The organism is Aquibacillus saliphilus (assembly GCF_020404745.1).
GTDB lineage: Bacteria > Bacillota > Bacilli > Bacillales > Amphibacillaceae > Aquibacillus > Aquibacillus saliphilus.
Window position 1 is genome coordinate 1 of the sequence record NZ_JAIZAP010000018.1, and the last position, 57,340, is coordinate 57,340.

56 protein-coding genes, 24 tRNA genes, 2 rRNA genes, 1 pseudogene and 2 riboswitches (1 of these 85 cut by a window edge) are annotated in these 57,340 nt (G+C 35.1%); of the genes and pseudogenes, 64 read left to right on the forward strand and 19 right to left on the reverse strand.

Features of this window, described 5'->3' with window-relative positions:
* The 28 genes from LD272_RS16425 to LD272_RS16560 form a co-directional block, all read left to right on the forward strand.
* Positions 1–111 (forward strand): 23S ribosomal RNA (locus LD272_RS16425); the annotation flags it as partial.
* Between the two features lie 81 nt (positions 112–192).
* Positions 193–308, forward strand: a 5S ribosomal RNA gene (rrf, locus tag LD272_RS16430).
* A gap of 68 nt (positions 309–376) precedes the next feature.
* Positions 377–452, forward strand: a tRNA-Val gene (locus LD272_RS16435).
* 35 nt (positions 453–487) lie between these two features.
* Positions 488–564 (forward strand) — tRNA-Met (locus LD272_RS16440).
* Positions 565–598: 34 nt separating this feature from the next.
* Positions 599–675, forward strand: a tRNA-Asp gene (locus LD272_RS16445).
* Positions 676–678: 3 nt separating this feature from the next.
* Positions 679–754, forward strand: a tRNA-Thr gene (locus LD272_RS16450).
* A 32-nt stretch (positions 755–786) separates the two neighbouring features.
* A tRNA-Lys gene (locus LD272_RS16455) sits at positions 787–862 on the forward strand.
* A 32-nt stretch (positions 863–894) separates the two neighbouring features.
* A tRNA-Leu gene (locus LD272_RS16460) sits at positions 895–976 on the forward strand.
* An 8-nt stretch (positions 977–984) separates the two neighbouring features.
* Positions 985–1,059 (forward strand) — tRNA-Gly (locus tag LD272_RS16465).
* 15 nt (positions 1,060–1,074) lie between these two features.
* Positions 1,075–1,163, forward strand: a tRNA-Leu gene (locus tag LD272_RS16470).
* Positions 1,164–1,167: 4 nt separating this feature from the next.
* Positions 1,168–1,244 (forward strand) — tRNA-Arg (locus LD272_RS16475).
* A 4-nt stretch (positions 1,245–1,248) separates the two neighbouring features.
* A tRNA-Pro gene (locus LD272_RS16480) sits at positions 1,249–1,325 on the forward strand.
* Positions 1,326–1,341: 16 nt separating this feature from the next.
* Positions 1,342–1,414, forward strand: a tRNA-Ala gene (locus tag LD272_RS16485).
* A gap of 16 nt (positions 1,415–1,430) precedes the next feature.
* Positions 1,431–1,504: transfer RNA gene (locus LD272_RS16490), tRNA-Met, on the forward strand.
* Between the two features lie 5 nt (positions 1,505–1,509).
* A tRNA-Ile gene (locus LD272_RS16495) sits at positions 1,510–1,586 on the forward strand.
* Between the two features lie 17 nt (positions 1,587–1,603).
* Positions 1,604–1,696: transfer RNA gene (locus LD272_RS16500), tRNA-Ser, on the forward strand.
* Positions 1,697–1,722: 26 nt separating this feature from the next.
* Positions 1,723–1,798, forward strand: a tRNA-Phe gene (locus LD272_RS16505).
* Positions 1,799–1,873: 75 nt separating this feature from the next.
* Positions 1,874–1,949 (forward strand) — tRNA-His (locus LD272_RS16510).
* A 55-nt stretch (positions 1,950–2,004) separates the two neighbouring features.
* Positions 2,005–2,078 (forward strand) — tRNA-Gly (locus LD272_RS16515).
* A 3-nt stretch (positions 2,079–2,081) separates the two neighbouring features.
* Positions 2,082–2,155: transfer RNA gene (locus LD272_RS16520), tRNA-Ile, on the forward strand.
* Positions 2,156–2,224: 69 nt separating this feature from the next.
* Positions 2,225–2,298, forward strand: a tRNA-Arg gene (locus LD272_RS16525).
* A 26-nt stretch (positions 2,299–2,324) separates the two neighbouring features.
* Positions 2,325–2,399 (forward strand) — tRNA-Asn (locus LD272_RS16530).
* A 2-nt stretch (positions 2,400–2,401) separates the two neighbouring features.
* Positions 2,402–2,492, forward strand: a tRNA-Ser gene (locus tag LD272_RS16535).
* Positions 2,493–2,500: 8 nt separating this feature from the next.
* A tRNA-Glu gene (locus LD272_RS16540) sits at positions 2,501–2,575 on the forward strand.
* A 65-nt stretch (positions 2,576–2,640) separates the two neighbouring features.
* Positions 2,641–2,716, forward strand: a tRNA-Val gene (locus LD272_RS16545).
* A gap of 56 nt (positions 2,717–2,772) precedes the next feature.
* Positions 2,773–2,847, forward strand: a tRNA-Gln gene (locus LD272_RS16550).
* 295 nt (positions 2,848–3,142) lie between these two features.
* Positions 3,143–4,174, forward strand: coding sequence for a S66 family peptidase (locus LD272_RS16555; RefSeq protein ID WP_226037714.1), 1,032 nt, complete (start codon positions 3,143–3,145; stop codon positions 4,172–4,174).
* Positions 4,175–4,192: 18 nt separating this feature from the next.
* Entirely contained in the window at positions 4,193–4,636 is a 444-nt protein-coding gene (locus tag LD272_RS16560) for a VOC family protein (protein WP_226037715.1), read from the forward strand.
* 198 nt (positions 4,637–4,834) lie between these two features.
* Here LD272_RS16560 and LD272_RS16565 read toward each other — a convergent pair whose 3' ends face one another.
* The 4 genes and pseudogenes from LD272_RS16565 to LD272_RS16580 form a co-directional block, all read right to left on the reverse strand.
* Positions 4,835–5,320 (reverse strand): peptidoglycan-binding domain-containing protein, encoded by a 486-nt coding sequence (locus LD272_RS16565; RefSeq protein ID WP_226037804.1) that lies wholly within the window; start codon positions 5,318–5,320, stop codon positions 4,835–4,837.
* 42 nt (positions 5,321–5,362) lie between these two features.
* Positions 5,363–5,875: pseudogene (locus tag LD272_RS16570) on the reverse strand (peptidoglycan recognition protein family protein); the annotation flags it as partial.
* A 226-nt stretch (positions 5,876–6,101) separates the two neighbouring features.
* Positions 6,102–6,596 (reverse strand): L,D-transpeptidase family protein, encoded by a 495-nt coding sequence (locus LD272_RS16575; RefSeq protein ID WP_226037716.1) that lies wholly within the window; start codon positions 6,594–6,596, stop codon positions 6,102–6,104.
* A 75-nt stretch (positions 6,597–6,671) separates the two neighbouring features.
* Entirely contained in the window at positions 6,672–7,337 is a 666-nt protein-coding gene (locus LD272_RS16580) for a DUF421 domain-containing protein (RefSeq protein ID WP_226037717.1), read from the reverse strand.
* Positions 7,338–7,511: 174 nt separating this feature from the next.
* Between LD272_RS16580 and LD272_RS16585 the strand changes: the two genes are divergently transcribed.
* Entirely contained in the window at positions 7,512–8,096 is a 585-nt protein-coding gene (locus tag LD272_RS16585) for a class I SAM-dependent methyltransferase (protein ID WP_226037718.1), read from the forward strand.
* Between the two features lie 121 nt (positions 8,097–8,217).
* Here the strand turns inward: LD272_RS16585 and cysC are convergent, their stop codons facing one another.
* From cysC to LD272_RS16605, 4 genes are read right to left on the reverse strand one after another with little or no spacing between them, the layout of a single operon-like run.
* A complete protein-coding gene (gene cysC, locus LD272_RS16590) occupies positions 8,218–8,814 on the reverse strand; it encodes an adenylyl-sulfate kinase (RefSeq protein ID WP_226037719.1) in 597 nt (198 codons plus the stop codon).
* Positions 8,815–8,818: 4 nt separating this feature from the next.
* Positions 8,819–9,967 carry a sulfate adenylyltransferase gene (gene sat / locus LD272_RS16595; protein WP_226037720.1) on the reverse strand — a complete coding sequence of 383 codons (1,149 nt, stop codon included), beginning with the start codon at positions 9,965–9,967 and terminating at the stop codon, positions 8,819–8,821.
* 12 nt (positions 9,968–9,979) lie between these two features.
* Positions 9,980–11,059 (reverse strand): sulfate permease, encoded by a 1,080-nt coding sequence (gene cysP / locus LD272_RS16600; RefSeq protein ID WP_226037721.1) that lies wholly within the window; start codon positions 11,057–11,059, stop codon positions 9,980–9,982.
* A 16-nt stretch (positions 11,060–11,075) separates the two neighbouring features.
* On the reverse strand, positions 11,076–11,789 hold the full coding sequence (locus tag LD272_RS16605) for a phosphoadenylyl-sulfate reductase (protein ID WP_226037722.1): 714 nt from the start codon (positions 11,787–11,789) through the stop codon (positions 11,076–11,078).
* Between the two features lie 306 nt (positions 11,790–12,095).
* Between LD272_RS16605 and LD272_RS16610 the strand changes: the two genes are divergently transcribed.
* From LD272_RS16610 to LD272_RS16670, 13 genes are all read left to right on the forward strand, one after another.
* Positions 12,096–12,788 (forward strand): 2-phosphosulfolactate phosphatase, encoded by a 693-nt coding sequence (locus LD272_RS16610; protein ID WP_226037723.1) that lies wholly within the window; start codon positions 12,096–12,098, stop codon positions 12,786–12,788.
* On the forward strand, positions 12,785–13,543 hold the full coding sequence (locus tag LD272_RS16615; protein ID WP_226037724.1) for a phosphosulfolactate synthase: 759 nt from the start codon (positions 12,785–12,787) through the stop codon (positions 13,541–13,543). Before LD272_RS16610 ends, LD272_RS16615 begins: the two co-directional genes overlap by 4 nt.
* Positions 13,544–13,582: 39 nt before the next feature.
* Complete coding sequence (locus LD272_RS16620; RefSeq protein ID WP_226037725.1) at positions 13,583–13,981, forward strand: VOC family protein; 399 nt, start codon at positions 13,583–13,585, stop codon at positions 13,979–13,981.
* A gap of 276 nt (positions 13,982–14,257) precedes the next feature.
* On the forward strand, positions 14,258–14,707 hold the full coding sequence (locus LD272_RS16625) for a DUF4064 domain-containing protein (protein WP_226037726.1): 450 nt from the start codon (positions 14,258–14,260) through the stop codon (positions 14,705–14,707).
* A 177-nt stretch (positions 14,708–14,884) separates the two neighbouring features.
* Positions 14,885–16,603, forward strand: a complete 1,719-nt coding sequence (locus LD272_RS16630) for a sensor domain-containing protein (protein WP_226037727.1) — start codon at positions 14,885–14,887, stop codon at positions 16,601–16,603.
* Between the two features lie 106 nt (positions 16,604–16,709).
* A complete protein-coding gene (locus tag LD272_RS16635) occupies positions 16,710–17,309 on the forward strand; it encodes a YitT family protein (protein ID WP_226037728.1) in 600 nt (199 codons plus the stop codon).
* Between the two features lie 199 nt (positions 17,310–17,508).
* Positions 17,509–18,147: a trimeric intracellular cation channel family protein gene (locus tag LD272_RS16640; RefSeq protein WP_226037729.1), complete on the forward strand. Its 639-nt coding sequence runs from the start codon at positions 17,509–17,511 to the stop codon at positions 18,145–18,147.
* A gap of 101 nt (positions 18,148–18,248) precedes the next feature.
* Entirely contained in the window at positions 18,249–18,833 is a 585-nt protein-coding gene (locus LD272_RS16645) for a class I SAM-dependent methyltransferase (RefSeq protein WP_226037730.1), read from the forward strand.
* Between the two features lie 686 nt (positions 18,834–19,519).
* The gene (locus LD272_RS16650) at positions 19,520–20,878 is read left to right on the forward strand and encodes an ABC transporter substrate-binding protein (RefSeq protein ID WP_226037731.1); all 1,359 of its coding nucleotides are present in this window, start codon (positions 19,520–19,522) and stop codon (positions 20,876–20,878) included.
* 829 nt (positions 20,879–21,707) lie between these two features.
* Positions 21,708–23,048: an ABC transporter substrate-binding protein gene (locus LD272_RS16655; protein WP_226037732.1), complete on the forward strand. Its 1,341-nt coding sequence runs from the start codon at positions 21,708–21,710 to the stop codon at positions 23,046–23,048.
* A 407-nt stretch (positions 23,049–23,455) separates the two neighbouring features.
* Positions 23,456–24,271, forward strand: a complete 816-nt coding sequence (locus LD272_RS16660) for an SDR family oxidoreductase (protein ID WP_226037733.1) — start codon at positions 23,456–23,458, stop codon at positions 24,269–24,271.
* Between the two features lie 30 nt (positions 24,272–24,301).
* Positions 24,302–25,792, forward strand: a complete 1,491-nt coding sequence (locus tag LD272_RS16665; protein WP_226037734.1) for an alpha-L-arabinofuranosidase C-terminal domain-containing protein — start codon at positions 24,302–24,304, stop codon at positions 25,790–25,792.
* 29 nt (positions 25,793–25,821) lie between these two features.
* The gene (locus tag LD272_RS16670; protein ID WP_226037735.1) at positions 25,822–27,354 is read left to right on the forward strand and encodes an alpha-N-arabinofuranosidase; all 1,533 of its coding nucleotides are present in this window, start codon (positions 25,822–25,824) and stop codon (positions 27,352–27,354) included.
* A 68-nt stretch (positions 27,355–27,422) separates the two neighbouring features.
* Here LD272_RS16670 and LD272_RS16675 read toward each other — a convergent pair whose 3' ends face one another.
* The 3 genes from LD272_RS16675 to LD272_RS16685 form a co-directional block, all read right to left on the reverse strand.
* Positions 27,423–28,385, reverse strand: a complete 963-nt coding sequence (locus tag LD272_RS16675) for a D-2-hydroxyacid dehydrogenase (protein WP_226037736.1) — start codon at positions 28,383–28,385, stop codon at positions 27,423–27,425.
* A gap of 399 nt (positions 28,386–28,784) precedes the next feature.
* The gene (locus tag LD272_RS16680) at positions 28,785–29,036 is read right to left on the reverse strand and encodes an ATP-dependent metallopeptidase FtsH/Yme1/Tma family protein (protein WP_226037737.1); all 252 of its coding nucleotides are present in this window, start codon (positions 29,034–29,036) and stop codon (positions 28,785–28,787) included.
* Positions 29,037–29,064: 28 nt separating this feature from the next.
* Positions 29,065–29,394 (reverse strand): hypothetical protein, encoded by a 330-nt coding sequence (locus LD272_RS16685; protein WP_226037738.1) that lies wholly within the window; start codon positions 29,392–29,394, stop codon positions 29,065–29,067.
* Between the two features lie 217 nt (positions 29,395–29,611).
* Here LD272_RS16685 and LD272_RS16690 point away from each other — a divergent pair, with 217 nt between their 5' ends.
* The 3 genes from LD272_RS16690 to LD272_RS16700 all read left to right on the forward strand — a co-directional run bounded on the left by LD272_RS16690 (position 29,612) and on the right by LD272_RS16700 (position 31,334).
* Positions 29,612–30,175 (forward strand): DNA-binding protein, encoded by a 564-nt coding sequence (locus LD272_RS16690; protein ID WP_226037739.1) that lies wholly within the window; start codon positions 29,612–29,614, stop codon positions 30,173–30,175.
* 8 nt (positions 30,176–30,183) lie between these two features.
* Positions 30,184–30,263, forward strand: a riboswitch (cyclic di-GMP riboswitch).
* A 185-nt stretch (positions 30,264–30,448) separates the two neighbouring features.
* Positions 30,449–30,535, forward strand: a riboswitch (cyclic di-GMP riboswitch).
* Between the two features lie 39 nt (positions 30,536–30,574).
* Entirely contained in the window at positions 30,575–30,739 is a 165-nt protein-coding gene (locus LD272_RS16695) for a hypothetical protein (protein WP_226037740.1), read from the forward strand.
* 172 nt (positions 30,740–30,911) lie between these two features.
* A complete protein-coding gene (locus LD272_RS16700; RefSeq protein WP_226037741.1) occupies positions 30,912–31,334 on the forward strand; it encodes a GNAT family N-acetyltransferase in 423 nt (140 codons plus the stop codon).
* Between the two features lie 337 nt (positions 31,335–31,671).
* Here LD272_RS16700 and LD272_RS16705 read toward each other — a convergent pair whose 3' ends face one another.
* The 3 genes from LD272_RS16705 to LD272_RS16715 all read right to left on the reverse strand — a co-directional run bounded on the left by LD272_RS16705 (position 31,672) and on the right by LD272_RS16715 (position 33,515).
* Entirely contained in the window at positions 31,672–31,893 is a 222-nt protein-coding gene (locus tag LD272_RS16705; RefSeq protein ID WP_226037742.1) for a hypothetical protein, read from the reverse strand.
* Between the two features lie 149 nt (positions 31,894–32,042).
* Positions 32,043–32,156: a YjcZ family sporulation protein gene (locus tag LD272_RS16710; RefSeq protein ID WP_226037743.1), complete on the reverse strand. Its 114-nt coding sequence runs from the start codon at positions 32,154–32,156 to the stop codon at positions 32,043–32,045.
* Between the two features lie 570 nt (positions 32,157–32,726).
* A complete protein-coding gene (locus LD272_RS16715; RefSeq protein ID WP_226037744.1) occupies positions 32,727–33,515 on the reverse strand; it encodes an HAD family hydrolase in 789 nt (262 codons plus the stop codon).
* Between the two features lie 283 nt (positions 33,516–33,798).
* Between LD272_RS16715 and LD272_RS16720 the strand changes: the two genes are divergently transcribed.
* The gene (locus LD272_RS16720) at positions 33,799–34,464 is read left to right on the forward strand and encodes a potassium channel family protein (protein WP_226037745.1); all 666 of its coding nucleotides are present in this window, start codon (positions 33,799–33,801) and stop codon (positions 34,462–34,464) included.
* A gap of 235 nt (positions 34,465–34,699) precedes the next feature.
* On the forward strand, positions 34,700–35,593 hold the full coding sequence (locus LD272_RS16725; RefSeq protein WP_226037746.1) for an ROK family protein: 894 nt from the start codon (positions 34,700–34,702) through the stop codon (positions 35,591–35,593).
* Positions 35,594–35,668: 75 nt separating this feature from the next.
* On the opposite strand, the gene LD272_RS16730 is transcribed toward LD272_RS16725, so the two are convergent.
* Positions 35,669–36,769 (reverse strand): SDR family oxidoreductase, encoded by a 1,101-nt coding sequence (locus LD272_RS16730; protein ID WP_226037747.1) that lies wholly within the window; start codon positions 36,767–36,769, stop codon positions 35,669–35,671.
* 145 nt (positions 36,770–36,914) lie between these two features.
* On the opposite strand from LD272_RS16730, the gene LD272_RS16735 reads away from it, so the two are divergent.
* Positions 36,915–38,033 (forward strand): cysteine desulfurase family protein, encoded by a 1,119-nt coding sequence (locus tag LD272_RS16735; protein WP_226037748.1) that lies wholly within the window; start codon positions 36,915–36,917, stop codon positions 38,031–38,033.
* 546 nt (positions 38,034–38,579) lie between these two features.
* Here LD272_RS16735 and LD272_RS21525 read toward each other — a convergent pair.
* A complete protein-coding gene (locus tag LD272_RS21525) occupies positions 38,580–38,702 on the reverse strand; it encodes a hypothetical protein (protein WP_255639789.1) in 123 nt (40 codons plus the stop codon).
* A gap of 386 nt (positions 38,703–39,088) precedes the next feature.
* Between LD272_RS21525 and LD272_RS16740 the strand changes: the two genes are divergently transcribed.
* Together LD272_RS16740 and LD272_RS16745 are read left to right on the forward strand one after the other, a co-directional pair.
* A complete protein-coding gene (locus LD272_RS16740; RefSeq protein WP_226037749.1) occupies positions 39,089–39,349 on the forward strand; it encodes a heavy-metal-associated domain-containing protein in 261 nt (86 codons plus the stop codon).
* 465 nt (positions 39,350–39,814) lie between these two features.
* Positions 39,815–40,423, forward strand: coding sequence for an alpha/beta hydrolase (locus LD272_RS16745; protein WP_226037750.1), 609 nt, complete (start codon positions 39,815–39,817; stop codon positions 40,421–40,423).
* Positions 40,424–40,474: 51 nt separating this feature from the next.
* Here LD272_RS16745 and LD272_RS16750 read toward each other — a convergent pair whose 3' ends face one another.
* Positions 40,475–41,263 (reverse strand): HAD family hydrolase, encoded by a 789-nt coding sequence (locus LD272_RS16750; RefSeq protein WP_226037751.1) that lies wholly within the window; start codon positions 41,261–41,263, stop codon positions 40,475–40,477.
* A 269-nt stretch (positions 41,264–41,532) separates the two neighbouring features.
* Here LD272_RS16750 and LD272_RS16755 point away from each other — a divergent pair, with 269 nt between their 5' ends.
* The 7 genes from LD272_RS16755 (at position 41,533) to LD272_RS16785 (ending at position 48,357) form a co-directional block, all read left to right on the forward strand.
* Positions 41,533–41,706, forward strand: a complete 174-nt coding sequence (locus LD272_RS16755; RefSeq protein ID WP_226037808.1) for a hypothetical protein — start codon at positions 41,533–41,535, stop codon at positions 41,704–41,706.
* 287 nt (positions 41,707–41,993) lie between these two features.
* Positions 41,994–42,740 (forward strand): sulfite exporter TauE/SafE family protein, encoded by a 747-nt coding sequence (locus tag LD272_RS16760; protein WP_226037752.1) that lies wholly within the window; start codon positions 41,994–41,996, stop codon positions 42,738–42,740.
* A 279-nt stretch (positions 42,741–43,019) separates the two neighbouring features.
* On the forward strand, positions 43,020–43,355 hold the full coding sequence (locus tag LD272_RS16765; protein ID WP_226037753.1) for a hypothetical protein: 336 nt from the start codon (positions 43,020–43,022) through the stop codon (positions 43,353–43,355).
* Positions 43,356–43,906: 551 nt separating this feature from the next.
* Positions 43,907–45,343: a PTS system trehalose-specific EIIBC component gene (gene treP / locus LD272_RS16770; protein ID WP_226037754.1), complete on the forward strand. Its 1,437-nt coding sequence runs from the start codon at positions 43,907–43,909 to the stop codon at positions 45,341–45,343.
* Between the two features lie 89 nt (positions 45,344–45,432).
* Positions 45,433–47,112, forward strand: coding sequence for an alpha,alpha-phosphotrehalase (treC, locus tag LD272_RS16775; RefSeq protein WP_226037755.1), 1,680 nt, complete (start codon positions 45,433–45,435; stop codon positions 47,110–47,112).
* 16 nt (positions 47,113–47,128) lie between these two features.
* A complete protein-coding gene (gene treR, locus LD272_RS16780; RefSeq protein ID WP_226037756.1) occupies positions 47,129–47,839 on the forward strand; it encodes a trehalose operon repressor in 711 nt (236 codons plus the stop codon).
* Positions 47,840–47,859: 20 nt separating this feature from the next.
* Positions 47,860–48,357, forward strand: coding sequence for a PTS sugar transporter subunit IIA (locus LD272_RS16785; protein ID WP_226037757.1), 498 nt, complete (start codon positions 47,860–47,862; stop codon positions 48,355–48,357).
* Positions 48,358–48,733: 376 nt separating this feature from the next.
* Here LD272_RS16785 and LD272_RS16790 read toward each other — a convergent pair whose 3' ends face one another.
* A complete protein-coding gene (locus LD272_RS16790; RefSeq protein WP_226037758.1) occupies positions 48,734–48,934 on the reverse strand; it encodes a cold-shock protein in 201 nt (66 codons plus the stop codon).
* A 493-nt stretch (positions 48,935–49,427) separates the two neighbouring features.
* Here LD272_RS16790 and LD272_RS16795 point away from each other — a divergent pair, with 493 nt between their 5' ends.
* The 3 genes from LD272_RS16795 to LD272_RS16805 all read left to right on the forward strand — a co-directional run bounded on the left by LD272_RS16795 (position 49,428) and on the right by LD272_RS16805 (position 51,349).
* Positions 49,428–50,495 (forward strand): C45 family autoproteolytic acyltransferase/hydrolase, encoded by a 1,068-nt coding sequence (locus tag LD272_RS16795; protein ID WP_226037759.1) that lies wholly within the window; start codon positions 49,428–49,430, stop codon positions 50,493–50,495.
* Between the two features lie 33 nt (positions 50,496–50,528).
* Positions 50,529–50,726: a YwbE family protein gene (locus LD272_RS16800; protein WP_226037760.1), complete on the forward strand. Its 198-nt coding sequence runs from the start codon at positions 50,529–50,531 to the stop codon at positions 50,724–50,726.
* Between the two features lie 275 nt (positions 50,727–51,001).
* Complete coding sequence (locus tag LD272_RS16805) at positions 51,002–51,349, forward strand: hypothetical protein (RefSeq protein WP_226037761.1); 348 nt, start codon at positions 51,002–51,004, stop codon at positions 51,347–51,349.
* A 259-nt stretch (positions 51,350–51,608) separates the two neighbouring features.
* Here LD272_RS16805 and LD272_RS16810 read toward each other — a convergent pair whose 3' ends face one another.
* The gene (locus LD272_RS16810) at positions 51,609–52,622 is read right to left on the reverse strand and encodes an LLM class flavin-dependent oxidoreductase (protein WP_226037762.1); all 1,014 of its coding nucleotides are present in this window, start codon (positions 52,620–52,622) and stop codon (positions 51,609–51,611) included.
* Positions 52,623–52,894: 272 nt separating this feature from the next.
* Here LD272_RS16810 and rlmN point away from each other — a divergent pair, with 272 nt between their 5' ends.
* From rlmN to LD272_RS16830, 4 genes are all read left to right on the forward strand, one after another.
* Positions 52,895–53,965, forward strand: a complete 1,071-nt coding sequence (gene rlmN / locus LD272_RS16815) for a dual-specificity RNA methyltransferase RlmN (protein WP_226037763.1) — start codon at positions 52,895–52,897, stop codon at positions 53,963–53,965.
* A gap of 504 nt (positions 53,966–54,469) precedes the next feature.
* Positions 54,470–55,771 (forward strand): ABC transporter substrate-binding protein, encoded by a 1,302-nt coding sequence (locus tag LD272_RS16820; protein WP_226037764.1) that lies wholly within the window; start codon positions 54,470–54,472, stop codon positions 55,769–55,771.
* A gap of 116 nt (positions 55,772–55,887) precedes the next feature.
* On the forward strand, positions 55,888–56,748 hold the full coding sequence (locus LD272_RS16825) for a carbohydrate ABC transporter permease (protein WP_226037765.1): 861 nt from the start codon (positions 55,888–55,890) through the stop codon (positions 56,746–56,748).
* Positions 56,748–57,340, forward strand: the 5' portion of a protein-coding gene (locus LD272_RS16830) for a carbohydrate ABC transporter permease (RefSeq protein WP_226037766.1). The gene runs 226 nt beyond the window's last position; the window shows 593 of its 819 coding nt (coding positions 1–593); its start codon is at positions 56,748–56,750; the stop codon falls past the right edge of the window. The genes LD272_RS16825 and LD272_RS16830 overlap by 1 nt, the downstream gene beginning before the upstream one ends.

Below are 57,340 nucleotides of genomic sequence, written 5' to 3' on the forward strand. Positions count from 1 at the left end.
ATCATTTTAAATGAGTAAGATCCCTCAGAGACGATGAGGTTGATAGGTTCGAGGTGGAAGCGTGGTGACACGTGTAGCTGACGAATACTAATAGATCGAGGACTTAACTAAAAAATTATAAAGCGTAAAGATTGATGTCTTGTTCTTCTTATCTAGTTTTGAAGGTGCATAGCCTTTAAATATACCTGTTGGTCTAGTGGCAATAGCGGAGAGGTCACACCTGTTCCCATGCCGAACACAGTAGTTAAGCTCTCCAGCGCCCATGGTAGTTGGGGCTTTGCCCCTGCGAGAGTAGGACGCCGCTAGGCAATGGTTTGGATTGTGTGTTTAAATAGTGGCCCGCAGGGGTACAAATCTCTGTGGGTCATTAATATTTGGAGGATTAGCTCAGCTGGGAGAGCACCTGCCTTACAAGCAGGGGGTCGTAGGTTCGAGCCCTACATCCTCCACCATTTAAATCATTATTGTAGGTTTATTCCCACATTATCGCGGGGTGGAGCAGTCTGGTAGCTCGTCGGGCTCATAACCCGAAGGTCGCAGGTTCAAATCCTGCCCCCGCAACCAAATAACGTTGTTTATTTTAACTTCGTTAAAAAATGGTCCGGTAGTTCAGTTGGTTAGAATGCCTGCCTGTCACGCAGGAGGTCGCGGGTTCGAGTCCCGTCCGGACCGCCATATGCCGGCCTAGCTCAACTGGTAGAGCAACTGACTTGTAATCAGTAGGTTGGGGGTTCAAGTCCTCTGGCCGGCACCATCTAGTAAATTTTATAGCAATAGCTAAATCAAGAGCCATTAGCTCAGTCGGTAGAGCATCTGACTTTTAATCAGAGGGTCGAAGGTTCAAGTCCTTCATGGCTCACCAAAGTTTTTTGCTTTTGCAAAATAACTAATTTAGCGGGTGTGGCGGAATTGGCAGACGCGCTAGACTTAGGATCTAGTGTCTTATGACGTGGGGGTTCAAGTCCCTCCACCCGCATTATATACGCGGAAGTAGTTCAGTGGTAGAACATCACCTTGCCAAGGTGGGGGTCGCGGGTTCGAATCCCGTCTTCCGCTCCATTTTCATCATGCCATGCCGGGGTGGCGGAATTGGCAGACGCACAGGACTTAAAATCCTGCGGTGGGTTTCCACCGTGCCGGTTCGAGTCCGGCCCTCGGCACCATTTAGCGCCCGTAGCTCAATTGGATAGAGCACTTGACTACGAATCAAGAGGTTAGAGGTTCGAGTCCTCTCGGGCGCACCATTTACGGGAAGTAGCTCAGCTTGGTAGAGCACTTGGTTTGGGACCAAGGGGTCGCAGGTTCAAATCCTGTCTTCCCGACCATTGATTATTTTATTATGGGGCCTTAGCTCAGCTGGGAGAGCGCCTGCCTTGCACGCAGGAGGTCAGCGGTTCGATCCCGCTAGGCTCCATTTCACATTTTATTTTGGCGGTGTAGCTCAGCTGGCTAGAGCGTACGGTTCATACCCGTGAGGTCGGGGGTTCGATCCCCTCCGCCGCTACTTTAGGACCCTTAGCTCAGTTGGTTAGAGCTATCGGCTCATAACCGATCGGTCGCAGGTTCGAATCCTGCAGGGTCCACCATCAAAGAAAAATAATACGGAGGAGTACCCAAGTTTGGCTGAAGGGATCGGTCTTGAAAACCGACAGGGGCTTCATCGCCCGCGGGGGTTCGAATCCCTCCTCCTCCTCCATCTTTTTTTGATGAATCACTTACAATGGCTTGGTAGCTCAGTCGGTAGAGCAACGGACTGAAAATCCGTGTGTCGGCGGTTCGATTCCGTCCCGAGCCACCATTAATATATGAATAAACGTTAAACTATTATTCGATGAGTAAATTACATGTCATCATAAACAATGTTAACTTTATGGCGGTTGTGGCGAAGGGGTTAACGCACCGGATTGTGATTCCGGCATACGTGGGTTCAATTCCCATCAGCCGCCCCATTTCCTTTGAATATTGAAAATAAATGTGAATTATAATGATTTATTCCAACAAAATGCGGGTGTAGTTTAGTGGTAAAACCTCAGCCTTCCAAGCTGATGTCGAGGGTTCAATTCCCTTCACCCGCTCCACTAGGGCCTGTAGCTCAGCTGGTTAGAGCGCACGCCTGATAAGCGTGAGGTCGGTGGTTCGAGTCCACTCAGGCCCATTATTGCATAAAACCTTAGTGGTTTAAGATTTCTTGCTAGGAAGTGCAATTTGTTTTACTTTTTAACTTGCGCCCTTAGCTCAGCAGGATAGAGCAACAGCCTTCTAAGCTGTGGGTCAGAGGTTCGAATCCTCTAGGGCGCATAAGCTACAATCAAATTTATGATTATTCCACAGTAGCTCAGTGGTAGAGCTATCGGCTGTTAACCGATCGGTCGTAGGTTCGAATCCTACCTGTGGAGCCAGTGGGGAAGTACTCAAGTGGCTGAAGAGGCGCCCCTGCTAAGGGTGTAGGTCGTGTAAGCGATGCGAGGGTTCAAATCCCTCCTTCCCCGCCATTTCAAATGGCCCGTTGGTCAAGTGGTTAAGACACCGCCCTTTCACGGCGGTATCACGGGTTCGAATCCCGTACGGGTCACCATATTACAATAAAGTATATAATAAACTGTGTCTTGCTTTATTATATTTACGATTATAAATTTGACCGGAGGATTAGCTCAGCTGGGAGAGCACCTGCCTTACAAGCAGGGGGTCGTAGGTTCGAGCCCTACATCCTCCACCATTTAATTTCTAATTATCCTAAAACTTTTAAAATAAAAAGTATGCTATGTATTTTATTGGGCTATAGCCAAGCGGTAAGGCAACGGTTTTTGGTATCGTCACGCGCTGGTTCGAATCCAGCTAGCCCAGCCATTACATATAATATTAGTAAATATCTTACATATAGAAACATATAAGAAAGTGTCGATTCATTTGATCCCTTTATGCCTATTACAGCTTGGAGGAACATTAATTCGAATCCAGCGATACTTATTTCTTAAAAAAGATGTCAATTGGTTTTTAAAAAACCAATTGACATCTTTTTTTTATTCATCATGATTGTGTGTCCTTCAATTTTTTAAAAATGAATTTTTAAAAAATTGAAGGATTTCAACGTACTTAATCGAAATAGTAATGAAACAAATTCAAGCTAAAGGTGGATGTCCGTGTGTTGATAAAACCAAAAATGTTGAAGCGAGGAGACCGTGTGGCAACAGTAAGCCCTTCTTGGGGAGGAGCAGGTGAATCGGATTTAAAATGGCGTTATGAGCAGGGTGTGAAAAGATTAAGAGAAGTTTTTGGTCTAGATGTTGTCGCTATGCCGAATAGTCTGAAGGGTTCGGAATTTATTTATCAAAATCCACAGGCTCGCGCTGAGGACCTTATGACGGCATTTAAGGATAAAAATATTAAAGCAATTTTTGTGAACATTGGGGGTGAGGATAGCATTCGGTTGCTTCCCTACATTGATTTTAATGTAATTCATGATAATCCTAAGATATTTATCGGATATTCAGATGCTACTGTGTCCCATTTATTTTGTCATAAAGCTGGCATCTCATCATTTTATGGTCCAGCAATTCTAGTAGACTTTGCTGAGAACATAGAGATGGATCCTTATACGATTGACATGGTCAAACGAACGCTGTTTTCGAATGAGGTTATTAGTGAAATTCCTCCAGCTAATCTATGGACAAGTGAGCGTTTAGAATGGATTGAGGAAAACAAAAATAAGCGACGTAAGATGCAACCAAACAAGGGGTATGAATTAATTCAGGGGACTGGTACCGTTAAGGGTCGTTTAATTGGTGGCTGCATTGAGGTATTGGAATTCGCTAAACAAACTGAAATTTGGCCAGAGCAGAAATACTGGGAGGAAAGCATCCTTTTCTTTGAAACATCGGAAGAAAAGCCTGAGCCTAATCTACTTAAATATTGGTTGCGGAATTATGCTGCTCAAGGTATTTTACAAAAAGCCAAGGGTATTATTTTTGGTAAACCACAGGACGAGAGGTATTACCAAGAATATAAAGATGAAATTTTAACTGTTATGAATGAATATAATATAGAAGATTTACCGATTTTATATAATTTGAATTTCGGCCATACCGAACCAAAGTTTATTTTACCTTATGGTGCACTAGCGGAGATTGATTGTGAAAAAGTCAGTTTCTCGATTCTTGAAAGTGGAGTCGAATAAATTTTAGGAGATGAAGGAATGAATCGTTTAAATTTAATTACATTGGGTGTCAAAAACATGGTCGAATCACTTCATTTTTATCGTGAAGGACTGGGATTCGAACTAGTAGTACATGGAAATGAAACAAATCCAGATGTTATATTTTTTAATAATGGTGGTACAAAAATCTCTCTATTTCAAATTGATCAACTAAGAAAGGATATCAATGAGGATAACCCTCCAGCTTATGGGCACGGATTTGGTGGAATTACACTTGCATATAACGGAAAATCAAAAGAAGAAGTAGACGAAATCTTCGTCTTAGCTGAAAAAGCTGGAGCAAAAATAACTAAGAAACCCACAACCGTATTTTGGGGAGGGTATAGTGGATATTTTCAAGATCCTAATGGATTTTATTGGGAAGTGGCGTATGGTGATAACTGGGAGTTTGATCAGAACGATATGTTGATTATTGGTGGCTAACAAGGAGGAATTGTAACGAGGCCTTCTTCTATTGTATGTAATTAATAGTAAGGATTTGACTCATGTTAGTGTGATTTTAAACTCGGTAACTAATTAATGATAAATTGTTTTAAAGAGGTCACATTAACTTTAGTGATCTCAATTTTTATGTTAGAAAAAACACGACAGTTCATTTGGGAATGTCGTGTTTTAAAGAATCTAGTTATCTAATTCCATTTCAATGTATCTTCTAGTATTAGGGCCATAAATACCGTCATTTGCTAAAGCAGTGTACATGGATTGGAATCTTTTTACCGCATCTTCTGTTAATGGTCCAAATAATCCATCAATTTGTTTTGGGTCAAAATTTATTTCTTTTAAGGCACGTTGTAATTGCTTTACTCCTGGACCATTGTCACCTCGTTGTAAAGTTACATCCGGAAGTGGAAAATCGTTAATAAGTGTACTGCTATTTGTAATTTCTTTTAGCTTATCTATTGTTTGAGGTCCAACTAGACCATCGACCATTAGTCCGTACTGTCTTTGGAATTTCATTACAGTTCGTTTCGTTTCCGGTCCATATTGTCCGTCAATACCATAGGTTGGTAAGTTAAAGCCAGACTTAACTAAATCTTGTTGAACTTCTCTGACAAACTGCCCCGAGTCACCAACATCTAGTGGTAAATCAACTGATGAGCCTTGCACAACTGGTTCAGTTATATCTTCATTCCCCTGAAAATATCGATCATAGGCGCGTTCTATATCATTAATAAAATCGTTCCAAGATATTCCGTGTTTATTCAAAGCATTTTGTGGATCCGTTCGACGCGAAGGATCTAAGGTACTATGTGCAACAATATCTGAGCTTGGATCTAAGTTATATTCATCTATGAGATAGGCGTGATACCATACATATCTTTTGTACGCTTCTTCAAAATTAATGTTTCCGCCATAGGCAAGTTCTACGCCAATTGCTGCATCGTTTGCATCTTCACCGTATATTCGATTATCTGCAGCTACATTGTAACGAACATGCCAAGCCTTTTCGTTTAACGGAATAATCTCTAAAATAGTATTGTCATCTATAAATGTGTGTGCTGATGCTGTTGGGTCAACATTTTCAAAGTAATTCCTATTCGCGTATGCAGAAGATCCTGGATTTCCCGTATCATGGCTAACGATAAACTCTACATTCTGAAGTCTTTGACCAGGTCTTGAATTTCCAATGCTAATATAATCTTTTGTTATCTGATATGGCATATTTTTCACCTCACAATATTAAAATTTTAAAAAATGACTTCCTTCTGAATTACTATATTAAAGTTTTATAAGATTGTGAGATAAAAAGGCTGTAGTTACCAATGAAATCAATGGATGACCTAAATACAGGATTTCTTAATAATCTAGCTGTCCTCAGTAAGAAATTTTCTTTTTTTATTTGAAAATTCTATCTGAGTTACGCTTACAGAATTAAACTACAAAACTGCTATGCTCTAATCCTAACTGGAGTTCCAATTGGTACAATCGAAGCAAGCTCTTCGACATCGCTGTTATACATACGAACACAGCCTCTTGAAACATAACTTCCAATTGAAGAAGGGTCATTTGTTCCATGAATACCGTAATATTTCTTAGACAAACTCATCCACATAGTTCCGAAAGGTCCTCCAGGATTCGGAGCTTTATTAATAATAATAAAATCACCGATAGGAGTTTCATGTAGCATTCTACCTACTCCAACAGGGTAAATCTTTTGTATTTGCCCATTTAATAATAATGTAAGCGTCCTGTCAGATAAATCAATAATTATCGAATAAGGAATTTCTTCAGGTAATGGGAAACCTGGAATAATAAGTTTTTGTCCTACATAGATAACATCTGGACTTATTTGTGGATTAGCTTGGAGTATTGCTTGAAGAGGTATCCGGTAATCTTCAGAAATAGACGTTAGTGTTTCACCAGCTCTTACAGTATGAATCATAATTTGACCTCCATTTGTTTAGTACAATAGTCTATTCAAAATGGCAAGCCAATGTTTCTTATCAGATGCATACTATCATTCTTTTTTATAAATTGTTAGTAAATAGTCTTTATCTCTTACTGTTGCTAAAAATATCTTTTTAATATCGCTATATCCTTGTGATTGAAGTTCTCTTATTAACCAATGTTTATCCTTCCTTATTGATTTTAAGTTGTTGTTTTGAATTTTACCTTCAACAATAGCTGCTACCGGAAATCCCTCATCAACTATATGTAAATCCAAATGGCTGGGTGTAATAGAAGCTTTATCTCTTTTTGGCAAAATACTGATATTACCGTTAGGTTCTAATAATGCATAATCAACGTCATTAATATCAAAATAACCAGCAGAACGAATAGAAGATAGTAACTCCATTAATGGATAACGACTATTTCTTAAATTATCAGACATGATTTTCCCGTTTTTAATTAAAAAAGTAGGATCACCCATAAGAAGCTTATTTAATTTGTTCCATAGGCTTAATTTAGAAATAGTTAAATAGATGATAACTATTACCACAACGCCTGCAATCCCTTGAGCTGTACCTTGTACTTTAATTGAACCAAATAGTAAGTATGCTAAGAAGAAAATAGCTCCAAAATCTTGTGGTGTTAACTGGGCTAGCGCAGTTTTACCTAAAACGCGAATAGCTGCTATGTAAATGATATATAAAATAATTACTTGTCCAATAAAAAGTAGCATAATTACACCTCTAAGGTTATTGATAATTTCTTACAATACAATGTTTTGTTTATTTGTCTGAAAATATGCAACTGGCAGGGAATACGTATTTTAATGGGTATTTCCATTAATTCACATAATAGAAGATATACTTCTGACGTAAACTAGTTGAAAATCATCAAAAGGAGTATATTAATGGAATTATCCCCTGCTTTATACCATAAGCTTATCCGACCAAAATGGAGCACTCAAAAACATATCCATCAAAATGTTAAAGAATACTTTGATTTTAAAAATAAAAAAATCCTGGATTTTGGTGCAGGCACAGGAGCGAATTGTTCATTATGTTCACCGAATGGGTATTACGGGATTGATCCAGATATAAATAGAATTAATTATGCAAAACAAGTGTATCCTGAATATAGCTTTGAAGTATTTCAGGATGACACAATTCAATTAAAGGAATTTTCAGTTGATATGGTCTTAATAGTGGCAGTGTTACATCATATCCCTCCGGTACAAATAGAAACGTATATAAAGGAATTTAAAAGAATTCTAAAACCAGATGAGGGTAAAATTATTGTTATTGAGCCTTGCTTTACTAATAACAATTCTTTTAGTAATTGGTTTATGAAAAATAATGATAATGGTGACTATATTCAAGGTGAGCAAGGATATTTAAACTATTTTCATCAACAAGGGTTTATCCCTAAAGTTCTAAAAAAATATCGAAAACACTTTTTATATAATGAATTATTTTTTTGTGCTTCCCTTTCTTGAAGAGCTCAAGATAATCAGTTTCCTAACAAGGTAACAAACAACCATGGTGTTATCACTAGGGTACTGAATTATAAAGTATAATTCAGTACCCCGGGATAACACCTATAGACTATAGAGCTTATTATATAATCCCTTGTAATTTTAAATAACCAATAATCATTTTGGCTGCTTCTCGCACGGAATACTGTTCAGTATTAATTGTTAATTCAGGTTCGATCGGTGGTTCGTATGGGGAATCAATTCCAGTAAAATCATGAATTTCTCCTTTTCTAGCTTTTTGATATAAACCCTTTGGATCTCTTCCTTCACAAATTTCAAAAGGACAATCGATAAATATCTCAATAAATTCAGTTTTATCAAAGATTTTTCTAACCTGATCACGGTCCTTTCGATATGGAGAAATGAAGGCAGTCATAACGATTTGCCCACTGTCAACAAACAATTTCGCTACTTCTCCAACTCTTCTAATATTTTCTACGCGATCTTTTGGACTAAATCCTAACTCTTTGTTTAAACCATGTCTAACATTATCTCCATCTAATACATAGCTTTTCATTCCTAAAGCATGTAGTTGGACGTCCAGTTCATTTGCTAAGGTGGATTTACCTGAACCAGAAAATCCGGTAAACCATAAGGCGCAGCTTTTATGATTGTTTAAGATTTGTCGGTCCGTCTTTGTTACTACGCTTTTATGCCATACAATATTTTTCTGTACCATAAATTTAATGCCTCATTTCCATTACTGATTTAGACATACCTTCAGCAAGTTTGCTAGCAACTTCTGGTCTGCTAAATTGCTTCGGAGGTATTTTTCCTTCTTTTAGCATTGCTCTGACTTTTGTTCCAGAAAGGGAAACGTGGTGTTCTTTATCGTGTGGACAGGTTTTAGATGTGCCCATGCTTTCACATTTATTGCAATAAAAGCTATTTTCAAAGCGAAGAATTTTAATGCCAATTTGGTCCTCGTGAAATTGATTGAATATTTTCTGGGCATCATAGGTGCCATAATAATCACCAACACCGGCATGGTCGCGACCAATAATAAAATGAGTACAGCCATAATTTTTGCGGACTAACGCATGAAATATAGCTTCTCTTGGACCGGCGTATCTCATTGCAGCAGGAAATACAGATAAGAAAACACGATTATTTGGGTAATAGTTTTCTAGTAAAAGATGGTAACATTCCATTCGTAATTCACTTGGAATATCACCAGTTTTTGTCTCTCCAACTAGCGGATGAAGTAGTAAGCCATCTACCGTTTCTAGAGCTGTTTTTTGAATATATTCATGTGCTCGGTGGACGGGATTGCGTGTTTGAAAACCAACAATTGTTTTCCATCCAAGTTGGTTAAACACTTCTCTTGTTTCAGCAGGTTGTAAATAATAGTCTTGGAATTTTTCTTTTTTTGGATATTGCACTAAAGTAATTGGTCCACCTAGGTAAATGTTCGGACGATCCATCACTTTTTGCACACCAGGATGTTCTATATCAGTTGTTTGATACACCTGATTTGCTTCTTCATCTTTATCTGGAGTATAAATGTCAGTTACAGTCATTATTCCATATACGTTATTGTTATGAACTAGATTAACAGTATTACCAATTTCAATGGTATTAGCAGTTTTTTCGTTAACGGGAAGCGTGATTGGAATGCTCCACGCTAAACCATCTGAAAGACGCATTGATTGGACAACAGATTGATAATCTTTTTTGCCCATAAAGCCTGTTAGAGGACTATAAGCTCCATTAGCAAGTAATTCAAGATCACTTAATGCAGTATTGTCCATATACACCTGTTTGTTTCGATGATTTACTTTTAGTTCTGTATTAACTCTGTTTACTAGTAAACCACCATGGGGTTTAATCATATAAAATTCCTCCTACTTTTTTATCATTACCTTTTCCTTGTAAATCGGATGGCCTTTCTTTCTTGGTTTCCACAGACCTATTAAATAAACAACGGTTACAAAGACAAATATCATCGCAAGCCCAGAGAAATCAAAGTCAATAAATAGTTTCACTAAATTATAAGAGATTACTAATGAAAAAAGCGGCGAAATTAGCCAGGTTTTAAATAGTTTCGCTATGATATCTTTTTTCCATAGCTCTCTTCCTTTATCAGAAGCACCAATTCCTAGAATGCTACAAGTTGTTACTTGGGTGTGTGGAACTGGAATGCCGAACACTGAAGCAGTAATTACTAGAGTCGCTCCAATTCCTGAAACGGCACTACCTTGTAATAAACTTAACTTTGTAATCCGTTTACCATTCGTTTCAATCACACTTCCTCCGAGAAATATAGCTCCAAGTGCAACGAAGATACCACCGGTAAAGGTACCTTGTTCAATAGAAATAATTCCAGTAGCGACAAGTGGTCCGACAGCGTTGGCAACATTATTCATACCTGCCGAAAATGCCTCCATAAAACCAGTAATGATAACTAACACCGCTAGAATTTTTGGCCATTTTCCTTTAGATAAGAAGAGTAATTTTGTATTTATTATATTAATCCCTTTATTTGTGATGAATGCCAGCAAAAATGCAATCAAAGGTAACAGTACCCAGTACATGACAATCACGACTAGAGTTTTAACAAACAGCACTTGAAAAGCAATACCAACACCTACTATTGCCCCAACCGTTACTTCACTTGTTGATAAAGGAATACCGCTAAGATTTGCAAAGAAAAGGGAAATAGAGGCAGAAGCAAGAATGATAAGAGCGATATTGATGGAAATAATATCTTCAGGGACAATCTGTGAACCTAGTGTTTTAACAACTTCCCCTCCACCTAAAACAGCACCAAGAAACACTCCTATTCCACATACTAGTAATGCTATTTTTCTAATTTTTACTGCGCCAGTTCCATAGGCGATTCCCATCGCGGCTGCTGCACCACTTGCTCCAATATTGATAGCAAAAAAGAAAGCAATCAGACAGGCAAGTATTGTAGTTATCAATAAAAACAGCTCCTACTTACGCTTGATGCAGTCCACATTCAGTTTTCTCGGTGTTTGACCATCTACCAGATCTGGAGTCAGCAGTGTCTGTTAATACCTGCAGTGTACATTTATCACAACCAATACTCGGGTAGTTCTGATCATGTAACTCGTTATACGGTAGATTGTTTAATTCGATGTACTTCCAGACATCATCCCATGTCCAATGAATTAATGGACAAATTTTGACGCGTTTGAACTTATTGTCTTTGTTAATATACTCGGTGTTCCTTCTACTAATTGATTGATCGCGTCTTAATCCTGATATCCAAGCATCTACATGAGCTAACTCATCTTCAAGCGGCTTAATCTTTCTTGTATGACAACATAGATTAGGATTACGCTCCCAGAGATGATCACCATATTCATCAGCCTGTTGATCTAGGTTCAAGGAAGGTTTCACCATTTTTATTTGAAGTTTGGGATACTTTTGTTTTACTTTTTCGATGAGGGAATAGGTTTCCTTAAAATGTAAGTCAGTATCTAAAAAGATAACAGTTGCCTTTGGATTAACCTTGGCGATAAGGTCAATCAAGACAATTCCCTCTGCCCCAAAGCTACAAGAGTATAGGATTTTGTCGTTATAAACTTGATAAGCCCACTTAATGACACTCATAAAATCATTTAGTTGATTGTTGAGCTTCTTCTGAAATTCATCATCCCAGTCATCATAGGTTAGTTTATTATCCATGCTTTCCCCTCATTTAGTACATATTTGGCAAGAACCCACTAGGTATTTGCCTTAGAGTCAATGTATTCAATTGTAATAGTGATTGTTAAGCTTAAAAGCGCCTATTTACTGTTTTGGATAGATTTATGCGGGAAATAGTAACGAATTTTCACTAGGCGAATATACTTTGTGTAATGGTTAATCACGTTGTTGACCGTTCTAAACTTTATCCTTCAAGTGAAAGTTTTCATTTCATTGCAAATTTTTTTAAGGGTTTTTCTGTCCTTCAAGTGGATAATCGTTTAATAGAGGGTAGGGAATTAAGTAATGCAGATTAACATTCATCAGGGAAGTTCAACCCCAATAAAGGTTGCTAATATTACTGTTGTAATAGATGTCATTCGAGCATTTACAGTAGCACATTATGCTTTTTTACAAGGGATTAACCGAATTCTACTTGCGGAGACAGTAGAACAATCATTTCAAATAAAGAAGAAAAACCCTGAGTATCTCTTGGCAGGAGAAATAGATGGTATAGCAATTAATGGGTTTGACTTAGATAATTCTCCCTATCGTATTCGAGAAAGTAACCTTGAAAGAAAAACACTTGTTCAAAAGACTACAAACGGGGTTCGGGCAACATTAAATTGTTTAGCATCTGAGCATGTTTTTGTTACCGGTTTTACGAATGCGAGAAACACTGCGCATTTTATCAGAAAGATGATTGTAGGTGAAAAAGATAAGAGCATTAATATCATCGCATCTCATCCAAGCGGAGATGATGATCTTGCTTGTGCGGAGTATATGAAAAGTATTTTAAATGACTCGGACTCTATTGCTATCGATGATGTAATCAGAAGAATAAAAAATTCTCATGTGGCTAAAAAATTCTTGGATTTTAACAATGAAGTCTTCTGTTCTGAGGATATTTTTTATTGCATCAAGGAATTAAAATCCAATTTCATCATGAAGGTCAACCATGCTAGTGGAATTCCGATGATTGAGAGGGTTAGTGTATGATAGAAACGGGTTTAAGTTTACCTATAAGAGAAATAAAACCAAGAGAGATTGGTTTAACAGTTTTAATTGACAATGGTGTTCCCTTAAATTTGTTTATTGATACGATTGAAAGTTCAAGTGATTATATTGATCTAGTTAAGTTCGGGTGGGGTACATCACTTGTAACAAATTTTTTGGGGCAAAAAATAAATTATCTACGGGAACATCACATCGAATTTTTTTTTGGTGGTACGTTATTTGAAAAATTCTTGAGTCAGGACAAAGTGGAAGAGTATTTCAATTATTGCAAGAGGTTTAATTGTAACTATGTGGAAATTTCAAATGGGACAGTTGATATTTCGAATCATCAAAAGGCGAGGTTCATTAAAGAGTTCTCTAAAGAGTTCACAGTGTTTAGTGAAGTTGGTGATAAAGACGCTGTAACATCTAATGGTCAGGATTCCTTGGAATGGCTTGAGTGTATTCATGAGGATATAGAAGCTGGTGCAACAAGGGTTATTACAGAAGCAAGAGAAAGTGGAACAAGTGGGATTTGTCGTGAAGATGGAGATATTCGTATTGATATTTTTGAGCAAATTATAAGATCAGGCATTCCTTTAGAAAAACTTATTTTTGAGGCTCCAAATAAAAAATTGCAAACCTTCTTTATTGAAAACATTGGACCGAATGTTAACCTAGCCAATATAGCTTTAGGAGATGTTATTTCATTAGAAACCTTACGTTTAGGACTACGATCTGATACGTTTCACTTGTAAATCGATATAACTGACAATGGTGGATGGGGGAGGGTGAAAATGAGAAATACAAACAAAGTGTTTCATTTAGCGATTCCATGTAAAGAATTAGATGAAACAGTAGACTTCTACGAAAAGTTAGGATGTAAGCTTGCGAGAAGGTATGATGATCGTGTTACTTTTGATTTTTTTGGTGACCAGGTTGTTTGTCACTTAAATCCAGACGAAATCGATGATAAACCAAAGATGTATCCTCGTCATTTTGGTATTACTTTTTTAGATAAGGATGAGTATGATCAAGCATTAGAATATTCAATCCAAGAAAAGTTGCCTTTTTTTAAAGAACCAATGGTCCGATTTGAGGGAAGGCAGGAAGAACACATGACTTTTTTTCTAATTGATCCGGCTAATAACCTGTTAGAATTTAAGTATTATCACGATAGCGCTATGGCTTACTGAGTTAGAAATGGATATTGCGAAGAGTTAGAGACTGCATATTTTGCAGTCTCTATTAAAATTTTCTTAACAGATAAGTGTAGAAAACAGAATAAACAACACAAAAATCTTTTAACAACCTTAAGAATCATGTACTATTTAAATAGGTCGTTGTTTAGTGAAATTGGGAGAGCAGTACAAAAGTTATAAACGAAGATTAGTTTATAAAGGTATTTCGATTCATTCAAAAAGAATAAGGTGACCTGCTAGCTAATAAGTTAAATAGAAAGGAGTTTTTTTATGAGACGAACTGGTGAAATTGTTTTAGGGATTATTGGAGCATTACTTTATGGTTTTCTGGTCGCTTTAGGTGGTGTGATGATTTGGCTGTCTAAAAGTGAGGGATTGTTGCAAGATATTTTTGATGAAATGACGAGAGAGTTCGAACCGGGGCAAGGTGTTGGAAATTTTGATGGATTTGTTGACACACTAAGTAGTGGTGGCTGGTTCTTTTTAATTGTCTCTGTTATTGCAGTTATCCTAGGTATAGTTTCAATTATCCTAATTAAAGGAAACAAGATGCCGAGAATTGCTGGTATCATTTTTATTATTACTGCTGTTGTTGGTTCAGTTATTACAGTTGGGTTTGGAATCATTGCAGGAATATTTTATTTAATTGCTGGGATTATGTGTCTTGCTAGAAAAGAGCAGAAAGTAGTCGAACCAAATAATGATTATAAAGAAGAGTAATTAAATTAAGCAAACGCTAAATGAAATTGTAAGTTGTCCAAAAATGTTTTAAAGCTTTCCAAATAGCAATGGAAGGCTTTTTTTGATTTTTACTAAAGATTATTGTTGTGTTAGTCTATTGTGGTATTTAAAATTATGAATAAATCAATTTTTCTAATTGAGTAAGGAGAAAGTTCAATGTTTGCTAAATTTAAAAATGTTAAGAATCTTGACATGATCTTTAATAGTATTTCAGAAATGGTTTTTTTGATATCAATTAATGATGAAGGAGTATTTCAGTATCAAGCTGCAAATCAAAAAGCTATAAACAATTTACAGTTTCCAAAAGATTTTGTTGGTAAATCGATAAATGAAGTAATGTCGCCCTTATCGGCAAAGGTAATTACAGATAAGTATCATCAAGCTGTTAATACTAAAAAAGTAGTTATCTATGAGGGAATAATAGAGTTCCCATTAAAAGAGAACCAGGACGAAACAAGAAAAGGGTGGGTCGAATCTAGAATAACACCAGTCTTTGATGATAACGGTGAATGTGAACATATTATTTCTGTTACCCGAGAAATAACGGAACAGAAGGAGCGTGAAAGAGAATTAAACCGAATAAAAGAGCAATTTGAATTAATTTTCAATCATGTTGCTGATCCTGTTTTTACTTTTGATGGAGACGGAGATTATCTGACAGTAAATCCTAGTTTCACAAAGATGTTTGGATGGACGAAGGAAGAAATACAGAATAATTCTTACATTAGTATCTTGCCAAGCAAAAATGATTTTCCTGGAATTATGGAGCGATTAAAAAGAGGAGAGGTTATTGAAAACCATTCTTCCATTAGACAAGCAAAAAATGGTGATAGCATTCACATTCTATCTTCCTACACACCTGTTATGGTTGGTGATAAATTATCTGGCGGTATTGCAGTTTACAAAGACATTACGAATGTGAATCATTTGAGGGAAAAGTTGCGAGAAAGTGAGGATAAATACCGTATCATAGTAGAAAGCTCTAATGACCTTATTAGTATTACTGACATGCAAGGAAAAATCACTTATGCCTCTCCATCCCACCTTGGAATATTAGGGTTAAAACCGGATTTCTTTATGGGGAAATCTTTTCTATCCTTTGTCCATCAGGATGACATGTCAACAGTTGAAAATTGGATAAATAGGATGATTGAAACAGGTGAACCAAACGAAATAGAATACAGACGATTAAATAAAAATGGGGAAATAATATGGGTTCATTCACAGGGAGGACCGGTTTTAAATTCAACTAATAATGTTGAAGAAATTGTGATTGTATCTCGAAATACTTCTGATCGGATAGAAAGAGAGACAGAACTAAGAACGAGGGCTCTATATGATGAACTGACAGGACTTCCTAATCGTACCTTGTTTAATGACTCGTTAGCACTAGCAATGACTGATACGAATCGAACAGGAAAAGTAACAGCGGTGTTACTGTTAGACTGCGATAATTTTAAACAGGTAAATGATTCTTTTGGTCATGACGTAGGTGATAAAGTTATTAAAGAATTCGCAAGCCGCATCCAAAAAAATGTACGAAGTGTTGACACTGTATCTAGAATGGGTGGAGATGAATTTCAAGTTGTTTTACCAGGATTAGACCAGTCAGAAGTAGCCGTAGATATTAGTCAAAAGATAATTGATACTATGAAACATCCAATTTTAGTTGGTTCAGAATCGCTCTCAATAACGGTTAGTATAGGTATTGCATATTATTTAAAGAGAGGGAAGTCAAAGGAAGCACTTATCAAAGAAGCAGATAAGGCCCTCTATAGCTCCAAAAATAATGGGAAGAGCACATTTACTGAGTACACTGATAATCTTAGAAGTCCATTAAAGCAAAGCTTTCTGCAAAAAATTTTTAAACTATGATAGGAAGTATCACAGTTAGATATTTATTGTTATCCTAGGTTCAATTATTATAATGTTTTACATATAGTTTAAACATGTCCAAATAAATCTCGGAGATGATTAGGCTATGTTTCTTATTAAAAAAATAAGTACAATAATTTTAGGAAGCATATTATTATCAATCGGTATTAATTTTTTTCTAGTTCCTTTTAAACTTTTAGATGGCGGTATGATTGGACTTGGTTTAATTGTAAACTATTTAACTGGGATCCAAGCTGGACTAGCTATTATTGGTCTAAGTATTCCTATTTTTATTTTAGCATGGGTTTATCATCGAGATTATTTTTATAATAGTTTGCACGGAATGTTGTTATCTGCATTTATGATTGATTATTTATCCAAATTACACTATTCACTTATAGCAAAGTTTCATTTCTCATCTATTTTAAGTGCTGTTTTAGGTGGAATTTTTATAGGAATAGGGATAGGAATCATGCTTCGTTATAAAACAAGCACTGGAGGGACTGATCTTTTAGCGCAGTTTCTATCAAGAATTTACAAAGTTAACATTGGAATTACCATTTTCATTTTAGATAGTCTTATCATCTGTCTAGGAGGGTTACTGATTTCCTTCAAGGCGTTTATTCTATCAACTGTAACAATTATATTTGTTGGTATATTCACAAGTTTATGTACTTGGAATATGGAACAAGATCCAGTACAGTAAGCAATACTTCATCACAGATCTATTGCTTATATAAATAATACTATGCTTTATTTACTTACGATAATGATAATGTTATTGTATCAAGGAATGTAATTACATTCCTTGTTTAGGTTTGAATCTGGTTATCAGTATAAATATAGACCAAGAATCAGAAGGAGCTAACAAAATGCTTTTTAGTTAGGTCAAGTAGGAGGCTATCATGACTTTAATCCAAACATTTGTATATATTGGCACGATTGCTTTCGGCGTTTCCGGAGCATTGCTTGGAATCCGCAAACAATTAGATATATTTGGCGTGCTTTTTTTATGTTTTACAACATCACTTGGTGGGGGAGTGATCCGAGATATCATGATTGGTAATATCCCTCCTCAAAATTTGATTGATCCTCAGTATTTTTTAGTTAGTTTAGCGGCAGGCATAATAACCTTATTGTTTTATGATAAAATCGCACAGTTGAACCACAGCATGCTATTTTTTGATGCAATTGGTTTAGGTGTATTTACTGCAGTAGGTGCTCAAGCAGCACTTAACCTAGACTTCAATCAACCTTTTCTTGTTGTTGCTATGGGGCTTGTTACTGGAATAGGAGGCGGAGTCATGCGGGATGTATTTGCAAAAGAGATCCCTTTTGTCTTTCGTAAAGAAATTTACGGAATAGCTTCCATTGCTGGTTCAATAAGTTTAATTTTAACATATAATGTCATACCAACAGTATTATCGCTATATCTCTGTTTACTTATAACCTTTATCGTCCGAGTTTTGTCGGTGAAATTTCAGTTGAATGTACCGGTTGTTAGAAAAAGTATTGGTAATTCTGAACAGAAATTAGAGTCTTAAAAAAATTACAAATTATGGTAAGATGAGAATAGATAAATGATGAAAACTTAATGATTATCATTAACCTCTATACGATAGAGGTGTATAGGGGTGTACAATCAATGGGGAATTTGTTTCCAAAACTGTATGATATCGCAATGAAACCACTAGAGCGGACTAAACTAAAAAAAGTTAGGAAGTTATTGATTAATAATGCCTCGGGTAGAGTGTTAGAAATAGGATCCGGAACAGGGGTTAATTTCCCCTATTATACTAACGCGCTTCGAGTAGATGCAATTGAACCTAACCCTTCAATGCGAAACCGCTCACTTAATAAAGAGTCATCTACAGTAATACAAACCTATTTAATCGGTGCGGAAAAGTTACCGTTCGCTGATAATACCTTTGATTCAGTTGTTGGTACATTGGTTTTTTGTACGATACCAGAACCAAACAGCGCACTAAAAGAAATTCAGCGGGTGAGTAAACCTGGTACAAAGATCTTATTGCTTGAACATGTTAAAGTTAATAATAAATTTTTAAGTAAAATGCAGGACATTTTGACTCCCATCTGGAAAAAAGTTTGTGATGGCTGTCATCTAAATCGCAACACGCTAGACTTAGTTGAAAAATCAGGGCTTTCAATTTCTAAAAAGAGTTCATTTTACGGTGGGATATTTATAACAATTGAATGTATAAATGAATGATTTTAATTAAATTAAGATCTACAAAATAAAAACAAACCTTTTCACTTACTTTTGTGATCTGAGAGGGTTTGTTTTTTATTTTTGTCGTTAGTTTTCTTTGTGGGGCTTTATACTGACAAGTTGAGCTCACTTTTTTAATAATGATGGATTATACGTACACATCCAAATAAATTACATTTCTACAATTTATTTCCAAACTAGTAGTTACAAGAAGAACATAATGTTCTGTTTTTAGAAATGAGCTATATAAGTGTTGAATATTCTAACTAGATAACTAATAAAATGAAAATATGCTAATTGATATTTCTCTGAATTTTTTAAAATTTTATTGACGCAATTTCAATAAGGTGATAGTGTAATATTTAAGATAATAGTTCTGTTAATTTTTGAAAAAAATTTTTAAAAACTCACATGTACGCACCTATTAGTCTCTTCACATACACCACTCTACAATAGATAACCTATTTTCAATCAGATGTAATCTAAAAAACAATAGATATTTAAACTAGACTTCTTTTTATAAACTACTTTTGTTATGTAAGCGTTTACTAATAATTTATTTAACCTATTAATCCAATATATTAGGTTTTATTTTCAATAAATAAAGGAGGTGAGCAAGCAGGCAAAAAAAGATGATAGGTTATATTTTGTTTTTTGTTAAGAGCAAATAAACAGGGGGTATAAATATGAATAAGAAATGGCTGATAGCTGTAGTATTTGGATTCATGGCACTAGTTTTAATAGCATGTGCTGGAAGTGATGATAGTGAAACTAGTTCTGAGGGCGGTGATGACACGGGTGCAGATGCTTCATCTGTTGTTGGAGATGACATTGAAGGTGCCACAGAATTATCATATTGGACATTTGTAGAGCTTCATATGGAATTCGTTGAAGAGGCGGCAGTTCGATGGAATGAAGAATTTCCAGACAAAGCTATCAAATTAGTAGCTGAAACCTATCCATATGATCAGATGCATAACAACTTACTATTGGCTTTACAGTCTGGAACAGGCGCACCAGATATATCTGATATTGAAATAAGTCGTTTTCCTAACTACTTACAAGGTGAGCCGCAAATGTTACCAATGAATGACCATGTTGAACCTGAAATTGATAATTTTATTAAGTCGCGTTTTGAAATCTATGGTAAAGACGGTAATTATTATGGAATGCCAACACACGTTGGGGCCTCTGTAATGTATTATAATACTGAAATTATGGATGCAGCGGGCGTGGATATCGATTCGATTGTGACTTGGGACGATTACGTAGAAGCTGGTAAACAAGTTGTTGCTAATACAGATGCCATGATGACAACAGTTGCTACAGGGGATTACTTACCGATGTGGCAAATGATTAGCCAAAGGGACTCAGATTGGTTTGATGCAGATGGTAATTTAACTTTAAACAATCAAGCTAATATTGATACCCTTCAATTTTTACACGATATGATCTATGAATCTGAAATTGCCGAGCTAACTCCGGGTGGAGAACCACATGCAGAAGAATTTTATGCTTACATGAATGATGGTGGATCTGCCTCAATTGCAATGCCAATGTGGTATATGGGTCGATTCACAGATTACATGACAGATCTTGAAGGAAAAATGGTTGTCCGTCCATTACCTGCTTGGGAAGAAGGCGGTAACCGTTCAGCTGGTATGGGTGGTACAGGAACCGTAGTCACAAACCAAACTGAAGAACCTGAGCTTGCTAAAGAATTTTTAGCATATGCAAAGCTTTCTAAAGAAGCTAATATTAAACTATGGGAAGTACTTGGCTTTGATCCTCCGCGTTGGGATGTTTGGGAAGATGAAGCAGTGCAACAAGATAACAAGTTTTATCAATTCTTTGGGGATGATATTTTTGATACACTTCTCTCCGTAAGAGACGAGATCAATGCAGTTAATATTACTGAGCATACTCCTGATGTGGCAACAGAAATTAATACAAATGTGTTTGACAGTGTTCTAAGGCAACAGTCTCAAACAGCTGAAGAAGCATTGAATCAAGCACAAGAAACGATTGAAGCAAATATGCAGTAAAGGAAGCTAATCAAATCATAGAGTAGTAGTGTGGACCAGTATATTGGTTTACACTACTGCTTTTTGAATTCTTAAATGTAAAAACGTATAAATTCAATTTTAATAAGCTGATGTTTCATATGAAATTTAAAAGTATAAAATAGCTTATTAACCCTTCAAAGAGCGATGGTATTGTTCGCGAGTTCCGTTTAAGATACTTCAGACTGGAAATAACAGATTATTATCACGTCAATTGAAATAGTGATGTGTTTTTTACTTAAAAGGAAGCTAACATGTTTATGATTAATGTTAAATAATCTTAAAATATACGTACACCTTTGACTTAGAAGGTGTACGTATATTTTGTTAATGAAAATAATCTAATTGTCGAGTAATCAGCAATACTTTGCAAACACTGATTATCTAAGAGTTCCGATAGGTTTTCTATAGATTTTTTTGTATTTTATCATCAATAAAATACTGTTTTTCGTTTTATTTACTATTGACGTAAATTCAATAAGATGATAGGTTGATACTAAATAAACGTACTTTTTTCACCCGTATTTTATTAATAAATGAACAACTTGTACGCATCTGTTTAGATTTAAAGTTACTGATAAATTAGCTGCGTTAATTATTTGTTGTTATTTGTAAGCGATTACTATATTGTGGGACAAGCACTATTTAACCTTGGAGTTTATATTTCCTTTAGTTGTCTATTAAAGACAATTTAACCCCTTAAATTTGTAAGCGCTTTAAATTTTTACTATCTTTAAGGAGGTGATAGGGTTAAACGTTGGATGTTTTTAAATTCATATAAAAATGAAGAATATATTATGGGGGCATTGTTATGAATAAGAAAATTTTAATAACAGCATTATTTGGATTAATGGCATTATTTTTAGTGGCTTGTGGTGGAGGAGACGAAAGTGAAACCGCCTCAGAAGCTGACGCATCAGAAGTAATTGGGGACGATGTAGAAAACGCAACGGAACTTACTTTTTGGAATTTCAATGAATTACATACTGAATTTTTTAAAGATGCTGTAACACGTTGGAATGAAGAAAATTCGGATAGGGCTATCAAATTAGTTGCAGAGACATATCCATTTGATCAAATGCATAATAACTTACTATTGGCTATTCAATCTGGAACAGGTGGACCAGACTTAGCAGATATTGAAATTGGTCGTTTCCCTAACTATTTAGAGGGTGAACCACAATTGTTACCAATGAATGAATATATTGAACCAGAAATGGAAAACTTTATTCAATCACGCTTTGAAATTTACTCTAAAGATGGTAACTATTACGGTATGCCAACACACGTTGGTGCATCAGTAGTTTATTACAATACAGAAATTATGGATGAAGCAGGAGTTGATATTGATTCAATCGTGACATGGGATGATTATGTTGAGGCTGGAAAACAAGTGGTTGCAAATACAGATGCTAAAATGACAACTGTCTCTACGGGGGATTACTTACCAACGTGGCAGCTTGTAAGTCAGAGGGATTCTGATTGGTTTGATGAAGAAGGAAACCTAACAGTCAACAATCAAGCTAATATTGACACCCTTCAATTTTTATACGATATGGTATATGAATCTGAAATTGCTGAGCTAACCCCAGGTGGGGAGCCGCACGCAGAAGAATTTTACTCATATATGAATGATGGTGGAGCAGCATCCGTCACAATGCCAATGTGGTATATGGGTCGATTCACAGATTACATGACAGACCTTGAAGGAAAAATGGTTGTACGTCCAATGCCTGCTTGGGAAGAAGGTGGTAACCGTTCAGCTGGTATGGGTGGAACAGGTACAGTTGTTACCAACCAAACCGAACACCCTGAACTTGCCAAAGACTTCCTTGCATTTGCTAAGCTTACTAAAGAATCTAATATTAAACTGTGGGAAGTCTTAGGATTTGACCCTCCACGTTGGGATGTATGGGAAAGTGAAGCAATGGCAGCAGATAATAAGTTTTATCAGTTCTTCGGTGATGATATCTTTGATACGTTACTAGATATCAGAGATGAAATCAATGCAGTAAACATTACAGAGCATACTCCGGATGTTGGAACAGAGATGAATACAAACGTATTACCTGAAGTTCTTAGACAGCAAGATCTAACACCTGAAGAATCCTTAAACCGAGCTCAAGAAACAATAGAAGGAAATATGCAATAAGTGAGATTAGATTAAATTGCAAGGTACATTATGTACCTTGTAATTTTTACTGTTGGTAAAGTTATGGGTAATCATGATAAATCATTTCAGCATATAGAAAAGAAACTATAAAAAGGATGAAGGATAATTAATACTTGTGAAGAAGATAATTATAAGGCATTAATTATTTATACGTATAAGTTTTAAAATCCAACCTGGCCGTCTTTGATAAAAGTAAGTACATAAAACATGACGGAACTTTGTACGTTTAGGCTCAAGTACCCCAAATGTAGATAAGTAAGAGGGCGACGTTCAAGCTATGTTGGTGAAGATGGAAAATCTTTATGTTAAGAGGGAAAATGGGATACAAAGGTTCCTTTTAAAATGTTGGCGATTACACAATATAATTTTAGGAGGAGAACTGAAAAATGAAGAGTAAATCAATAGTAGTTGTTACAGGTGCAAGTAGAGGGATTGGTAGAAATATAGCTTTATATTTTGCTGAAAGAGATTATTTGGTGATTGGAACTGGGAGAAATCAAGAAAAGTTAAATGACCTAGAAGAAGAACTGAAAAAATTATCACCAACAAGTACAACTAAGGTAATGGATGTGACCAAGCCTACTGACATTGAGAACCTTGTAAGTTATGTATTGAAGGAATATGGGCAGATTGATGTTTGGATAAATAATGCTGGTGCATTTATGGCAATTGGTCCGACTTGGGAGGTCGAAAAAGAGGATTGGATCAACGATGTGCAAACAAATCTATTTGGAACGTTTCACAGTGTACAAGCGGTAATTCCAGTTATGTTGAAACAGAAGTTTGGTAGAATCATAAACTTAGCAGGTGGCGGTACAATTGGTGCGTTTAAGTATGGGAATGGTTACGGTACCTCGAAGACTGGTGTTGCTAGATTCACAGAAAATCTAGCTGCTGAACTCGAGCAAACGCCAATCAAGGTTTTTGCTTTAGACCCTGGGTTAAATGATACTGATATGACTCGTTATCAACGTGATTCTGATGTAGGCAATCAGTACTTAAGTGGGATCGAGTCATTATTTGAACAAAACATTGATGTGCCTCCAAATCAAGCACCCGAATGGGCTTTTCATCTTTCTTCAGGTGACCTAGATGCTTTTTCAGGAAGGATAGTAACCGTTTATGACGATATCGAAGAATTAAAGAATCAAGTTAGAAAAGGTAATGATGTTGATTACTTAAGATTAAGACTGTGGAAATAATTTGATTTTATTTAGGAGAGGGGGAAAGGGATGAAAACAACGGTTGATATTAATTCAAATAGAATCTTAGGAAACAGAAATGAAATGATTTATGGACATTTCATCGAACATTTCCATCGTCAAATATATGGAGGTCTATATGATCCAGGTAACTCTCTGTCTGATGATGAGGGTTTTAGGACTGATGTAATAGAAGCACTAACTAATATAAACATACCAATAGTTCGTTGGCCTGGTGGTTGTTTTGTTTCTAACTATCCATGGAAAGATGGCGTTGGGAAATACCGAGTGCCGTTTTTTGATAAGGCGTGGCGTGTAGAAGAAAGCAATCAGTTTGGTACTGATGAATTTGTTTCTTTTTCTAAAAAGATAGGTGCCGAACCTTATATTTGTACGAATGCAGGTACTGGTTCGTCAGAGGATATGAGTGACTGGGTCGAATACTGCAACCTAAAGGACCAAGGAAAATGGGCTAATTTACGCGCTGAAAACGGACATAGAGACCCGTTCCATGTCAAGTATTGGAGCATCGGCAATGAAAACTATGGTGATTGGGAAATGGGCGCGAAAGATCTAAAAGAATGGGGCCGCTTTGTGCGCGAATCTGCAAAAATGATGAAACGTGTGGACCCTTCGATTGAGCTTTTTGCAGCAAGTATATCTGATCTTGATTGGAATCTTAATCTTTTGAGAGAAGCGGGTAAATACTTAGATTGGATCTCCATTCATGGATACTGGGATACGCTAAATGAATCGAATGAGTTATCGGACTATGAAACTTGTATGACATATACATTAGAAATTGAACCTCCGATTTTAAAGACAAAGCATATTCTTGGTTCATTGGGCTACCTTGGAAAGATTCGTATTGCTTTTGATGAATGGAATTTAAGAGGATGGCATCATCCACATGTAAACTCTGCTACTGAAGATTATTTATCTCCACGAGATAAAAATGATTTAAATGCTAGTTATACAATGGCTGATGCAGTATTTACTGCCTGTTTCTTAAACCAGTGTTTGAAACATTGCGATGTGGTAGGCATGGCTAATTTTTCACCAACCGTTAACACTAGAGGAGCTATTTTCACCCACCCAGATGGTATTGTATTGCGGTCTACCTATTTTGTATTTGAGCTATTCACAAAATATATGGGAGACCAAGTGATTGATTCATGGGTAAGTTATTCTGATTCATTTACTGTGGAAAAAGAAGGAAACGCCATCGATATACCAAGTCTTGATATCGTTGCTACAAAACAGGAGAAAGATAGTCAAGTTAGTATTTCAATCGTTAACAGACATCCTGATCAGGCGAAAGAAGTCACTTTTAGGACGAATCAACTTTCTTCTTTTAATCAAGCCAAGTTGTATAGTGTTTTAGCTGACTCTAAGGATGCTTATAATGACGTTGAGCATCCGAATGAGGTTTCAATTGACGAAAAGCAGATTCCGATAAAGGATGATGGATTAACAATTAACGTTGCACCTCATTCAGTAAATGTACTTGTACTAAGGTAATAAACTATAAAATACAGGAGTGATAGTAAATGACATCAATGATTAATATTGATAAGAATAATTGCGGCCAAACAATTAGTAAACATATATATGGACATTTTGCTGAACATTTAGGTCGGTGTATCTATGAAGGAATTTGGGTAGGAGAAGATTCTCCGATTCCGAATACACGTGGAATTAGAAATGATGTTGTGGCAGCATTGAAAAAGATTAATATTCCAAATTTAAGGTGGCCTGGTGGATGCTTTGCAGATGAGTACCATTGGAAGGACGGAATTGGACCACGTGAAGACCGACCGACTATCGTAAACACAAACTGGGGTAAAGTGACAGAAAATAATCATTTTGGTACCCATGAGTTTATGGATTTATGTGAACAACTAGATACCGAACCATATATATGTGGTAATGTCGGCAGTGGAACGGTACAGGAGATGCAAGAATGGGTCGAATACCTAACATTTGACGGGGAGTCACCGATGGCCAAATTGAGAAAGAAAAACGGCCGAGACAAGCCGTGGAAACTAAAATATTTTGGGATTGGTAATGAAAATTGGGGCTGCGGTGGAAAAATGCGTGTAGAGTATTATGCTGATAAATACCGTAATTACCAAACATATGTCAAGAATTTATCAGGAAACGAAATCTATAAAATTGGTTGTGGACCTCAAGAAGCTGATTACCACTGGACAGAAGTGATGATGAGAGAAGGAATGGGAAGTAATGAACCTGTTCCAGACGAAATTATTGAAAATATTTGGGATTATCATCGACCTGAAATGAATGGCTTAAGTCTACATTACTACACACGTAATCGAGCAAATTACACACTAGCTACTGAATTTGATGAAGAATTATGGTTTGATTATATCAAAAGAACAATGAAAATTGAGGAAATTATTGTTAACCATTCGGCTATTATGGATAAATACGATCCAGACAAAGAAGTGGGGATTATTATTGATGAGTGGGGCACTTGGTTTAAAGTTGAACCGGGCACAAATCCTGGTTTTTTATATCAGCAAAATACATTGAGGGATGCGATTATTGCTGGAATTAACTTAAATATTTTTAATAACCACTCTGATCGTGTTCATATGGCAAATATTGCTCAAGTGGTCAATGTATTACAGTCGATGATTCTGACAGAAGCGGAAAAGATGATTGTTACACCTTCCTATCATGTTTTTGAAATGTATAAAGTACATCAGGATCAAACATTACTTCCTATTAACATTGGTAGTCCTTTTTACAGCTATGGTGAAGAACGTTTACCTATGCTTAATGGATCAGCATCAAAGGATGAGTCTGGCAAAATAAATGTGTCTATTTGTAATATAGATCCTAACAAAGATGAAGAAGTTCAATTAGACATAGAAGGTGTCAAAAGTAGCTCGACGGTGACAGGACGCGTGCTAACTTCTGATAAGATGAACGCACATAATACTTTTGAACAACCAGAGAATATTAAACCGACTGAATTTAAGAATTTCAAAGTCGAGGAGAATAAAATTAGATTCACGATCCCGGCAAAGTCAGTGCTTGTGTTAGAAATCAACTAAATTTAATGTTAAGTGAAAAAGAGGTTGCAATAGGGTCAAATTCCACAAAGGAAATTTGACCCTATTTGTTAGTAACCTTTTGAAAAATCAACTAAGTTAATGGACGGTTTTTCCCCGTTTGTGTAGCTTAACAGATTAGGGATAAGTATATCACTTACGACACGCTTGTCATAATGCTCATTCGAACCTGCAGAATGTGGCGTGATAATCACATTTTCAAAATCCCATAACGGACTTTCCCTCTCCAATGGCTCGGTTTCAAATACATCTAGTCCAGCACCGGCAATATTATTATTATCAAGAGCATCAATTAGGGCTTTTTCATCAACTATTTCACCACGTGCAATATTAATAAAAAAGCTTGATTGTTTCATTAAATTAAACTGTTCTTCGCCAAAAAGATGATAAGTGTCTTTAGTAAGTGGTAAAGTTACGGCGACATAATCACAGGCTGGTAGAATTTCGTTTAAATAGTCCGTTGTGACCATTCGATCTACATTTTGTTCCGGTTTTCCAGAATGTCTAACGCCGATTACTTTCATGCCAAAGGCTTTAGCAATCTTAGCAGTTTCTTTTCCAATAGCACCGATACCTAGAATGCCAATCGTTTTTTCGTGCATTTCGAGATTTAAGCCAGCGTGATTCCATTGCTTTAGCTTTTGATTCTGGACATATGTATGAATTTTTCTTGTTAACGCTAACATAAGACCGAAGATTGTTTCAGATATCGGAAATGCATGTACACCATTGGCACTAGTTAAATGAATATTTTTTTCAGCTATTGCATCTAAAGGATAACTATCCACACCTGCGCTCCAACTTTGGATCCATTGTAAATTTGATTCTGATGCTAAGCAGGGACTTTCCATTTCTTTTTTCCAACCAGCAATCACTTCTGCATCATGTACATGGTTTTCCCAAGATTTTTTTTCTTTACCCGCAATGATTTCCCAATCAGGAATAGCCTCTTTGATTAATCTAAGGAGATCTTGATTAAGATTCTCGGCAATAACTATTTTCCTTTTAGTCATACATACACCTCTTTTTAACTTTATTTATCCTATTTTACCATGAGTGACCAATCTATGCTCACCCATCGAGATGGTATGTAAGTACCAAAGTCACTTGTGCTCTTAAGGTATTCATTTAAGAATTTCAGCAAGCCTGACTTCAATAACTGATGTGATCATTAAATGCCCCTTAAGTCGAGAAGAGGATGCAGCATATATTATTGGTTGTTATGATGTGGCGGTTGCAGTTTTTAATATTTCCACGGTGAAGTTGCAGGATTAATCACAGTAGCAGTTATATTATCTAAGTTTAGAAAAGGAAATAATAAATTGGCTATTCGATGAGTACGTAGCGGAGGCAGATTTATCTATATTAAAATTAGTTAAATCTGTTTGATATATAATCCTGATTGAATAAATCTAAAGGTCATCTCCACCATCACCATCAGAGTCACCGCCTCCGCTATTGCCACCAGGTCCATCAAAAAAATCATTTATGGTGTCAATTACCCCCTTATCATCGTCTTTTGAATTAACAACTTGTTCATTCGTTTTATAATCTAAAAATTTATTAAAGGCAATTGTTTGAACAATCGTGTCTTGACTTCTCCGAAAGAATAAAAAGATTATCGCTATAATCGCGAGCAATCCAAGTAGTATTAATAGTAGCATTATCGTCCCCTCCTTTACTTGATGAAAATTAAAATATTCCATTTGGACTTCCGAGCAGGAAACCTTTTGATTCACACTTCTTGCTTTTACAAGTACCGCAACTCGAACAAATTACCCAGCCGCAAATGGCACACGTTTGATCAATAGAACTATCTATTTCTGATTTACAGTTTCCGCATCGGTAAACGTAGGCACTTAAATATCGTTGATTAATTAAATGTATAACAAGATCATCAACTTGTTTTTTTCTCATAACCGCATAGTAGGAGTGATCAGGTTCTTTACTCTCACCAATGATAATACAAATATCCTTATGCAAGCTTGACCATGCAGCTTGGCCACTAGCAAAAGAGATCATTTTCTCACCTCCATCATTAGTAAATTTTATGAGATGAACGTTAGATTATACCTGACGTTTAAACTATTAATAAGAACCTCATTCTAATTATGTCAATTAAAAGAGTTTTTTCTCTAACGCAGTTTAATGTTTATTCATTCAATGGTATATTGCATATAAGTGTCATCATGAGTTAGCCTTTCATTCTTAGAATTTTAAGAATGAAAAGGAGTTAATCATGAGAAGAAAGAAGTGGGCTGAGGAAGAAGTTCAATATATTAGAGAGAATCTTGGTTTAGTTAAAATTTCAACAATGGCTAATAAACTAGAGCGAACAGAAATGGCCGTTGTACTGAAATTGAAGCGTTTAGGATTAGCAAATACAAAATCATTTTCTGGAGATCTTACCATGCACCAGCTTAGTAATCTATTACAAGTAGATGCTAAAACGGTTAAATTGTGGATAGAAAATCATGGACTGCCTTGTAAAAGAAGGATAACAAGATCAACTAGGAAATTTTATTTTGTTAGTCAGCAACAATTTTGGGTTTGGGCATTTGCTAATAAAGATAAGGTTGATTTCTCGAAAATTGAACAAAAAACTATTGTTCCTGAACCAAATTGGGTAGAAAAAGAAAGATTGATCAAAAAGAAGAATAATTACAAGTCCTGGACGACGGACGAAGTCAAACTCATGTTACATTTACTGTCTACTGGTACTAACTTTGAGTATATAGGAAAGAAGTTAGAGCGAACTACTACTAGTGTTAGACGGAAGTATAATCGAATTAGATATGAATAATTCCCATACCTATACAAGGGCAAAATTGTTGAAAAACAATGACGCAAAGCCAAGGGCCTACGGAAATCTATGGTAGCCGGTTACTATAGAATGGAAGGTTATAACCAGTTGATGACATCTTTTAGGCGCTCTTCGGAGTGTCTTTTTTGGTACATTATTCATAAGTTTAGCGTCATTGATGTATTTTATTGGTAAATAAATGAGCGAAAAAGACTATTATCAACCTCCTTATTATCTAGGATAATAGAATGTATAATATACTACTTCATAAATTGTACGAAATGGCAAAATCGCTGAAAAGTGGTGACGCAAAGCTATAGGAGCTAACGTCTTGAATGACTATGCTAGCCAGTTCCCGAATACGGACTCCGTCGGTTTATGGATTTGAAGGAGATTAATATGAAGAAATTATATTTTCGTATGAAATACAACTGGCACATCGTAAAATTCCAGAAGTTGAAAATGACATTGGAAGAAGATAGTAATCAACCGTCCAAATCCAACCTTAAAAACCAGATTAATTACCATGAAAAATCAGCCTTACAATGTATGTTTAAATTCTAAGTGTCCAACAGGACGCTTTTTTTATGGTCTAGGCAATTAATTCCTAAGCTTTGCCACGTCCGGCTTCGGCGCCTACCCCACCCGCGTTTTCGTGTTTTCTGGCTATAATGAAAAACTAAAAATAACATGCTGATAGATTGAATGATAAAATCGATGGTAAAAGAGGAATTATATGAAAATTGATAAACAATGGGTTCAAGCAGATAGTGACTTTATAAAGAAAAAAGTTATTGAACATAATCTACAACAGTTGTCCAAAGAATCTAAAACGCCATTTGAGAATACTAGTTTTGTCTTAAGAGACGATGAAGAAAACATAGTTGGTGGTGTTACAGCAACGATGTACTGGTTTCATATGCACATTGATTTCTTGTGGGTAAAAGAGGAACTCAGACACTACGGATACGGAAGCACGTTAATGAATGAAATAAAGGAACTGGCAATTGTTAAAGGTTGTCGTTTCATTATTTTGGATACATTTAGTTTCCAAGCGCCCGGTTTTTATAGAAAACTAGGATACGAGGTAATCGGGATTGTGGAGGACCATCCAAAGGGGCACAATCAATATTATATGAAAAAAGACCTTATCATTTAATTAAATAACTTACACGCAGAGGAAAGCCGTTTAAAAAGGAGGGATTTTAACTTGAATTTCACTTTCGTATGGTTGTTGTTGATTATCATTTTGTTTTTCTCTTTATATTTTAATATGAAAAAAAGACAACAGTCAGCTGTTAGAGGGTTTAAAAGTGCTCTAACATCCATTTGCTTTTATTTAATTGCTATTATTAATATCGTAGCTTACTTTTTTAATTTCTTGGGAATAATAAGCTGGTTTTTAACCGTTTGTTTGATACTACTAGGCGCTTATTTCACGAAGTATTTATCACCACAAAAGAGAGTGAATAATTAATTCAACTGGCATCATCCTTTTATATAGCAGCCCAAATCCATATAAATACTGCTAATAAGCTATAGAAAATAATTAATTTGATTCCTTTTTTTGAAAGGAGTTGTACTAAAGCTAGATAAAAGAAAAAAACAGCTATAAAGTATAATGGATCTATTGTTTTAGTAACTGCAGCCATAAAAAGCAATAGTAATGCTACGAATGTATGTAACCCTGATAGTTTCTTTTCTTGTTTTTTTTCCATTTTTAACTCACCTCTGAAGTAATTTCTATTCTATACTATCATAATTTATAGTACTTGGTGATGATAAAGCTATAGTATTATCCATTTTCAAAACAGAGGAAGGTTAAACTTCCTCTGTTATTTTACAAGAGGTGTGGTACAAATTTTTATTAATAGAAAGATGCGCCAACTATAATCAACAAGATAAATAGGACGACAATCAAGGCAAAACCGCCTCCAGCGCCATATCCAGCACCAGCATCATAACCATCATAGTAACTCACTTGAAATCACCACCTTATTATCTTGATTACTATAAGTTATGACATTTATGGTAATGGTTGAGGGCTAGAGACTATTTATAACTAAAACAGGCTTGATTTAACCGACTAGTAATAATTTATTCGAATACGAAAAGACATTTTTAATGACTTATAAGAGTCAATTTCATAATTACAATTTATTTATATATATTAAAATAAGTGAATTTTTAAAAAAACATGTAAGAAACTCTTACAAAAATAATGATGAACTTCCAATACTATGTTAAATTTAATTTGTAAAGATAGAGATCAATGTGTTAACGAGAAATTTCTTTACTCTCCGTTTATTTTGATAAGGTGTCTGCTACGTATTTGCTAGCATAAAAAAGCCAAAATATCCCCGTATTTTGGCTTTTTTATGCTTATTTATTGCTTAGGAAATTATAAATTGGTTTTGAGTGGATAATTTTTGACAAGGTTAGGCTGCGTCCAAATCCAGCGTCATAATACTGATTTTTTGAAAGTTGTCATCCGCAAATAGTTGGGATGACCTTATGCAACAATTGCTGCATAAGGTAAATTCAAATAATATTACTTTACTAAGTTGAGAGCTTTTAACCCATTAAATATACCGGAGTCGGTAACACCAGTTGTTCTATGTTTTGCATATTGAAAGATATCAGGGTGTCCATTACCCATCGCGAATCCTTCTCCAACGTATCGCAACATTTCCTTATCATTCATTCCATCACCAAAGGCGATTGCGCTTTCCTTAGGAATTTCTAAGTGTTCTAAAATCGCTTTAACTGAATGACCTTTGTTAACATTTTCGCGTATTACATCGTAACTATGCGTTAATCCTGGAACGTTTACTTGAGAAAAGTAAATATCATCACTTGTATAATAAAGAGATGGTTCACTTTCGTTTAAGTTTATTAATGTTATTCCTAGAATCTCATCAATCACATCGTTAGAAAAGGGTTCATTTTTTTCTAGTTTGAATGAATCAATAAATTGTTTAACTACTGGTGCATCAATTGTTGTGAAAGTATTTTTACTTCTCGTATAAAGAACTATTTCATGACCATGTTTTTTAGCAACCTCCAAATAAAATTTAATTGTATCGGGGCTCATTGGTTTGTCGAGAATATTTTTGTTTTTATATGTTGCAAATGCTCCATTATATCCAATAAATGACCTGATATTAAGCTTGTTGGCAATACTTGAGACTTCATGAAGTGGTCGGCCAGTCGCGAGAACAACCTCAATACCTTGATTTGTAACTTGGTTGATTGCGTCTATCGTCGATTCTTGAATTGTGTGGTCAGGCTGTAGTATTGTTCCGTCAATGTCTAAAAATAAAATTTTATATTTGCTCATCAAATTCTCCTCAGGTAAGTTTAAATAATTTTATCATAAAAAGAGAGCGGATAAAATTATAAGAAGACTATTAACCATAGAAAAAATAGTTGATAGAAAATTAGATTTTAACTATGACGACTACTAATTTGAAATGCTATTTTTTTGAAAGGAATACTTATAATTAATTCTGTGTTGTATAAACTAATAAAATGATTTATTGTATGTAAAGTACGTAATTTAAAGTTTTTAATACTTATTTACTATTGACCTATAATCAGTTTTAAGAAAGAAAGGGAAATAAATGAAATCAAATAAAGAGTTTGTTGTTATTGGCTTAGGACGATTTGGTGGAAGCCTATGTAAAGAATTGACTAGTATTGGTATTGAAGTGTTAGCGATAGATAAAGATGCGGAAAGAGTACAAGAATATAATTCGGTGGTCAGCCATTCAGTAGAATTGGATGCAGTAGACGAGCAAGCATTAATAGAAATTGGTATTCGTAATTTTGATTGTGTGGTTGTGAGTATTGGAGAGGATATCCAGGCAAGTATCCTAATAACCTTGATTCTTAAGGAAATTGGAATTAATCAAATATGGGTAAAAGCTCGCGACGATTACCATCAAAAAGTATTAGAAAAAATAGGTGCTGATAAAATTATCCATCCCGAACGTGATATGGCTAGGAGAATAGCTCATCATATTAGTTCGGACAAGGTAACAGATTACATAGAGTTATCAAAGGATTTTAGTATTGTTGAAATTATAGCTAGTAGCAAAATAGCTGGAAAAACTTTAAGTAAACTTGATGCTCAAGATAGATATAAATGTACAATTGTAGCAATTAAAAAAAGTGAAGATGAGATTTCAATCATACCTTCTGTTGATACACGAATTGATTTAAATGATATTTTAGTAATGATTGGAAACAACAAAGCATTAGAACGATTTGAAGATGAACGAATTTGATATGTATGGGCGTTTTTCGAAGGTTGTTGGCCCCATAGGTAATCGTTAAATAGTGAAAATTATATAGCTAAGAAAAGAAGGAGAGCTAAATTTCAATCGCTCTCCTTTTTATTTTGTATAATGATAGTTCGATTTATAAAATTATTTAAAAATTTATATCAAAAATTAAGCGAAAAGTATTATAATATAATTATTAGGAAAGCGGTTTCCTTAATAAATCGAGGGAGGTTTACTTATGAAAAAATATATAGCAATCGATGTTGGCGGGACGAATGTTAAGCATGCTGTGATATTAGAAGATGGTAGCTTTGTCACAAAGAATAAATATCGCACGGATCGTACGAATTTAAATAGATTTGTAGAAGATATGATTCAAATAATAGATGTATATATCAAACAATATGAAATAAGCGGCATCGGTATCAGCATGCCTGGATTTATAAACGTAGAGACGGGATACTCAGAAACTGCTGGTTCGATAACAGTACTTAACGACAAAAACTTGAGGTTATATTTGGAAGAAAGAATAACACTTCCAATTGAAATGGAGAATGATGGAAACTGTGTAGCTCTTGCCGAAAAATTGAACGGTAATGCAGTAGATTGCGAAAATTTTATATGTGTAACCGTTGGAACTGGAATAGGTGGAGGAATAGTCATCAACAATAAAATAGTCCATGGCCATTCTTATAAAGGTGGGGAATTTGGATTTATGGTAACTCAAAATGGAATCACCGATAAGGAGCTTTGGCATTTTAATGGTTCGACTGGCAGTTTGATCAAAGACTATAAGAAATTGAAGAGTATCAACGAGAGTGTAATCGTAGAGGGTGAACGAATATTTGCTGAAGCTGAGCAGGATGAAAATGTACAGGAGCTAATAAATTATTGGTTGAGAAATATTAGTAACGGGATTTTCAACCTAGTTGCGACGCTAAATCCCCAAAAGATATTGATCGGCGGTGGAGTCAGTGCTCGTGAAGATTTGTTAGATAGATTGAAAAGTCACTTGAATCAGAATCAATCTTGGAATGACTTAGCTGTTCCGATTGAGATCTGTAAACACAAAAACGATGCAGGGATGCTTGGAGCTTTAAAACATTTCTTGGATCGGAATGGCAGAGCATGAAATTAAATTGTAACTAAGTGGTTTACAAATGAGTAAAGTCCTTATATCTTCAGAAGACATAAGGACTTTATTCCGTTACGAAATTTTAATATGCTTATCGCTATCTTTTTTATGTTTGGCATAAAAAGTCACCATTGGTTCTAGACTTTGTTTAAAGTCAGTGCACTTAATCCCAGCTTGTTTTAAATCCGATTGAGCCTGTGAACAATCATATGTTGTCAAACAAGTAAAGTAGTCTAAAGCTTGTTTTTCTACCTTTAACCACTTTCTAATTGCAGGGATTGATAAGAAACTTTTTGCTATTGGAAGAGGAATACTTCCAACCGGTTTCTTACCAAGGTACTGTTTCATTATCATTTGGTAAACCTGTTGCATCGTATAAGGATTTGGATCTGTTAAATGATATGTCTTGCCAACCCCTATATCTGCGTGACCAAGGTAAATGGTAGCCTGTAGAATATAGTCGACAGGGACAAAGTTACCCTCAGCCTTACTAGTCCCTAAAAAAGGAATAATAGGTAAGAATCTCAGACTTTCAAACATATTTAATATGAAATAAGGTCCATCGAATTTAATTGTCTCGCCAGTAATTGAATTTCCCTTCACAACTCCAGGGCGGATAATTGTTGTAGGAACCCTATCCATTATCTTTCTTACTAATTTTTCTGCTTCAAATTTAGTATGTTCATAGTGATTTTTAAATGTTTGGCCCTCATCCAGTTCTGTTTCTAAAATTTCTCCTTCACGCGTTCCAGCCACGTATGCGGTACTAAAGTAGATGTAACGCTTAAGATTTGTTAGTGAAAGTAACCAATTGTTAACCTGGTTTGTACCGTTAACATTAACCTGATAAGCTATATCTTTTGGGACAGCTAGGTCATAAATCGCTGCTAAATGAAAGACATGAGTTACTGTTTCACTTAATTGTCTATTTATTTCAGTCGTCAAGTTTAAATTAGTTGCGGTAATGTCACCTTGTATGACTGTGAATTTTTCTTTCATACTATTATTCGAACTTATAATTCTTTCAACTTCTTCTTCAGCCTTTTGTTTCAAATCAGGTAATACGAGCAAATAAATGTGATCAATCTCATTACTAGATTTAAGAAGTAATTGTTTGATTAGTGAAGAACAGATGAATCCAGGAAAACCTGTAAAAAAGTAGGTGTTTCTCATCATTTTCTCCCCTTTCAATAGTTTATTTATGATATTAATTAGGCTAATAACAATAAATACCCTCTATTTTTAGACAAAAAGTTTTATAATAATTATAATAACGTAATCGTTTAACAAAAGTTATATGCTTACGAGGAGGAATACCATGGAAAATATTTATTTAGATCACAATGCAAGCACACCGATTGATCAAGAAGTTGTCAATGAAATGATCCCTTATTTCACTAACCAATTTGGAAATCCCTCTTCGGGACATTGGGCAAGTCAAGATGCAAAAGAAGTCATAGATAACGCCAGAGGAAAGGTTGCCTCATTACTTGGTTGCCATGCGGATGAAATTGTTTTTACCAGTGGAGGCAGTGAAGCCAATAATCATGTATTAAAAGGGGTATATACAAGTCTAAAACAAAAAGGCAATCACATTATTACAACCAAGATAGAGCATCCTGCAATTACAGCGCCATGTAAGTATTTAGAGTCAATTGGTGCCGAGGTTAGCTATCTCGAGGTTGATTCTTATGGAAGAGTCAACCCGGAGCAAATAAAACAAGAAATTAAAGATACAACAATCTTAATCTCTGTCATGCACGCAAATAATGAAGTAGGTACTATCCAACCAATTGATGAAATAGGGGAGATTGCTAAACAATATGGTATTCTATTTCATACCGATGCAGCTCAATCAATCGGGAAGATTACAACTAATGTTGATCGAATGGGAGTAAATTTGCTTTCTATCGCAGGGCACAAACTATATGCGCCAAAAGGTATCGGCGCGCTTTTCATTAAAAGAGGCACACCAATTTCTCCTTTAATTCATGGAGCAGGTCATGAACAAGGAAGAAGAGCAGGTACGGAAAATACACCATACATCGTTGCTTTAGGTAAAGCCTGTGAACTCGCAACTGAGTATCTAAGTCATTCTGATTCAATCCGTGAGCTAAGGAATCACTTTTGGAATGAATTGTTAAAGATCTATGGTGAAAAAGTCGTATTAAATACTCGGTTAGATTATTGTTTACCCAACACACTCAGTGTTAGTTTTATAGGTGTAGAGGGAGCAGAAATTCTCAGTAAAATACCTGAAATCGCTGCTTCAACTGGTTCAGCATGCCATTCAGGAAACATCGAACTATCTTCTGTATTAAAGGCGATGGGAATTAAGGAACACGTAGGAATAGGTGCGATACGATTTAGTTTGGGTAGGACCACGACAAAAGAGGAAATAAATCGAGCTATTGATATAATTAGAGAAAGAATCTAAGGGGACACATTTGAATGAGTTTTGTATGTTTTTTCTTAATTAATGGTAATAAAGTGATATCATATTTTAAACAGCAAGCCATATAATGTAAATAACACTAGAATCATAAGTGTTAGTGACCTGCCAAGTAAGTATTAATAACGTAGATAAAACTCACATCTGAATCATGAGATAGTCCGAATCCTTCCATCTACTTCCATACCCTTTTTATTATAAACTGCATCGTTTATTGTTCGTTAAATTTTCTCTGAGTCCATAGAAAGCAAGTTGTTCATGTAACTCAGTTAACCCTTTAATCTGATGATACAAAGTCGGAGGGGATGTTTAACCATTTTGCTATGGTAGCTATTTTAACGGAATCTATTCCTCCTTTGTTAGCGATGTCGCCGCAAAATTTCAATGCTTTGCTAGCCCTTAGGACCATTCTAGGTAACATAGTAAAACTTCATATGTTTGTTAGTTTCATTTTTTGCATGCACCAAAGATTCTCTATTTATTAATTCTGAATTGCTTTCCTAGTGCTCACCACGACAAGCTTAAGAAAAGCTACTGTTCTTTGCAAGATAGACTAAGTACTAGGTTAGCCACGTCTCGCTTCGGCGAAGCTTTTGTGCTTACTCTTTTAGGGATACCACCACGAACAAGCAAATTCTCTTCGTGTATAGCCAATGAACATTCCCCAGTTAACAATCTTGAATCTCGCTTTGAAATATTAATAGGAATCAAAGGAATTATTTCTTTCTACATGGTCATCGTGACCATTAGTTTTGCAAGTCCTTTTCAATTTAAATAGCTATAAGATAAAGTTTAAATAGTACAATTTTGTGAACGTGTTCACAACTATTGTGAGGAATGATATAATTAGAATTACAATAGCCGAATTGGAAGATGAAACATTGTGAATTGAATCACGTGTTTCATAATAAAGAATTAGGAATCGAATAGTGTAAAGTAACTTATTTTCCGAGCTTAACAAGGAAACGCAATCCTAAAATCAACTAAGATTTTTATTCCATTTTTTTAAACGATAAACTAAATTGAATAGGAGGAGAATTATGAAGAAAGTTAGAATTCAATTAAAAGAATTAACTTGTCCTAGTTACATTAATAAAATCGAGAATGCTCTGCCAAAGCTGATTGGGGTATTTGGAGTAGAGGTACTATACCATTCTGATGAGGTAGAGGTAGTTTATGAAGAGACTGTTATCCAATTCACTGAGATTGAAGAAATTGTTCGTGATCTAGGATTTAAGGTTTTAGGTCGTAAGATTAACACAAATAAAAATAAATCAGACATGTCAGGGAGCGTTGCTTAATATGTTTTTAAGTACATTAAAAAGAATGGGGAGTGTGTAATAGTTACACACTCCCCATTCTTTTGTTTAATTCTAAATATTATTGGTATCCACCCACGCAACATGGTTCAATTTCTCCCAATCGCTAATCTTCTGTTATCTCCTGGTAAAAAACCACATAGAGATTAAAATAACTGAACTAGGTTTGCGTATTTTATTGTTTACCTGATTGGTTGTTTAATTCTCTCTTTTTTTAAAAAATAGTAATCAATATCAAGGTGTTAAATTTAGGAACTGAACTGTAACCGTCCATTTTTGGAGGAGTATTTGTTGATATAGTATGAAGAGTAAGCTAACAAATTGACAAAAAATAGCTACGCTTTTATAATTGCCTTTAATTCGAGATAATTGATTTGTCATGTTGATTCAGAAATTTATAATTCGACTAGCTCCATTAAAAATGTCGAAACAGGTGGAGGTTATATAATGAAACATGTATTTAAAGAAGGATCAGACAAAACTAAACCAGTTTTACTACTGCTTCACGGGACTGGAGGTACTGAACAGGATCTGTTACCACTGGGTGATATTATTGAGCCATCATCATCGGTTTTAAGTGTACGTGGTAATGTATCAGAGAACGGGATGCCGAGATATTTCCGCCGTCTTGCAGAAGGAGTATTTGATGAAGAAGACTTAATCTTTCGCACAAAGGAATTAAATGATTTCTTAGATGAAGCTGCAGAAAAGTATGACTTTGATCGTAACAATATTGTAGCTGTTGGCTATTCGAATGGTGCAAATATTGCAGGAAGCTTATTATTCCATTATCAAAACGCGTTGAAGGGTGCTATCCTACATCATCCAATGGTACCGAGACGTGGCATAGAGTTACCTGACTTGACTAAGTTACCAGTTTTTATCTCAGCAGGGGAAAACGATCCGATTTGTCCAGCGCAAGAAACGAAAGATTTAAAGGAACTTCTTCTAGCGGTTGGTGCAAAAGTTCAAGTACACTGGGAGAAAAATGGACACCAGTTAACTCAAACTGAAGCGGCAGCAGCTGCTGAATGGTTTAAAGAGAATATCAATTAAAATCAAAAGGACCGTTTTTTTAAAAAAACGGTCCTTTACTTTTCTGACTACTTACTTAACTAATCCTAACGATTTTAATCCATTGAAAATACCTGAGTCTGTGACAGCTGTTGTTTTGTGCTTAGCGTATTCAAACAAAAGTGGATGTGCATTCCCCATTGCGAAACCCTCTCCAACAACAGATAACATCTCTAAATCATTCATACCATCACCAAAAGCAATCGCATTTTCTAAAGGAATATTAAGGTGTGCAAGTACCTTTTTAACGGCATGCCCCTTGTTAACATTTTCTCTTATTACGTCGTAATCGTTTCTTTTTCCATCAGAATGAACAGGTGATAAGCGGAGATTTTCATTCGTTTTATATAAATCTAAGTCGTTTTCTCCTAGGTTAACAACGGACATACTCAGTATATTCCGGTAATCAGTTACCGTTAATTCAGCGTTATTTTTAAAATGTAAGGATTCAATGATTTCTTTTGAAATTGGTGATTCAAGTGAAAGGAACAAATTCTTTTGATTAGTGAAAAGGAGCATCTCATGTCCATTTTTCTTTGCAACAGATGAGAAGTGCTCGACAACATCGGGACTCATTGTTTCATTGACAATTTTGTGATTTTTATAAATAGCCAAAGCACCGTTATAACCAACGAAAGATGCAATATTCAATTGTTCCGCTATGTAAGCAATTTCGTGGATTGGACGTCCAGTTGCTAGAAAAACTTCAACACCTTGGTTTTGAACTTGCTGAATGGCGAGCTTCGTTGAGTTTTCAATTCGATCATCAAATGTTAAAACAGTTCCGTCAATATCTAAAAATAAAGCTCTATAGTTTGTCATTATGTCCCCCTACATTGATTATTGCTTATCAAAACTGGATGAAGTTAGCATAAGTATAAGTCAGATAAATCTATAGTAGCTAACTAAATCTTAAATAAGATTACAACCTATTTATCAATAATGCAATTATCATCTGTTAAAAATGGATCAATCGTTTTTTTTTTGTTTTTGACTAAATTGAAGTAGATTTTTTTAGATATAAAAAGATTACAAATAAACAAAAAAATCCTAAAAATGTGATATAATTATACTTGAAAGGGAGTGCCCGTTTGAAGAATATGAATAATGCGTTCGACAGTGGTGAAGTTGTAAATATTGAGAAGACTGGTGAGTTAGTAACGATCTCTAAATGGCAATATGTAAAGCATATGAAAAAATATTCTTATATTGTTAATGAGTATCCGAGTACTTTTTACTTTGAAGAAGAATTAAAAAAAGCCTAAAAAACTAAACTCATAATTATAATGCGCTTAGGATTGATACTAATCCTTGGCGCTTTTAATTTCTCGAGGTAGAAGCACCTGTTGACATGATAAGTATTCTAAAGGATACTATCTAGTTTTAAAGGGAAAATAATTGGATTAACTAAGTAATCTAGCAACCTTTGAAACTATGATGAATAGTTTTTTTCGCTTTAATCTATTAATTTATGCTATTATTCGTTTCCTTAGGACTTGCGTTTTTGTCAAAAAAAGATAACTACTATAAAATGCGAAATGTGGTGTAGGTTATGTTTGAACTTTCATTATTACAATGGTTGATTGTTATTTTAAGTGCAGTTTTTATTGGCTTTATGAAAACGGGTGTGTCTAGTCTTGGTATATTGGTTGTTACTATATTAATGTATGTATTCCCAGCGAAAGAATCGGTGGGTATTTTACTTCCTTTGCTAATTATTGGTGATATATTTGCTGTTATTTATTATCGTAAGAGTGTTGTTTGGAAATATTTAGTTTCACTGATTCCATGGGTATTGATTGGTATAATTATTGGTTTTTTTGTTTTAGACCAAGTAAATAGCGACCAGTTAAAACCGATTATTGGCGGACTGGTCCTTGCGTTAATTATTTTGCAGGTGAGTAGAGAGCGATTAGGTGAGAGATTTAACCAGCTGTTACCCAAATCGTTAAGTTTTACACTGTTAATGGGCGTATTGGCAGGATTTACTACAATGATTGGTAACGCTGCTGGTGGTGTTATGGCGGTTTACTTATTAGTAAAAGGATTACCTAAACGGGAATTCGTTGGAACTGGGGCTTGGTTCTTTTTGTTTGTTAACTTAATAAAAGTACCATTTTACATTTCCTTAGGATTAATAACGTTCGATTCGATTTCATTTAATCTATGGTTAGTTCCTACAATTATTGTAGGAGCATTTATTGGTATAAAAGTCTTGCCTTTAATACCTCAAAAAACTTTCCAAGTACTGATTTTAGCATTTGCAGCAATAGGAGCATTAAGGTTACTATTTGTATAAATCAGAATTAACGTTTTCAATATAAAAAACAGTTGATTAAATTCTAAGTAGTTCTGTTTCGGTGTACATAATAACAAAATGTACATCAAAATGAACTGCTTTTTTCATTAGAAATTGTACACGCAATTAAATAATATTTTTAGGTTTGCGGTTAAAAATGTAATTTTATGATAATGTGAGAATATAACTTGAAGGAATATGTGCTTATTCAACGAACAGTTAGTTAAAAAGTTAAATTTTAATTAAGATATTGTTATTTTTTTAGGGGGAATTACGGAATTGAAAAAGAGTGATGATTACTTTAAAGCAAGAAATGCTGAAGAATTACTTTTTGCCTTAACGAATAAAGAATCTTACATTATTATTTGTAAAGACTTTAAAGACGAATTTTTGAAAAAGACACAACTGCCACTCACGGAAACAGAAGAAATGGCATTTCAACTTGGATTCCGTGGTTGGGCAGGAATTTTGGAAGAAATATTTTTTCATATTATCAATGTCTTCACCAAAATAAATAAGCAACAAAAGAAAATTGACAGCAGGATCCGTAAATACAATTATAAAAAAATGAATGAGCACGAAATTCTCTTGTATTTACGTCAGTTGAATTATTAAGCTAAACGGATCTTTTTAGTTGAAGAAGAACAATACAGTGTAAGAGCTTGGGTAAAACCAAGTTCTTTTTTTATTTATTTACTGTAAACAGTTAGAAATTATTAAAGTGAAAAAAAACCCTCATTTGTCTCTTAAATTGCAATCGAATTTACACTCTAATTTGCAACTCTTCAATAATTTGTAACTGTTAAACTAAAATGGACAGTTTGTTCGATAAAACTGAACTACTTAATTAAATTCAGCTGTTTTTTTGTGATTTGGTATCTAGCCTCCAGCACCTACCCGCCTGAGGTCTTAAGTCAAGCCTCTTTGTGCTAAAAAACACCATTAGAGCCTCGACTTAAGCTTGTCGTGATGACCAAGACCCTTGCGCTTTTCTTGTGCTTGTTATCGCTTATTGAGTACTTCTAATTGTGGAACGGTATTTTAAGGAATAAAAAAGTCATTTTATTATTGACACACTTGTATATACAAGATACAATGAAAACGCAATCAAAAACTTGTATATACAAATTTGGGTAATTATTATTAAAAAAAGGGGGAAAATGGTTATGAGTAAATATACGGATTCGGCTAAGGAACTACTGGAACACATAGGTGGTAGTGACAATATTTCGGTAGTTACACATTGTGCGACGAGAATGCGTTTCGTACTTAATGATCCAGCCAAAGCGGATGCAGAAAAAATTGAAGAAATTGACCTTGTAAAAGGGACATTTACTAATGCGGGCCAATTTCAAGTTATCGTTGGTAATGAAGTTGCAACCTTTTACAATGAATTTACGGAGATAGCTGGTGTTGGCGATACATCAAAGGACGAAGCAAAAGTTGTAGCAAAACAAAACATGAATTTTATTCAACGGATGATTTCTCATCTTGCTGATATTTTTACACCGTTAATTCCAGCGCTTGTTGTTGGTGGTCTTATTCTAGGTTTTAGAAATGTTATTGGTGAGATCGGCATGATGGGACCAGATAATGAGTTAACATTAGTTGAAGTTTCTCAATTTTGGGCTGGAGTGCATTCGTTCTTATGGTTAATTGGTGAAGCAATATTTCATTTCTTACCAGTCGGAATCACTTGGGCGATATCAAGAAAAATGGGAACTACGCAAATTCTTGGTATTGTTTTAGGTATCACGCTAGTTTCTCCTCAACTACTTAACGCTTATGGCGTTGCAGGTGCTGAAGCAATTCCATTTTGGGACTTTGGATTTGCCCAAGTAGAAATGATTGGTTACCAGGCCCAAGTAATTCCAGCTATCTTAGCAGGTTTTGTATTAGCATATCTTGAATTAGGGTTACGTAAAGTTATTCCGAATGTAATTTCAATGATTTTTGTCCCATTCTTTGCACTTATTCCAGCAGTATTAGTTGCTCACGTCGTACTAGGGCCAATTGGTTGGACAATGGGTTCTTGGATTTCTGATGTTGTTTACTCAGGTTTAACGTCTACATTTGGGTGGTTATTTGCGGCGATATTTGGGTTTGCTTATGCGCCACTTGTTATTACCGGTCTACACCACATGACTAACGCAATTGATTTACAATTAATGAGTGAATTTGATGGTACTAATCTTTGGCCAATGATAGCACTGTCTAATATTGCACAAGGGTCAGCCGTTGTTGCGATGATCTTCTTAAATAAAAAAGATGAAAAAGAACAACAGGTTTCTGTTCCAGCTGCAATTTCTTGTTATTTAGGTGTTACAGAGCCAGCAATGTTTGGTATTAATTTGAAATATGTATTCCCATTTTTAGCTGCGATGATTGGCTCTTCGATTGCGGCAATCGTATCAGTTGGTAGCGGGGTAATGGCTAACTCGATTGGTGTAGGGGGTATTCCAGGATTCCTTTCTATTCAGTTTCAGTTCTGGCCAATGTTCTTCCTGTCAATGACGATAGCTATTGTAGTGCCAATTGCATTAACAATCGCATTATCTAAAACAAAGATGGGTGTTAATGCATATAAACGTCTAGGTAAATAATTTAACAACTCACATAGGAAAGGAAATAGCAACCAACTAGTTGGTTGCTATTCCGTTTATTAATTAATAAAACAGGTAGGTGCTTTAACATGAATCAGAGATGGTGGGAAAAAGCTGTTGTTTATCAAATTTATCCGAAGAGTTTTAACGATACTACAGGAAATGGAACAGGGGACATCCAAGGAATCATTGAAAAACTCGATTATTTTAAAAAACTAGGTGTTGATGTCCTTTGGTTAACTCCGATTTACAAATCACCACAACGAGATAATGGTTATGATATTAGTGACTATTACAATATTTACGAGCAGTATGGATCGATGGGAGATTTTGAACAATTATTAAAAGAAGCACATCAGCTTGATATCAAGATTATTATGGATATCGTTGTTAATCATACATCAACAGAACACGATTGGTTTCAAAAGTCGTTGACATCAAAAGATAATCAATATCGAGATTATTATGTATGGAAAGACGGTAAAGAAGGCGAAGCTCCAACAAATTGGGATTCAAAGTTTGGTGGATCTGCTTGGCAATATGATGAAAATACCGAACAGTATTATTTGCACCTATTCGATGATTCTCAAGCAGATTTGAATTGGGAGAACGAAGATTTGCGAAAAGAAGTCTATCAGATGATGGACTTTTGGCTTTCTAAGGGGGTCGATGGCTTCCGTCTTGACGTCATCAATTTAATTTCTAAGAATCAAGATTTCCCTGACGATGACGGTAGTGTTGCACCAGGAGATGGGCGGAAATTTTATACGGACGGACCAAGAGTACACGAATTTCTCCGAGAAATGAACCATGAAGTCTTTTCTAACTATGACATTATGACAGTTGGTGAAATGTCATCAACAACAATTGAAAATTGTATTAAATACTCGAATCCAGATCGACAAGAGTTAGACATGACGTTTAACTTTCATCATCTGAAGGTGGATTATCCAAACGGCAAAAAGTGGACCAAAGCAGATTTTGATTTTCATCAATTGAAGCATATTTTATCCACTTGGCAAATTGGGATGAATAGAGGTGGAGGATGGAACGCACTATTTTGGTGCAACCACGACCAGCCCCGTGCGGTGTCAAGATTTGGGGATGATGAACAATATCATAATAAATCCGCAAAAATGTTAGCTACCACAATTCACATGATGCAGGGAACTCCTTATATTTATCAAGGGGAAGAGTTTGGTATGACAAACCCTAAATTTGATAAGATTGATGATTATCGTGATGTTGAATCATTAAACATGTACAACTTAAAGAAAAAAGAAGGAATAACCGACCAAGAAATAATTGAGATCCTTAAGCAAAAGTCGAGAGATAACTCAAGAACTCCTGTTCAGTGGAACGATAGTCAAAATGCAGGATTTACAACGGGTAATCCTTGGATTAACACTGCAAAAAACTTTAAAGAAATTAATGCACAACAAGCAGTTGCTGATAAAAATTCGATTTTTTATCATTATCAAAAGCTAATTAAGCTTAGGAAAAAGTACGATATTATAACAAATGGAGACTTTCAGTTGCTTTTAGAACAACATGATGATATTTTTGCTTATATACGTAGCAATAAAAAAGAAAAATTACTCGTAATAAATAACTTTTATGGAAGAGAGACAACCTTCACATTACCAAAGACAGTTGATGTCGCTGGATATACAAGTGAATTGTTGTTAACGAACTATTCCGATTCATCAAAAAGCATACAACAAATTGAGTTAAGACCGTATGAATCGATTGTTTATCACTTAAAATAATAGATGGGGATCTTCAATGAAAAACAAGTATTTATCAATTTATGATGAAATTGCTAAACAAATTAAAATAGGTGATCTGGAACCTGATACGCTGCTACCCTCAGAGAATGAAATGACAGTTCTCTATGATACATCAAGAGAAACAATTCGTAAGGCATTAAACCTTCTATCTCAAAATGGTTTTATTCAAAAGGTTAGAGGGAAGGGTTCTATAGTAATTGACATTGATAAATTTGACTTTCCTGTATCTGGACTTGTCAGTTTCAAGGAACTTTCCCATAAAATGGATAAAGTTAAAACAATTGTTAGCCAATTATCTTTAACTAAACCTAGTTCATATATCAAACGACAGTTAAATCTAACTGATGATAAATCCGTTTGGCATGTAGTAAGGGTAAGAGAAATTGGTGGAGAAAAAATCATCCTCGACAAGGATTATCTAATTGAGGAGTTTGTACCAACGTTAACGGAAGAAATTTGTAAGGATTCCATTTATAATTACTTGGAAAATGAATTAAAACTAACAATTAGTTTTGCGAAAAAGGAAATTATTGTTGTAGAGCCGACTGATGAAGACCGGGAATTGCTGGATCTTGACGGCTTTCATAATGTGGTTGTAATTAAAAACTACGTTTATTTTGATGATGCCAGTTTGTTTCAATACACAGAATCCAGGCATCGGCCAGACAAGTTTCGATTCGTTGATTTTGCCCGAAGAAGGCATTAAAAAACTTGAGGAGTGTTATCATGCTGAAAAAAATATTTGGTAAAAAAGAAACTGTAGTGGAACGAGTTACAACGCCAATTAATGGGAAAGTAGTAGACATTACTGATGTACCAGATCCAGTATTTTCTCAAAAAATGATGGGAGAGGGTATTGCAATTGAACCATCGGATGGTGAAGTAGTAAGTCCAGTTGATGCAGAGGTTGTCCAAGTCTTTCCGACCAAGCATGCTGTTGGCCTAAAGACGAAATCAGGTTTAGAATTACTAATCCATATTGGCTTAGAAACAGTCAGTTTAGACGGAGAAGGCTTTGAGGCTTTTGTCAAGGCTGGAGACAAGGTCAAGCGTGGAGATAAGTTGGTTAGCTTTGATTTAGAAACCATCAAAGAAAAAGCTACAAGTACAATATCACCTTTGATTATTACTAATATGGATGAAGTAGTTGAAAGTGTAGAGAAAGATTTAAATGAATCTGCAAAAACATCAGAAACAGAGGTTCTTACGGTAACACTTAAATAATCGCTTAAAGAGGCACCTTTTTGGTGTCTCTTTAATTATATTTATATTAATTTAAATTCTAAAAACATAAAAAATGAATCACTAAGAAGTCTTTGATTGATCAGCACAAACTCCTAATGTCTATAGGTTAACTACTGCCTATTATTCCTCTTCTGACAAACAAGTTCATAATAATCATTTTCAAGAAAAGAATAAAATAGAATAATAAATATTTTGAATTACCTAGTTTAAACAAACTAAGCATACTTTCTTTAGAATGATGAATTTAGTTGCTTAGGAATAATGGGGGACATTTCTAGTAGGTGTAATGTAGAGGTTTAATATTAAAACAAAAAAAGACGAATTCAATTAAGAATTCGTCTTTTGAATGTTCAAATTAACCTTTTTGAACGTTTGCTGCTTGTGGTCCACGGTTACCTTCTTCAACTTCGAAAGAAACTGTTTGGCCTTCTTCAAGTGTTTTAAAGCCTTCGCCTTGGATAGCAGAGAAATGAACGAATACGTCGTCTTGTCCTTCTACTTCGATAAATCCAAAACCTTTGTCTGCGTTAAACCATTTTACTGTACCTTGTGTCATAAATATTTCCTCCTAGTGTGGTTCGTCCACACAATGTATTACTATTCTTGCTCTTGCCTCAAAACGAGAACTTTACGTAGCGTTTTACTTGAAGTGTTTGTCGAACAAAATAGCTTAATTATTATTATAACAAAAAAAAGCGATAAGTCAACAAGACAAGCAAAAAAATTTATTATTAATTTAAGTGGCTTTATAAATTCAATAAAATGTATCCGTATTGTTAAAAAAGCAGTTCATGATATCTAAAGTGGCAAAGTATTAACTAGTCAAAAAAATAACACTAAAAAATTTTTAAAAAATCGGTTCGCTTTTAAGTTAATGAAGTATGGAAAGGATAAATCAAACCAAAGTAATCATGATTGTGGACTGATTCTTAAACGGGAAAAAAGTATGTTTTTAAAATGAAAGATATATCTAAGTCAAGATACTTTATTTTTAGGTATGATTTTCGTTAATCTAAACTAAATAAAAAAAAGTTAAGAAGAGGTATGTGATGAAGCAAGTACATAGTAATATCATACAGTTTCGCGGATCTCACTATCAATTTGGATTGAAGCAAGGTGAGGAACTAAAAAATTCGTTAACAGTTAAAAATCGTGAGCAGCAATGGAAGGTACGAAAAAAGCGATTCGCAATTGACCCATCTGAGGCGAAACAAGCAATTACTACGTTTGCCCCTAGTTTATGGGAAGAGTTGTTGGGATTGAGAGATGCACTAGAATGGCCAATTGAGCAAGTGTTAACAGAATTTGGTGGGTACCGTTTAGACTATGTCCGTTCAGGTTGTTCAATTGTAACAGGTGATAATTATTTAATTCGTAATTACGATTATCACCCAAAAACATATGAAGGTCGGTATGTGCTGTTAAAACCAACAGATGAGGGTTATGCAACGATTGGACCAAGTCAGCGTATTACTGGTCGATCGGATGGAATGAATGAAATGGGCCTGGTAATGGGGTATAATTTTATGCACCGTAAAAAACCTGGAAATGGGTTTATTTGCGGAATGATTGGTAGAATTGTTTTAGAACAATGTGCTAATGTAGCAGAGGCAGTTGAAATGCTGAAGAATATTCCTCATCGCCATTCGTTTAGCTACATCGTTTATGATAAGACTGGAGAAACATATGTTGTAGAGGCATCACCGCGTGGCGTTGAGGTTCGAAAGTCCAATGTCTGTACAAATCATTTTGAAATTATGGAGAAGGAAAATCGAAATTATCTTGTTGATTCCAAGCGGAGGATGGATGTAATTCAAAGTCAACAACCTGAATTTAAACAAGCCTATGATGCGTTTCGCTTGTTCAACGATACAGGTAAAGGTGTTTTTTCAACCGAATATCAAAATTGGGCAGGTACTATTCATACCTCAGCTTATTTTCCAAATCAATTGGAATCGTGGTTTGTTTTAGGTGGTAACCAAGAACCGACAACATTTGACTTCTTTGAATGGCTACAGGATAAGGATATAATGTTAAGCAGGGTAATAGGAGAAGTAGACACAGACATACCGTTTGCCCATATGGATAAGCACGCTGATTGGTTTAATCGAAAGTAATGTTTTTAAAATATAGCGAATAGGGGTGAAGATATGGATGGTAAGAACCGTAAAAATATTCAGCCAGGGCATACAGTAGATATCGTGTTAAAACAAGATCAAAGAAGTGGGAAGTTAACACGCGGAATCGTTAAAAACATTTTAACAAATTCGCCAACACATCCACATGGAATTAAAGTACGCCTTGAAGATGGACAGGTTGGAAGAGTAAAAGAAATTGTAAAGAACTGAATCAATTGCAAAAACAGTACTATGAAATTGACTAAACTAAGATAAAATAAACAGTTGAATTTGACTACCATCTTTTAATAGAGGGTAGTCTCTTTTATGTTAAATAAAAAAGTCGCTGATAATGTGCTAATACAAATACTTACTGCATATAGTTAACTAGAGAGTATATTTTTAAAATCTATTAAGTTTTACCAGAAAAGGTATTTTAAAATAGTCCAAAAAACTAGTTAGTTATTTATAGTTCAATATGGATGATTAGGTTAGGGGGAGTTTTGTTGAGTGCTGAAGCTGTTATTGTCGTATTTATTTTTTATATGATTTTTGCCTTTTTTGTTAGTTATTTCTCAGCTCATTATATGATCAACGAAACAGGCCTATTTGAATCTAATATTGTAGTGGCAACGATGATTAACTTACTCCAAGCTGTGTTAGCAATTTTTGTTTGGTTTTTATATTCTGTAGGCATCAGTAAATCGCTATTTTTTGACGGTCTTCTTTTTAGTTTGCTTTTACTTTTTGTTAGTGAGGTTGCACTTGTTGTATTGTTATATGCCAATAAAGAAAAAGTGAATTACCATTTGATAAAATTAAAGGAAATAGTTCGAATCCTTAAGTATAGATAATCGATCAACAATAGGATGTACTAGTTTAATTAAAAGGGCGACAATCTTGAGATTGTTGCCCTTTTAATTAGTGTAAGAAAGTATAAAATTTTGCGCTTCGATGTCTAGCTCCAGCGCCTACCCGTAAATAAGCGGTTTGCTTATTTCGAATGCCCCGCCTGAGGTCGACTTTAGTCAATCCTCTTTGCGTGAAAAAGCACCACATAGAGGCTCGACTTATTGCCCTAGGGTGACCAAGGCACGACTTTAGCGTTTCTTATTAGTCCATAAGTTCTGAAACAATTTGGTACGAACGAAGTCGGTCTTCTTGATAGAAAATTTGTGAATTAATTATAATCTCATCTGCTTTTGTTTCGTTTAAGAAACTTTCCAGCTTTTGTTTTACTGTCTCTTTATTTCCAACAATTGTTGCGTTGGATTTAATCGTCTTTTCAACAGCTGCACGTTCATGGACAGACCAAACATCGTTAATGTTATCAATAGGTGGTTTTAATTGTGTTGGTTGACCTCTTGTTAAACTAAGGAACTGCTGCTGTTGTGAAGTTGCTAACCATTGTGCCCTTTCATCTGTATCTGCAGCGATAATGTTTACTGCTACCATTGCATAAGGTTCTTTTAGGATTTTAGACGGTTGAAAATTATCATAATAAATCTTCAAAGCTGGTAATGTATAATCAGGTGAAAAGTGACTTGCAAAGGAAAAAGGCAATCCTTTTTGTGCTGCTAGTCGAGCGCTGAACCCACTTGAGCCTAACAGCCAAATAGGGAGAGCTAGTCCGTCACCTGGATATGCACGAACTCGAGCGGTTGAATTACCACTGAAGTAATTTTGAAGCTCACTTAGTTGCTCGGGAAATTCTTCCGCACTACTGTTTAATGTTCTACGAAGTGCATAAGCTGTTGCTTGATCGCTTCCAGGTGCGCGTCCAAGACCTAAATCAATTCGGTCAGGATACATTGATTCAAGAGTGCCGAATTGTTCGGCAATAACAAGTGGTGCATGATTAGGTAGCATAACCCCGCCAGAGCCAACGCGAATCCTATTTGTAGCGCCAGCAATATGACCGATGACTACTGATGTAGCAGAACTAGCAATTCCGGGAATGTTGTGATGTTCAGCAATCCAGTATCGGTAAAATCCCAGTCTTTCTACATGTTGTGCTAATTCCACACTATTTTTAAAGGATTGTCCAGCATTGCTTCCTTCATTTATAGGAGCAAGATCTAAAACTGATAATGGAATATTATTAAAAAGGTTGTTGGTCGAAGTCATTCATTAGTCTCCTTTTACTCTTATTGATAAGAAATGATACGCTTGTTCTGAAATGGTTGTAAAGTCATACGCTTTAAATAGTTATGTTGCCTAGAAACAAAACTTATCCCCTGAACATAATGAGAAAAAATACTTATAAAAGTAACTAGGTAGTAGAAACTAATAACAAATAAATTATTTTTTTCATGTTAAACGGGTTGCTACATTGACATAATGTAGGTAGTATAGATAAGTAGAAATTTTAAGGGCGAGAATTGAAAAGAGGGTTACAAATGGAAAAGAAATCCATCTATGGAATGACATTTGATCAATTAACAGCTTGGTTCACGGATAAAGGTCAGAAAAAGTTTCGTGTAGCACAGGTGTGGGATTGGTTGTATAAGAAACGAGTAACAGATTTTTCACAGATGAAGAATCTTAATAAAGAAAGTATTGAATTATTAGAAGATAACTTTTATATACAATCGTTAACCCCAGAGATAAAGCAAGAATCAAAGGATGGGACAATTAAATTTCTGTTTAAATTACAAGATGGAAATCTAATTGAGACGGTGTTAATGCGATTTAATTATGGTTTATCTGTTTGTGTTACCACACAGGTTGGTTGTAACATTGGTTGTACATTTTGTGCAAGTGGATTGTTAACAAAAAATCGTGATCTATCTGGTGGAGAAATCGTCGAGCAGATTATGAATGTTCAACACCATTTAGACCAAGTTGGTAAAGAAGAAAGAGTAAGCCACATCGTTGTGATGGGGATTGGCGAACCATTTGATAATTATGACAACATGATGGACTTCTTCCGCGTTGTTAATGATCAACAAGGACTATCGATTGGTGCAAGACATATAACTGTATCGACAAGTGGTCTAGCGCATAAAATATATGATTTTGCTGACGAGGATATTCAAATTAACTTAGCTGTATCATTACACGCACCAAATAACGAACTTCGAACTCGGATTATGAAGATTAACAAAGCATTTCCGTTAGAAAAGTTAATGCCAGCAATCGATTATTATCTAGAAAAAACCAACCGACGTATTACATTTGAGTATATTTTGCTTCGAGATGTTAACGACCATAAGGAAGAAGCAATTGAACTTGCCAAATTACTCAGGAGTAAACGACACTTATCCTATGTGAATTTAATTCCTTATAATCCGGTTGATGAGCATAACCAATACCAAAGAAGCACGAAACAAGCTATTTTAGAATTTTATGAAACATTGATGGATCAGGGAATTAATTGTGGTGTCCGCGTTGAACAAGGATCTGACATCGATGCAGCATGTGGACAGCTCAGAAGTAAGCAAATTAAGAAAGAAAAAGCTCGCTCATAATAAAAAGAAATTAGCAAGAGAGACTTACTTGTGAAAATTCAACATACCAAAAAACTCGCGAATTCGGGAGTTTTTTTGGTATGTTGAATTATATGTAGAGGGCGAGGAACAATTGTGGCAACCGGAGTATCTTTTATGGTTTTTGTATAAAAAATTTTTTGACGTTTATAATTTAATTTTTTTGAGTTGTTTTCAAATTAATTATTTGACAGAACTTATTTGATTAATTTCTAAAACCTAGTGAAAATAAACACAAGGGTTTTGTCTTGTGTTTTTCTTGATAATGTATATACAAGTTTCAAAAAAAGTGTTGTTCATTTTAATTGGCTATGTTAGTATAAGTTTATGCAAACGTATTCACTAATTTGTGTGATTGTGACTATAAAAGGATTCATCCTTTTATAGTCACTTATTTAATCAATGGAATGTAAGCGTTTCTTTATTTTTTTATTGAAGTGCAAACGAATTCATTGATTGAAATAAAAATAGGAATGGGGAGATTAGATGAAAGGTCAAAAGTATTTTGCGAAAGTAGCTTCTGCGTTGGCTGTAACAAGTATTCTACTAGCGGGGTGTGGATCGTCTGAAGAAGAAGGCGGAACTAATGCTACATCAGAGGATGAATTAACGGTAGATATATTTCAGTTTAAGGTGGAGTTTAAGGATCAATTTGAAAGCTTAGTGGAGTTGTATGAGGAAGAAAATCCTGGAGTGAATATAAATGTTAAGACTGTTGGCGGAGGAAATGATTATGCTGCAACATTAAAAACATCATTTTCTTCTGGTGACGAGCCTGATATTTTTAATGTAGGTGGACCCTCTGAAGTTGAGGATTATCGAGACAGTTTAGCTGATTTATCAGATACAAAGGCTGCAGAGGCTGCGTTAGAAGGTACACTTAGTGGTGTAACAGATGGTGATGAAATTTTAGGCTTGCCATTTAACCAAGAAGGGTACGGATTAATTTATAATAAACGAATATTCGAAGAAGCGGGGATTAACCCTGATGAAATCTTAACACATGAGGACCTAGTAAATGCTGTAGAAACGTTAGATAGTCAAAAAGAAGATTTAGGTATTGAAGCTGTTTTTGCACTTGGTGCTAAAGAAACATGGATTCTTGGTAACCACTTAGCTAACGCTTTCTTAGCTCCGGAGTTTAATCAAGATTTAATGGAAGCTTACAAATCAGATACAGTTACTTTTGAAAAAGGCGATGAAATGAAAAGATTCCTTGACTTGCAAAATGAATACTCAGTTCAGCCTACAGTTAGTTTAGATTATTCGCAACAAGTTGAAGAGTTATTTTCTTTAGAAAATGTAGCGATGATTCAACAAGGTAACTGGATATATAACACAGTTCATGAAATGGATCCTGAATTAGCAGAAAATAACATCGGTATATTACCAATTCCGGTAGAAGGCTTTGAAGGGAAAATCCCTGTTGGTGTTCCGAATAACTGGGTAGTTAACAATAATAGTAGTGATGAAGTTATTCAAGCATCTAAAGATTTCTTAGATTGGATGTACACTTCTGATACTGGTAAAGAATTTGTATTAAACGAATTTAAATTCATTCCAGCTTATGAAGGATTTGACACAACGAAAATTGCTGACCCTCTCTCGCAGGAAATTTATGAGTATGCTTCAGAAGGTAATACGTTAGGATGGGTATTTATGGGTACCCCATTAGCTTGGAATGAAGAAAAACTAGCAGTTAGAATGCAAAAGTATTTAAGTGGAGATCTCGCTTGGGAGGAATTGGAAACTCAAGCAATAACAGAGTGGGAAAATTCAAGACAATAATTCATTACTGAAAACTAATACAACTAACAAAACAAAATAAACTGATATTTGTTTTGTTAGTTGTAACATCTCAGAGATTCAGTGTCTATTTGTTTATAACATCGGAGGGGATTTACATGAACAACCGGAAACTGTCTTTCTGGTTATTTCTAACACCTGTTCTTTTAGGACTTGGACTAGTAGTTGTTTTGCCATTTGTATATGGTTTGATATTTTCTTTTACTGACTGGAATGGTATTACAGCAAATAATTTTTTAGGTTTTGAAAATTATATAAATTTATTTAAAGATGCTGAATTTAGAGCAGCCATGGGCTTCACGGTACTTTTTTCCGTTGTAGCGATCATATTACTTAACTTTTTAGGCTTAGCGTTGGCACTGTTAGTAACAAGAAAACTTAAATCAAGTAACTTCTTAAGAACCGTCTTTTTTATGCCAAACTTAATTGGTGGTCTAATCTTAGGTTTTATATGGCAATTTATTTTCATTAGTGTGTTTGATGATATCGGTCAAGCACTAGGAATTGAAGCACTAAGTGGTTGGTTATCTACAACAAACACTGGTTTTTGGGGGTTAATTATCTTAACGTGCTGGCAAATGGCTGGTTACATCATGATTATCTACATTGCGTATTTGCAAAATATTCCTAATGAATTAATTGAAGCAGCAGAAATTGATGGGGCAAGTAGTTGGCAACGGTTCCGTCATATAACGTTTCCACTTGTTGCACCTGCTTTTACGATTAGTATGTTTCTAACACTATCGAATTCATTTAAGATTTATGACCAAAACCTTTCTTTGACAGGTGGTGGACCATATAATTCCACGCAGATGGTGGCAATGGAAATTGTGAAAACAGCTTTTAGCGAAAACGAGATGGCTTTTGCCCAAGCAAAAGGTGTTATTTTCTTCTTAATTGTTTCAATTATTGCAATTACACAAGTTTATTACAATAAAAAACGGGAGGTCGACATGTAATGAAAAAGGGCAAACGAAATTTAATAATCATCGAAATTGTAGGCCTTTTACTCGCCTTGTTGTGGATTTCACCGTTTTATTTAATGATTGTTAATGCTTTTAAAACAAAAAGGGAAATTTTCGAAGGAGTTCTTGGTGTACCTGATGAATTCACTTCAACAAACTTTGTGCAAGCCTTTATCGATTTGGATTTTTTACAGTCACTTTTTAATTCTTTGTTGGTTACAGGAGTAAGTGTCGGGATATTAATTTTCTTTTCTTCAATGGCGGGTTATGCATTAGCGCGAAATAAAAGTAAATTAAGTGGTCTTCTCCTATTAATGTTCGTTTCAGCGATGTTAATTCCGTTTCAATCGGTTATGATTCCACTTGTTTCATTGTTCGGACAAGTTGATATGCTTAACCAGGTAGGGTTAATTTTTATGTACTTAGGATTTGGCAGCAGCTTATCCATTTTCCTATACCATGGAGCGATGACCGGTGTCTCAGTAAGTTTGGATGAAGCAGCAATTATAGATGGTGCTAATAAGTTCCAAACATTCTGGTACATTATTCTTCCGTTATTAAAACCAATTTCGGTGACAGTTGCAAT

Excerpts from the sequence above, each read along its gene's own strand:
- LD272_RS16560 (WP_226037715.1), top strand. The coding sequence starts at position 4,193 with ATGAATCGTTTAAATTTAATTACATTGGGTGTCAAAAACATGGTCGAA.
- LD272_RS16575 (WP_226037716.1), bottom strand. The coding sequence starts at position 6,596 with ATGATTCATACTGTAAGAGCTGGTGAAACACTAACGTCTATTTCTGAA.
- LD272_RS16580 (WP_226037717.1), bottom strand. The coding sequence starts at position 7,337 with ATGCTACTTTTTATTGGACAAGTAATTATTTTATATATCATTTACATA.
- LD272_RS16585 (WP_226037718.1), top strand. The coding sequence starts at position 7,512 with ATGGAATTATCCCCTGCTTTATACCATAAGCTTATCCGACCAAAATGG.
- cysC (WP_226037719.1), bottom strand. The coding sequence starts at position 8,814 with ATGGTACAGAAAAATATTGTATGGCATAAAAGCGTAGTAACAAAGACG.
- sat (WP_226037720.1), bottom strand. The coding sequence starts at position 9,967 with ATGATTAAACCCCATGGTGGTTTACTAGTAAACAGAGTTAATACAGAA.
- LD272_RS16605 (WP_226037722.1), bottom strand. The coding sequence starts at position 11,789 with ATGGATAATAAACTAACCTATGATGACTGGGATGATGAATTTCAGAAG.
- LD272_RS16610 (WP_226037723.1), top strand. The coding sequence starts at position 12,096 with ATGCAGATTAACATTCATCAGGGAAGTTCAACCCCAATAAAGGTTGCT.
- LD272_RS16615 (WP_226037724.1), top strand. The coding sequence starts at position 12,785 with ATGATAGAAACGGGTTTAAGTTTACCTATAAGAGAAATAAAACCAAGA.
- LD272_RS16620 (WP_226037725.1), top strand. The coding sequence starts at position 13,583 with ATGAGAAATACAAACAAAGTGTTTCATTTAGCGATTCCATGTAAAGAA.
- LD272_RS16625 (WP_226037726.1), top strand. The coding sequence starts at position 14,258 with ATGAGACGAACTGGTGAAATTGTTTTAGGGATTATTGGAGCATTACTT.
- LD272_RS16630 (WP_226037727.1), top strand. The coding sequence starts at position 14,885 with ATGTTTGCTAAATTTAAAAATGTTAAGAATCTTGACATGATCTTTAAT.
- LD272_RS16635 (WP_226037728.1), top strand. The coding sequence starts at position 16,710 with ATGTTTCTTATTAAAAAAATAAGTACAATAATTTTAGGAAGCATATTA.
- LD272_RS16640 (WP_226037729.1), top strand. The coding sequence starts at position 17,509 with ATGACTTTAATCCAAACATTTGTATATATTGGCACGATTGCTTTCGGC.
- LD272_RS16645 (WP_226037730.1), top strand. The coding sequence starts at position 18,249 with ATGGGGAATTTGTTTCCAAAACTGTATGATATCGCAATGAAACCACTA.
- LD272_RS16650 (WP_226037731.1), top strand. The coding sequence starts at position 19,520 with ATGAATAAGAAATGGCTGATAGCTGTAGTATTTGGATTCATGGCACTA.
- LD272_RS16655 (WP_226037732.1), top strand. The coding sequence starts at position 21,708 with ATGAATAAGAAAATTTTAATAACAGCATTATTTGGATTAATGGCATTA.
- LD272_RS16660 (WP_226037733.1), top strand. The coding sequence starts at position 23,456 with ATGAAGAGTAAATCAATAGTAGTTGTTACAGGTGCAAGTAGAGGGATT.
- LD272_RS16665 (WP_226037734.1), top strand. The coding sequence starts at position 24,302 with ATGAAAACAACGGTTGATATTAATTCAAATAGAATCTTAGGAAACAGA.
- LD272_RS16670 (WP_226037735.1), top strand. The coding sequence starts at position 25,822 with ATGACATCAATGATTAATATTGATAAGAATAATTGCGGCCAAACAATT.
- LD272_RS16675 (WP_226037736.1), bottom strand. The coding sequence starts at position 28,385 with ATGACTAAAAGGAAAATAGTTATTGCCGAGAATCTTAATCAAGATCTC.
- LD272_RS16680 (WP_226037737.1), bottom strand. The coding sequence starts at position 29,036 with ATGCTACTATTAATACTACTTGGATTGCTCGCGATTATAGCGATAATC.
- LD272_RS16685 (WP_226037738.1), bottom strand. The coding sequence starts at position 29,394 with ATGATCTCTTTTGCTAGTGGCCAAGCTGCATGGTCAAGCTTGCATAAG.
- LD272_RS16690 (WP_226037739.1), top strand. The coding sequence starts at position 29,612 with ATGAGAAGAAAGAAGTGGGCTGAGGAAGAAGTTCAATATATTAGAGAG.
- LD272_RS16695 (WP_226037740.1), top strand. The coding sequence starts at position 30,575 with ATGAAGAAATTATATTTTCGTATGAAATACAACTGGCACATCGTAAAA.
- LD272_RS16700 (WP_226037741.1), top strand. The coding sequence starts at position 30,912 with ATGAAAATTGATAAACAATGGGTTCAAGCAGATAGTGACTTTATAAAG.
- LD272_RS16705 (WP_226037742.1), bottom strand. The coding sequence starts at position 31,893 with ATGGAAAAAAAACAAGAAAAGAAACTATCAGGGTTACATACATTCGTA.
- LD272_RS16715 (WP_226037744.1), bottom strand. The coding sequence starts at position 33,515 with ATGAGCAAATATAAAATTTTATTTTTAGACATTGACGGAACAATACTA.
- LD272_RS16720 (WP_226037745.1), top strand. The coding sequence starts at position 33,799 with ATGAAATCAAATAAAGAGTTTGTTGTTATTGGCTTAGGACGATTTGGT.
- LD272_RS16725 (WP_226037746.1), top strand. The coding sequence starts at position 34,700 with ATGAAAAAATATATAGCAATCGATGTTGGCGGGACGAATGTTAAGCAT.
- LD272_RS16730 (WP_226037747.1), bottom strand. The coding sequence starts at position 36,769 with ATGAGAAACACCTACTTTTTTACAGGTTTTCCTGGATTCATCTGTTCT.
- LD272_RS16735 (WP_226037748.1), top strand. The coding sequence starts at position 36,915 with ATGGAAAATATTTATTTAGATCACAATGCAAGCACACCGATTGATCAA.
- LD272_RS16740 (WP_226037749.1), top strand. The coding sequence starts at position 39,089 with ATGAAGAAAGTTAGAATTCAATTAAAAGAATTAACTTGTCCTAGTTAC.
- LD272_RS16745 (WP_226037750.1), top strand. The coding sequence starts at position 39,815 with ATGAAACATGTATTTAAAGAAGGATCAGACAAAACTAAACCAGTTTTA.
- LD272_RS16750 (WP_226037751.1), bottom strand. The coding sequence starts at position 41,263 with ATGACAAACTATAGAGCTTTATTTTTAGATATTGACGGAACTGTTTTA.
- LD272_RS16760 (WP_226037752.1), top strand. The coding sequence starts at position 41,994 with ATGTTTGAACTTTCATTATTACAATGGTTGATTGTTATTTTAAGTGCA.
- treP (WP_226037754.1), top strand. The coding sequence starts at position 43,907 with ATGAGTAAATATACGGATTCGGCTAAGGAACTACTGGAACACATAGGT.
- treC (WP_226037755.1), top strand. The coding sequence starts at position 45,433 with ATGAATCAGAGATGGTGGGAAAAAGCTGTTGTTTATCAAATTTATCCG.
- treR (WP_226037756.1), top strand. The coding sequence starts at position 47,129 with ATGAAAAACAAGTATTTATCAATTTATGATGAAATTGCTAAACAAATT.
- LD272_RS16785 (WP_226037757.1), top strand. The coding sequence starts at position 47,860 with ATGCTGAAAAAAATATTTGGTAAAAAAGAAACTGTAGTGGAACGAGTT.
- LD272_RS16790 (WP_226037758.1), bottom strand. The coding sequence starts at position 48,934 with ATGACACAAGGTACAGTAAAATGGTTTAACGCAGACAAAGGTTTTGGA.
- LD272_RS16795 (WP_226037759.1), top strand. The coding sequence starts at position 49,428 with ATGAAGCAAGTACATAGTAATATCATACAGTTTCGCGGATCTCACTAT.
- LD272_RS16800 (WP_226037760.1), top strand. The coding sequence starts at position 50,529 with ATGGATGGTAAGAACCGTAAAAATATTCAGCCAGGGCATACAGTAGAT.
- LD272_RS16810 (WP_226037762.1), bottom strand. The coding sequence starts at position 52,622 with ATGACTTCGACCAACAACCTTTTTAATAATATTCCATTATCAGTTTTA.
- rlmN (WP_226037763.1), top strand. The coding sequence starts at position 52,895 with ATGGAAAAGAAATCCATCTATGGAATGACATTTGATCAATTAACAGCT.
- LD272_RS16820 (WP_226037764.1), top strand. The coding sequence starts at position 54,470 with ATGAAAGGTCAAAAGTATTTTGCGAAAGTAGCTTCTGCGTTGGCTGTA.
- LD272_RS16825 (WP_226037765.1), top strand. The coding sequence starts at position 55,888 with ATGAACAACCGGAAACTGTCTTTCTGGTTATTTCTAACACCTGTTCTT.